Annotated in this window: 53 protein-coding genes; 1 reads left to right on the top strand and 52 read right to left on the bottom strand. The window is 39.7% G+C overall.

Annotated features, from left to right (window positions below):
- Positions 1-263: 263 nt before the first annotated feature.
- The 42 genes from lysS to metG all read right to left on the bottom strand — a co-directional run bounded on the left by lysS (position 264) and on the right by metG (position 43,567).
- Positions 264-1,748, bottom strand: a complete 1,485-nt coding sequence (lysS, locus tag AAHB15_RS26395) for a lysine--tRNA ligase (protein WP_335573467.1) — start codon at positions 1,746-1,748, stop codon at positions 264-266.
- 285 nt (positions 1,749-2,033) lie between these two features.
- The gene (gene dusB / locus AAHB15_RS26390) at positions 2,034-3,035 is read right to left on the bottom strand and encodes a tRNA dihydrouridine synthase DusB (RefSeq protein ID WP_335573468.1); all 1,002 of its coding nucleotides are present in this window, start codon (positions 3,033-3,035) and stop codon (positions 2,034-2,036) included.
- An 18-nt stretch (positions 3,036-3,053) separates the two neighbouring features.
- Entirely contained in the window at positions 3,054-3,260 is a 207-nt protein-coding gene (locus AAHB15_RS26385; protein WP_335573469.1) for a helix-turn-helix domain-containing protein, read from the bottom strand.
- Positions 3,212-3,739 (bottom strand): 2-amino-4-hydroxy-6-hydroxymethyldihydropteridine diphosphokinase, encoded by a 528-nt coding sequence (gene folK, locus AAHB15_RS26380; protein ID WP_335573470.1) that lies wholly within the window; start codon positions 3,737-3,739, stop codon positions 3,212-3,214. Before folK ends, AAHB15_RS26385 begins: the two co-directional genes overlap by 49 nt.
- A gap of 2 nt (positions 3,740-3,741) precedes the next feature.
- A complete protein-coding gene (gene folB, locus AAHB15_RS26375; RefSeq protein WP_144568540.1) occupies positions 3,742-4,101 on the bottom strand; it encodes a dihydroneopterin aldolase in 360 nt (119 codons plus the stop codon).
- Positions 4,094-4,936 (bottom strand): dihydropteroate synthase, encoded by an 843-nt coding sequence (folP, locus tag AAHB15_RS26370; protein WP_144568542.1) that lies wholly within the window; start codon positions 4,934-4,936, stop codon positions 4,094-4,096. Before folP ends, folB begins: the two co-directional genes overlap by 8 nt.
- Positions 4,937-5,029: 93 nt before the next feature.
- Entirely contained in the window at positions 5,030-5,956 is a 927-nt protein-coding gene (cysK, locus tag AAHB15_RS26365) for a cysteine synthase A (protein WP_335573471.1), read from the bottom strand.
- 223 nt (positions 5,957-6,179) lie between these two features.
- Entirely contained in the window at positions 6,180-7,076 is an 897-nt protein-coding gene (locus AAHB15_RS26360) for a peptidyl-prolyl cis-trans isomerase (RefSeq protein WP_335573472.1), read from the bottom strand.
- Between the two features lie 276 nt (positions 7,077-7,352).
- Positions 7,353-8,231 (bottom strand): Hsp33 family molecular chaperone HslO, encoded by an 879-nt coding sequence (hslO, locus tag AAHB15_RS26355; RefSeq protein ID WP_335573473.1) that lies wholly within the window; start codon positions 8,229-8,231, stop codon positions 7,353-7,355.
- 34 nt (positions 8,232-8,265) lie between these two features.
- Positions 8,266-9,033: a type III pantothenate kinase gene (locus AAHB15_RS26350; protein WP_144568550.1), complete on the bottom strand. Its 768-nt coding sequence runs from the start codon at positions 9,031-9,033 to the stop codon at positions 8,266-8,268.
- 107 nt (positions 9,034-9,140) lie between these two features.
- On the bottom strand, positions 9,141-11,099 hold the full coding sequence (ftsH, locus tag AAHB15_RS26345; RefSeq protein WP_335573474.1) for an ATP-dependent zinc metalloprotease FtsH: 1,959 nt from the start codon (positions 11,097-11,099) through the stop codon (positions 9,141-9,143).
- 122 nt (positions 11,100-11,221) lie between these two features.
- Complete coding sequence (gene hpt / locus AAHB15_RS26340; RefSeq protein ID WP_335573475.1) at positions 11,222-11,767, bottom strand: hypoxanthine phosphoribosyltransferase; 546 nt, start codon at positions 11,765-11,767, stop codon at positions 11,222-11,224.
- Between the two features lie 23 nt (positions 11,768-11,790).
- On the bottom strand, positions 11,791-13,176 hold the full coding sequence (tilS, locus tag AAHB15_RS26335) for a tRNA lysidine(34) synthetase TilS (protein WP_335573476.1): 1,386 nt from the start codon (positions 13,174-13,176) through the stop codon (positions 11,791-11,793).
- Positions 13,177-13,485: 309 nt separating this feature from the next.
- Positions 13,486-14,499 carry a protein kinase domain-containing protein gene (locus AAHB15_RS26330; protein WP_342043642.1) on the bottom strand — a complete coding sequence of 338 codons (1,014 nt, stop codon included), beginning with the start codon at positions 14,497-14,499 and terminating at the stop codon, positions 13,486-13,488.
- The gene (locus AAHB15_RS26325; protein WP_335573478.1) at positions 14,468-15,208 is read right to left on the bottom strand and encodes a vWA domain-containing protein; all 741 of its coding nucleotides are present in this window, start codon (positions 15,206-15,208) and stop codon (positions 14,468-14,470) included. Before AAHB15_RS26325 ends, AAHB15_RS26330 begins: the two co-directional genes overlap by 32 nt.
- A gap of 94 nt (positions 15,209-15,302) precedes the next feature.
- Positions 15,303-17,777: a stage II sporulation protein E gene (gene spoIIE / locus AAHB15_RS26320; RefSeq protein WP_144568558.1), complete on the bottom strand. Its 2,475-nt coding sequence runs from the start codon at positions 17,775-17,777 to the stop codon at positions 15,303-15,305.
- Between the two features lie 390 nt (positions 17,778-18,167).
- The gene (locus AAHB15_RS26315; protein ID WP_144568560.1) at positions 18,168-18,599 is read right to left on the bottom strand and encodes a S1 domain-containing RNA-binding protein; all 432 of its coding nucleotides are present in this window, start codon (positions 18,597-18,599) and stop codon (positions 18,168-18,170) included.
- 92 nt (positions 18,600-18,691) lie between these two features.
- Positions 18,692-19,075, bottom strand: coding sequence for an FtsB family cell division protein (locus tag AAHB15_RS26310; RefSeq protein ID WP_098530251.1), 384 nt, complete (start codon positions 19,073-19,075; stop codon positions 18,692-18,694).
- A 15-nt stretch (positions 19,076-19,090) separates the two neighbouring features.
- On the bottom strand, positions 19,091-19,723 hold the full coding sequence (gene yabQ / locus AAHB15_RS26305) for a spore cortex biosynthesis protein YabQ (RefSeq protein WP_335573479.1): 633 nt from the start codon (positions 19,721-19,723) through the stop codon (positions 19,091-19,093).
- A complete protein-coding gene (gene yabP / locus AAHB15_RS26300) occupies positions 19,720-20,022 on the bottom strand; it encodes a sporulation protein YabP (RefSeq protein WP_098530253.1) in 303 nt (100 codons plus the stop codon). Before yabP ends, yabQ begins: the two co-directional genes overlap by 4 nt.
- 79 nt (positions 20,023-20,101) lie before the next feature.
- On the bottom strand, positions 20,102-20,374 hold the full coding sequence (locus AAHB15_RS26295; RefSeq protein WP_144568566.1) for an RNA-binding S4 domain-containing protein: 273 nt from the start codon (positions 20,372-20,374) through the stop codon (positions 20,102-20,104).
- A gap of 18 nt (positions 20,375-20,392) precedes the next feature.
- Positions 20,393-21,862, bottom strand: a complete 1,470-nt coding sequence (gene mazG, locus AAHB15_RS26290) for a nucleoside triphosphate pyrophosphohydrolase (RefSeq protein ID WP_335573480.1) — start codon at positions 21,860-21,862, stop codon at positions 20,393-20,395.
- A 1-nt stretch (position 21,863) separates the two neighbouring features.
- On the bottom strand, positions 21,864-23,489 hold the full coding sequence (locus AAHB15_RS26285; protein ID WP_335573481.1) for a putative polysaccharide biosynthesis protein: 1,626 nt from the start codon (positions 23,487-23,489) through the stop codon (positions 21,864-21,866).
- Positions 23,490-23,791: 302 nt separating this feature from the next.
- Positions 23,792-24,328 carry a stage V sporulation protein T gene (spoVT, locus tag AAHB15_RS26280; RefSeq protein WP_098530257.1) on the bottom strand — a complete coding sequence of 179 codons (537 nt, stop codon included), beginning with the start codon at positions 24,326-24,328 and terminating at the stop codon, positions 23,792-23,794.
- 196 nt (positions 24,329-24,524) lie between these two features.
- Positions 24,525-28,061 (bottom strand): transcription-repair coupling factor, encoded by a 3,537-nt coding sequence (gene mfd, locus AAHB15_RS26275; RefSeq protein ID WP_335573482.1) that lies wholly within the window; start codon positions 28,059-28,061, stop codon positions 24,525-24,527.
- A gap of 194 nt (positions 28,062-28,255) precedes the next feature.
- Positions 28,256-28,486: an anti-sigma-F factor Fin family protein gene (locus AAHB15_RS26270; RefSeq protein ID WP_335573483.1), complete on the bottom strand. Its 231-nt coding sequence runs from the start codon at positions 28,484-28,486 to the stop codon at positions 28,256-28,258.
- A 135-nt stretch (positions 28,487-28,621) separates the two neighbouring features.
- The gene (gene pth / locus AAHB15_RS26265; protein ID WP_098530284.1) at positions 28,622-29,182 is read right to left on the bottom strand and encodes an aminoacyl-tRNA hydrolase; all 561 of its coding nucleotides are present in this window, start codon (positions 29,180-29,182) and stop codon (positions 28,622-28,624) included.
- A 194-nt stretch (positions 29,183-29,376) separates the two neighbouring features.
- On the bottom strand, positions 29,377-30,006 hold the full coding sequence (locus AAHB15_RS26260; protein ID WP_098530260.1) for a 50S ribosomal protein L25/general stress protein Ctc: 630 nt from the start codon (positions 30,004-30,006) through the stop codon (positions 29,377-29,379).
- A 76-nt stretch (positions 30,007-30,082) separates the two neighbouring features.
- Positions 30,083-31,039 (bottom strand): ribose-phosphate diphosphokinase, encoded by a 957-nt coding sequence (locus tag AAHB15_RS26255; RefSeq protein WP_098530261.1) that lies wholly within the window; start codon positions 31,037-31,039, stop codon positions 30,083-30,085.
- Between the two features lie 24 nt (positions 31,040-31,063).
- Positions 31,064-32,437, bottom strand: a complete 1,374-nt coding sequence (gene glmU / locus AAHB15_RS26250; protein WP_342043641.1) for a bifunctional UDP-N-acetylglucosamine diphosphorylase/glucosamine-1-phosphate N-acetyltransferase GlmU — start codon at positions 32,435-32,437, stop codon at positions 31,064-31,066.
- Positions 32,438-32,644: 207 nt separating this feature from the next.
- On the bottom strand, positions 32,645-32,935 hold the full coding sequence (gene spoVG / locus AAHB15_RS26245; protein WP_003347151.1) for a septation regulator SpoVG: 291 nt from the start codon (positions 32,933-32,935) through the stop codon (positions 32,645-32,647).
- A gap of 252 nt (positions 32,936-33,187) precedes the next feature.
- The gene (gene ridA, locus AAHB15_RS26240) at positions 33,188-33,562 is read right to left on the bottom strand and encodes a 2-iminobutanoate/2-iminopropanoate deaminase (protein WP_335573485.1); all 375 of its coding nucleotides are present in this window, start codon (positions 33,560-33,562) and stop codon (positions 33,188-33,190) included.
- Between the two features lies 1 nt (position 33,563).
- Entirely contained in the window at positions 33,564-34,391 is an 828-nt protein-coding gene (gene purR / locus AAHB15_RS26235) for a pur operon repressor (RefSeq protein WP_335573486.1), read from the bottom strand.
- 56 nt (positions 34,392-34,447) lie between these two features.
- A complete protein-coding gene (gene ispE / locus AAHB15_RS26230; protein WP_335573496.1) occupies positions 34,448-35,317 on the bottom strand; it encodes a 4-(cytidine 5'-diphospho)-2-C-methyl-D-erythritol kinase in 870 nt (289 codons plus the stop codon).
- Between the two features lie 235 nt (positions 35,318-35,552).
- On the bottom strand, positions 35,553-35,738 hold the full coding sequence (locus AAHB15_RS26225; protein ID WP_098530266.1) for a small, acid-soluble spore protein, alpha/beta type: 186 nt from the start codon (positions 35,736-35,738) through the stop codon (positions 35,553-35,555).
- 128 nt (positions 35,739-35,866) lie between these two features.
- Entirely contained in the window at positions 35,867-36,130 is a 264-nt protein-coding gene (gene veg, locus AAHB15_RS26220; protein WP_007084178.1) for a biofilm formation stimulator Veg, read from the bottom strand.
- A gap of 245 nt (positions 36,131-36,375) precedes the next feature.
- Positions 36,376-37,260, bottom strand: a complete 885-nt coding sequence (gene yabG, locus AAHB15_RS26215; RefSeq protein ID WP_335573487.1) for a sporulation peptidase YabG — start codon at positions 37,258-37,260, stop codon at positions 36,376-36,378.
- Positions 37,261-37,610: 350 nt separating this feature from the next.
- The gene (gene rsmA, locus AAHB15_RS26210; protein ID WP_098530267.1) at positions 37,611-38,489 is read right to left on the bottom strand and encodes a 16S rRNA (adenine(1518)-N(6)/adenine(1519)-N(6))-dimethyltransferase RsmA; all 879 of its coding nucleotides are present in this window, start codon (positions 38,487-38,489) and stop codon (positions 37,611-37,613) included.
- A complete protein-coding gene (gene rnmV, locus AAHB15_RS26205; protein ID WP_098530268.1) occupies positions 38,482-39,042 on the bottom strand; it encodes a ribonuclease M5 in 561 nt (186 codons plus the stop codon). The genes rsmA and rnmV overlap by 8 nt, the downstream gene beginning before the upstream one ends.
- 208 nt (positions 39,043-39,250) lie before the next feature.
- Entirely contained in the window at positions 39,251-40,432 is a 1,182-nt protein-coding gene (locus AAHB15_RS26200; protein ID WP_342043644.1) for a ubiquitin-like domain-containing protein, read from the bottom strand.
- A 237-nt stretch (positions 40,433-40,669) separates the two neighbouring features.
- Positions 40,670-41,437, bottom strand: coding sequence for a TatD family hydrolase (locus AAHB15_RS26195; RefSeq protein WP_342043640.1), 768 nt, complete (start codon positions 41,435-41,437; stop codon positions 40,670-40,672).
- Between the two features lie 171 nt (positions 41,438-41,608).
- Positions 41,609-43,567, bottom strand: a complete 1,959-nt coding sequence (gene metG / locus AAHB15_RS26190; RefSeq protein WP_342043643.1) for a methionine--tRNA ligase — start codon at positions 43,565-43,567, stop codon at positions 41,609-41,611.
- 472 nt (positions 43,568-44,039) lie between these two features.
- On the opposite strand from metG, the gene AAHB15_RS26185 reads away from it, so the two are divergent.
- A complete protein-coding gene (locus AAHB15_RS26185; protein ID WP_098530272.1) occupies positions 44,040-44,324 on the top strand; it encodes an AbrB/MazE/SpoVT family DNA-binding domain-containing protein in 285 nt (94 codons plus the stop codon).
- Between the two features lie 35 nt (positions 44,325-44,359).
- Here AAHB15_RS26185 and rsmI read toward each other — a convergent pair whose 3' ends face one another.
- The 10 genes from rsmI to AAHB15_RS26135 form a co-directional block, all read right to left on the bottom strand.
- On the bottom strand, positions 44,360-45,241 hold the full coding sequence (rsmI, locus tag AAHB15_RS26180; protein ID WP_335573491.1) for a 16S rRNA (cytidine(1402)-2'-O)-methyltransferase: 882 nt from the start codon (positions 45,239-45,241) through the stop codon (positions 44,360-44,362).
- Positions 45,219-45,503, bottom strand: a complete 285-nt coding sequence (locus AAHB15_RS26175; RefSeq protein WP_144568591.1) for a GIY-YIG nuclease family protein — start codon at positions 45,501-45,503, stop codon at positions 45,219-45,221. The genes rsmI and AAHB15_RS26175 overlap by 23 nt, the downstream gene beginning before the upstream one ends.
- Positions 45,493-46,233: a tRNA1(Val) (adenine(37)-N6)-methyltransferase gene (locus AAHB15_RS26170; RefSeq protein WP_335573492.1), complete on the bottom strand. Its 741-nt coding sequence runs from the start codon at positions 46,231-46,233 to the stop codon at positions 45,493-45,495. Before AAHB15_RS26170 ends, AAHB15_RS26175 begins: the two co-directional genes overlap by 11 nt.
- Positions 46,234-46,478: 245 nt before the next feature.
- Complete coding sequence (yabA, locus tag AAHB15_RS26165) at positions 46,479-46,847, bottom strand: DNA replication initiation control protein YabA (RefSeq protein ID WP_335573493.1); 369 nt, start codon at positions 46,845-46,847, stop codon at positions 46,479-46,481.
- A gap of 12 nt (positions 46,848-46,859) precedes the next feature.
- Positions 46,860-47,687, bottom strand: a complete 828-nt coding sequence (locus AAHB15_RS26160; RefSeq protein ID WP_335573494.1) for a PSP1 domain-containing protein — start codon at positions 47,685-47,687, stop codon at positions 46,860-46,862.
- On the bottom strand, positions 47,680-48,687 hold the full coding sequence (gene holB, locus AAHB15_RS26155; protein WP_335573495.1) for a DNA polymerase III subunit delta': 1,008 nt from the start codon (positions 48,685-48,687) through the stop codon (positions 47,680-47,682). Before holB ends, AAHB15_RS26160 begins: the two co-directional genes overlap by 8 nt.
- A 312-nt stretch (positions 48,688-48,999) precedes the next feature.
- Positions 49,000-49,329, bottom strand: a complete 330-nt coding sequence (locus AAHB15_RS26150; protein ID WP_098530279.1) for a cyclic-di-AMP receptor — start codon at positions 49,327-49,329, stop codon at positions 49,000-49,002.
- Positions 49,330-49,410: 81 nt separating this feature from the next.
- The gene (gene tmk / locus AAHB15_RS26145; protein ID WP_335575834.1) at positions 49,411-50,043 is read right to left on the bottom strand and encodes a dTMP kinase; all 633 of its coding nucleotides are present in this window, start codon (positions 50,041-50,043) and stop codon (positions 49,411-49,413) included.
- A gap of 25 nt (positions 50,044-50,068) precedes the next feature.
- On the bottom strand, positions 50,069-51,511 hold the full coding sequence (locus AAHB15_RS26140; RefSeq protein ID WP_335575833.1) for an aminotransferase class I/II-fold pyridoxal phosphate-dependent enzyme: 1,443 nt from the start codon (positions 51,509-51,511) through the stop codon (positions 50,069-50,071).
- A 95-nt stretch (positions 51,512-51,606) separates the two neighbouring features.
- Entirely contained in the window at positions 51,607-51,834 is a 228-nt protein-coding gene (locus AAHB15_RS26135; RefSeq protein ID WP_098530282.1) for a sigma factor G inhibitor Gin, read from the bottom strand.
- Between the last annotated feature and the right edge of the window lie 199 nt (positions 51,835-52,033).

Here is a 52,033-nt window from a genome sequence, read left to right as displayed (position 1 = left end):
GTTTGTTGACGTTTTTGTTTGTTTAGTTTTCAAAGAGCAATTACTTCGTCGCTCAAAGGCGACTTTATAATCTTATCAAGTCATCAACGTAATGTCAACAACTTTTTCTAATCTTTTTCTTTCGTGTTACTGTCTTGCAGCAACAGATAATAATATACCACCATTAATCATTGTATGCAATACCTTTTTTTAAAGTAAAAATATTCTATCTACTCTGATCTCGCAGGAAAAAAGCGCCAGATTACTCTGACGCTTTTAAACCTTTATTTATGACGCATTAATGGGAATAATAGTACATCCCGGATTGACGGAGAATTAGTTAAAAGCATAACTAAGCGGTCGATACCAATTCCTAATCCACCTGTTGGCGGCATACCATATTCTAATGCTTCGACAAAGTCTTCGTCCATTTGATGGGCTTCATCATTACCTTGTTCACGCTCTTTTAACTGTGCCTCAAAACGCTCTCTTTGATCAATCGGGTCATTAAGTTCAGTAAAGGCATTTGCGTGCTCGCGGGCAACAATAAACAACTCAAAACGATCAGTGAACCGTGGATCCTCTTCATTTTTCTTCGCAAGTGGTGAAATCTCAACAGGATGCCCGTAAATAAAAGTTGGCTGAATTAATTTTTCCTCAACTCGCTGCTCAAAAAACTCATTAACAATATGCCCATAGAGCATGTGTTCGGTTATTTCGATGTTGTGTTCTTTAGCAAGTGCACGAGCTTCTTCAACACTCATCTCTTTCCAGAAATCGACTCCCGTATATTCTTTTATGGCATCAACCATGTGAAGTCTTTTCCATTCAGGTTTAAGATCTACTTCATAGTCACCGTATTGAACAGTGGTGGTCCCTAAAACCTCTTGAGCGATATGTGCAATTAGGTTCTCAGTAAGACTCATAATATCCCGGTAATCTGCATATGCTTCGTAAAGTTCAATCATTGTAAATTCAGGGTTATGACGAGTAGAAACACCCTCATTTCTGAAAACACGTCCAATTTCATATACCTTTTCGAGTCCACCAACAATCAGTCTCTTAAGGTGAAGTTCAATAGCAATCCTCATAAATAACGGCATATCAAGAGCATTGTGATGTGTAATAAATGGTCGTGCGGAAGCACCACCCGCTATCGCATGCATCATCGGTGTTTCAACCTCTAAATAACCATGGTCATCTAGATAACGGCGCATCGATTGGATGATTCGGCTTCTAGTAATAAAAGTTTCCTTACTTTCCTGACTCATGATTAAATCTAAATAACGTTGACGGTAACGCTGCTCTACGTCCTTTAAACCATGAAACTTATCAGGAAGCGGACGAAGTGCCTTCGTAAGGAACACAAAGTTCTCTACTTTTACAGACAATTCACCTACTTTGGTTTTGAAAAGGGTGCCTGTTACCCCAATGATGTCCCCAAGGTCAGCTGAATCAAATACCTTATACGACTCTTCACCAACAGCATCTTGACGCACATAGACTTGAATTTGACCTGTCAAGTCTTGTATATGGGCAAATCCCGCCTTACCTTTACCTCGCTTTGTCATGATCCGTCCGGCAAGTGTAACAGAAACATTTTTAGCCTCAATTTCTTCTTTTTCTAAATCAGTGTATTGTTCAATTAATTCTTTTGTACTGTGAGAACGATCAAAACGCTTGCCAAATGGATCTAATCCATTTTCTCGCATCGTATTCATTTTTTCACGTCTGACCAAAAACTGGTCGTTTAATTCTTCCTGACTCATAATTACTTCAACTCCATAACTTTCTATTTTATGTAAAGCTCAAAGAATACTGGCCAATTAACTTTTCTAGCTTCAGCACTTACCCCTCTGACAATAACGCGACTCTAATTGGTCACTCAGCTGGTCTAAGCCCTTCCACTTTTTTGCATACTATATTATTTTACACAAACATGACAATTCAGACATCAAAAAAGTTCGTAAATGCATAAAAACTGCCAGTAATGCTACTGGCAGCTCTTATCAGTAAACAAAGATATTATAGAAAATAGGGCGATGACTGTCAAATTAACCTACAATTAACTGACTTTTTTCCATTTCTTCTACATCAGCCACTAAACCATTTAATAAGGTAACTAAGTCTTCTCTCGTATTGCATTCGTTAATCGCATTACGCACCCTTGCATTACCGCGGACGCCTTTTAAATACCATGCTGCATGCTTACGCATTTCACGGACAGCAATATACTCATTTTTTAAAGCAATTAATCGATCTAAGTGAAGGATACATACGTCGATTTTTTCTCTCACAGACGGCTCACCTAAGAGTTTACCAGTTTCTAAATACTGAACGGTACGGTAAATCATCCAAGGGTTGCCTAGTGCTGCTCTGCCGATCATTACCCCATCAACACCTGTTTCCTCAAGCATTCTTTTCGCATCTTGAGGTGTTTGCACGTCCCCGTTACCAATGACGGGGATATTAACAGACTGTTTTACTTCACGAATAATATCCCAATTTGCTTTTCCTTCATACATTTGCACACGAGTACGGCCGTGCAGCGCTACAGCCTTTCCGCCTGCTCGTTCAACCATCTGGGCATTTTTCACAGCAAAAATATGGTCATCATCCCAGCCCATTCGCATTTTTACAGTCACAGGCTTCTCTACTGCTTCCACAACAGCCGAAACCATTTCATATATTTTATTAGGGTCTAATAGCCATCTTGCTCCGGCATCACACTTTGTAATCTTCGGAACAGGACAGCCCATATTGATATCAATGATGTCGGCATTTGTGTTTTTATCAACAAACTTAGCCGCTTCTACAAGGATTTCCTTTTCACCGCCAAAAATTTGCAGGCTGAGCGGTTTTTCACGCTCATCAATATAAAGCATATTCATGGTCTTTTCATTTTTAAAAACGATCCCCTTGTCACTGACCATTTCAGCACAAACTAAACCAGCCCCAAATTCTTTAACAGTCAAACGGAACGCTGAATTACATACACCTGCCATTGGCGCTAATACAACAGGATTCTTTATTTCAATATCACCTATTTTTAGCATTCGGTAACCTCCTTTTCTCTATTCTTTTGGTTTTAAGTCGTCTAAACTAATTTTTAAGGAATGAGTAATTTTCTCAAGTAAATCTTCTGCAGGCAGGCGATTTCCTCTTTCAATTTCACCTAAAATAGATACTGATACACCTAGTTCCCTCGAAAAGCCTTCTTGTGTATAACCCTTTAGCTTCCGATAGGCACGAATACGTCTTCCCCATTTTTCCGCTTCCATAATCGGACTCCTTCTTTATCTGGTAGTTCATTCAGCAGTATGTTAAGAGGTTTATCCACCCCAGGTAATCTAAGGTTTTGATCAATTTCTACTAATGGAACTAAAACAAACGCCCGCTCTAACATTCTTGGGTGCGGTACATTAAGTTTCTCTGATTCTATATTTTCTTGGTTAAAGGTTAGAATGTCAAGGTCTAACGTCCTTGGCCCCCACTTTACTTCCCTTTTTCTTCCAAGTTCTAATTCGATTTTTAAACATGTCTCTAATAATTCCATCGCACTTAGATTCGTTTGAACCTTGATTACCATGTTCAAAAATAAATCTTGGTCCTCATATCCAACGGGATCCGTTTCGTACACAGATGATAGATTTACCAATTGGATAGCAGGATAACTCTTTAATCGATTAATAGCATTAACTATATTATCATAACGGTTTCCTATATTTGAGCCAAGGGCAATAAATGCTGTATTTTCCACTTTTATCTTCTCCTCGTAATTTCTACGGCAACAGATTTGTAATGCCCTGGTATTGGAGGATCTGGTTTAATCACCTTAACCGTAACATCTAGTACAAGCGGAAATACTCTTATGACACTTGCGGCAATTTCTTCTGCAACCGCTTCAAGCAGCTTATAGGGTTTCCCCTCAACCACTTCCTTACAAACTTGATACAATTCGCCGTAATTTACGGAGTACTTAAGTTCATCTGATTCCCCAGCCTTTTTTAAATCAATGGATACAGATAAATCCACAATAAATCGCTGGCCTAATCGATTCTCCTCAGGAAACACGCCATGATAACCATAAAACTCCATCATATTTACATATATTTTATCCAATGACAGCATCCTTCCCCATCAATATATCCATCATTCTAGCCATTCTGCTCATTTCTTTTACGTCGTGAACCCGGATCATTTGACAGCCTTTTTGGATGCCGTAACAAATGGTCGCTCCTGTCCCTTCCATTCTTTCACCAACGGGCAGATTTAATGCTTGTCCAATCATTGACTTTCTTGATGTTCCTAAAAGAATAGGATAGCCTAGCATTACAAACTTTTCTAAGTTTTGCATGGTTAGCAAGTTTTCCTGATAATCACGCACAAAACCAATACCAGGATCAAGGATAATATTTTCATCTCTTACCCCGGCCTTTTTTACAATTGCGACACTTTCATAAAGATCGTTTATTACATCTCTCATAAAAGACTCGTAGTTACGGTCATGGCGATTGTGCATAAGGATGATAGGAACATTGTAGTCAGCAGCTACCTGTGCCATCTTTTCGTCAGCTTTAGCTCCCCATATATCGTTAATGATGTGTGCACCCGCCTCTATTGCCTGCTTGGCGACCTCCGCTTTATAGGTATCAATCGATATTGGGATTGGAACCTGTTCCGAAATGGCTTTTATGACTGGGACAACCCGTTCAATTTCTTCCTCATCGGAAATAACAGTATAACCCGGCCTAGTGGATTCACCACCAATATCAATTATATCCGCACCATTTGCCGCCATTTCCCTGGCATGTTTAACCGCGCGTTCGATTTGATTAAATTCCCCTCCATCTGAGAAGGAATCAGGGGTCACATTTAAGATTCCCATTACAATGGTCTTTTTGGAATAATCCAAGGTATATGGCCCACACTTGATTTGTTCTTGAGTTGTTCTCATTCCATATCCCCCCAGCATGTTTTTTCACATTTTATCATATTTTTAACAAAAAAAAGAGGCTTCGGCAAAATCTCGCCAACGCCTCCTATTTTTTTATTCAGCATCATATTGGTAAAGTGGTGTACTTAAATAACGCTCTCCGTTATCAGGAATAATCGCAAGTACTTTTTTACCTTTACCTAGTTCTTTCGCTACCTTTAGGGCTGCAGAAATCGCTGCACCAGAAGAAATACCGCCTAGGATACCTTCTTCTCTAGCAGCACGGCGAGATGCTTCGAATGCTTCTTCAGTACTGATTTGAATAACTTCATCATAGATGTTTGTATTTAAAGTATCTGGTACAAAACCTGCACCAAGTCCTTGAAGTTTGTGCGGTCCAGGGTTTCCGCCTGATAGCACTGGTGAATCTTTTGGTTCAACCGCAATAATTTTGGCTTCTGGAAATTTTTCACGAATGACACTTCCAGCACCTGTAATGGTACCGCCTGTTCCGATTCCGGATACAAAAGCGTCTAGTTGATCCATTTGTTCAACAATTTCTCTACCTGTAGTTCTTCTATGTACTTCAGGATTTGCTTGGTTTTTAAATTGTTGTGGTAAGAAATAACCGTGTTCCTTTACTAGCTCTTCTGCTTTAGCAATTGCACCTTTCATCCCTGCTGGCCCAGGAGTTAAAACAAGCTCTGCACCATAAGCACGAAGAAGGTTTCTTCTTTCTAAGCTCATTGTCTCAGGCATAACGAAGATTGCTTTATAACCTTTTGCTGCAGCAATCATCGCAAGTCCAATACCTGTATTACCACTTGTTGGCTCAATGATTGTATCACCTGGTTTAATTAAACCTTGCTCTTCTGCAGCTTCAATCATCGCAAGACCAATACGGTCCTTAACACTGCTGCCCGGGTTAAAGTACTCAAGCTTTAAATAAACATCTGCACTATTTTCATCTACTAATCTGTTTAATTTAACAATTGGTGTTTGGCCAACTAATTCAGCCACTGAATTTGCAACACGAACCATTAGAGCACCTCTATTCCGAGTATTTTTATTGGGATTATATTATTAAATTTACCAGTTTTTAAGCCAACTTGTCAATTGTTTTGATTGAAAAATTTCAAATAAATTGAAAATATTATTAGTAGATATGTACTAATTGTAAGTCGTTTTTCCTAGACTCTGTAATGCCGCCTTTTTATTATTATTCCTTTATCAAACAAAAAAACACAGAATTTCAACTGTGTCTTTAATTAAGGTCTTTATCCCCATAAAACCAATTGACCTTAGCTTCATCCCAAAGGATAGAGGCTGAGGCTGGCGTTTTCATTTGTTCTAGAGCAATTTGCCGGCGGATTTGGTCTTTAACCTCATTATACGAATAGCTTTTCCCACTGATTTTCCCATCTAATTTTAAAAGAGCGTATCCTTCCTTCACCTTTATGGGCTTGCTGACAGCATTTGTCTTCAATTTTTTAGCAGCCGTGATATATTGTTTAGGAAAACGCTCATCTCCTTCACTAATATATCCGATATCCCCACCTTCATTTGCTGAGAACTCCTCTAGCGACCGTTCCATGGCCATTGCTGAAAAACTAGACCCATGAGCAAGCTCTTTTGCTGCAGTTTCTGCTTCTTTCTTTGTTTTAACGACTATGTGCGATAAGTGATAGGCTGCTGGAACACTGAAAAGATTTTTATTTTTTGTATAATATCTTTTTAATTCACGATTGGAAACAGATACATCCTTTGTTAATATCTCTTCTAAGAGCAAACTGCTGCGGATTTGTTCTTTCCACTTGGTTTCATTTTGATGATTTTTTTGGCTAAAAGTATTATATGTAGTCTGAAGCATTCGATATTCGCGCCCAACATCTTGGTCTGATACCTTAATGTTGTATTTTGCTGCCATTTCCTCGATTACTTTTTGGTCGACCATTTCCTTAAGTACATCTTTTCCATATTTAGCTTCTAACTCATTCAGCCAGGCTTGTCGGGAAATTTCCTTCTTTCCGACGGTTGCTACGGCCTCGTCATTTGCCGCTAAACCATTTACCTCGTTCACCCTTGTCAGGAAAAAGACCACTGTCAGACAGTTTATTAAAACAAGAGCTGCGATGATCATCCAAAGCTGCTTCTTCCCCAAATTTTTCTCCTCCATTTAAAAGCGCAAGCGCCCTGGTCAGCGGCGTATGGCCAGGTGCACTCCAACTTAGATAAAGTCAACACGAAGAGCGTCAGCTTTTTCGTGTTGACTTATCGTAGGGCGGAGTGCGAAGGACACTAGCCGCTAGGGCGCTGGAGCTGGACAATTCTCTAAGATTTTCCTTCTTTCATCCTTCTACCGAAAAGCGCAAGCGCTGTTTAGCGAGTACATTAACCGCTGGTGGCGCTTGCGCTGGACATTATTGTTAACTAAGGACTATTTTGCTTCTTCTCTTAAGGCTTCTAGCTCTTCCTTAGAATATTGATATTTTTCGTTACAGAAGTGACAGTGGGCCTCCGCCTGTCCATCTTCTTCAATCATCGCAGTGATCTCAGCCGTCCCTAAGCCAATAATAGCATTGGCAAAACGCTCTTTGGAGCAATTACATTCAAAACTGACCGGCATTGTTTCTAAAATCTTCACATGCTCTTTTCCGAACAATTCTGCAAGGATTTGCTCTGGAGTAAGTCCTCGCTCAACTAATTTAGAAATTGGTTCAATTGTCTTTAATCGGTCTTCTAATTGAGAAATAAGTGCATCCGGCGTCCCCGGCATTAATTGGAATATAAATCCTCCAGCAGCTAAAATCGAGTCATCTGGGTTTACTAAAACACCAACTCCCACAGAGGAAGGTACCTGTTCTGAGGTCGCAAAGTAATAGGTAAAGTCCTCGCCCAGTTCTCCTGATACAAGCGGTACTTGTCCAGAAAAGAAGTCACGCAATCCGATATCCTTAACAACCGCTAACATACCATCTGTGCCAACCGCACGGCGGACGTCAAGCTTACCGTGTTCATTTGATTCAAAATCAACCTCCGGATTGGTCACATAACCGCGCACCTCACCCTTGGCATTGCTATCGACGACAATCGGACCAAGTGGACCGCCGCCATTAATTTTTACTGTAAGTTTATCCTCACCTTTTAGCATTGCCCCCATCATGGCCGCCGCGGTCATCGTGCGGCCAAGAGCAGCCGATGCCGTGCGCCAAGTTTGATGACGGCGTTGTGCTTCACTGATTGTATCAGTAGTGCGGACTGCATATGCACGTATATTTCCATCATAGGCTAGTGCCTTTACAAGATAATCCTTCAAAAGTATAACTCCCTTCTTGCTGTATAACATTAGGTTATCCCATGTTTCGCTTATAGATAAGTGAAAGACCCTTTAAAGTTAAAAAAGGATCGATTATATCAATAATAGTTGATTCTTGTGAAATTAAGCCTGCAAGTCCTCCTGTTGCTATTACTGTAGGTTTTTTGGGGCTTTGATCCATCATCCTTTTCACAATCCCCTCCACTTGTCCAACATAGCCATAAACAATCCCAGCCTGCATAGCCGAAACGGTATTCTTTCCAATTACCCCTTCTGGTCTAGCAATTTCAATCCTTGGTAATTTTGCTGCTCTAGAATAAAGGGCCTCCGTCGAAATGCCAATTCCAGGTGCAATTGCACCACCCATATATTGACGCTCCTCATTCACATAACAATACGTGGTCGCTGTACCAAAATCCACTATGATAAGCGGGCTTCCATATTCATGAATAGCGGCTACAGCATTCACAATTCGGTCAGCACCGACCTCTCTTGGATTTTCGTATTTAATATTGAGTCCTGTTTTGATACCAGGTCCGACGACAAGAGGCTTTATGTGAAAGTACTTTTGACACATTCTTTCTAAGGCAAGCATGATTGGCGGCACAACGGAAGAAATAATAATGCCATCAATATCAGAAAACTTAAGGCCTGAAAAGTCAAATAAGGCCTTTATATTCATTCCAAATTCATCTTCGGTACGGTTGCGGTTCGTTTCAACACGCCAATGATACTTAAGTTCCTCTCCATCATAAACACCTAAGACAATATTGGTATTTCCCACATCGAATACGAAAATCAATTCTATCACTCGCTTTATTTATATTCTTTTCCTCATACGCAACATCATATCATAAATAGTTTATGCGTGAAAAAAAAGAGCGCTTCAGTGAAGCACTCTTTCCTAAATTATTTATAATCGATTTCGTCAGATGGGGTATCTAAAAAGGATTTTTCCTCTTTTACCGCCTCATCCTTTTTTGTACTGATGGTTACCTTCACATCATCTGTTTTTTTGGGTCCAATCCTCACAGATTCTAAGTGTTCAGATGGATCTGGCATGTGACCATGCTCAACCAAGTATTTGATTTGTTCAGCAACAAGCGTTTCTACTTCAAGAAGGGTGGTAGCAATAAGATTAAGCTTATCACGGTTTTCAGTAAGAATTTTTCTAGCTCTTTCATAACACTCTTTAATTATACTTTGAATTTCAAGATCAATTTCATAGGCAATCGCATCGGAGTAATTTTGTTCATTATGAATGTCACGGCCCAAGAAAACCTGACCACCTGATGCTTGACCGAATTGAAGCGGTCCGAGCTTATCACTCATACCATATTCAGTTACCATCTTACGAGCAATACCAGTAGCACGTTGGAAGTCATTATGTGCACCAGTACTTACTTCACCAAAGACAATTTCTTCCGCAACACGGCCACCTAACAAACCAACAATCTTATCAAGCAATTCTGGCTTTGTCATAAAGTAACGGTCTTCTCTAGGAAGCATGACGGCATATCCACCAGCTTGCCCACGTGGGACGATGGTAACTTTGTGAACCATATCCGCTTCATCGAGTACTAAACCTATCACCGTATGGCCGCCTTCATGGAAAGCAACAATTTTTCGTTCCTTTTCTGATATAACCCTGCTTTTCTTTGCAGGTCCAGCAATAACGCGGTCAGTCGCTTCATCAATATCTTCCATATCAATTTTCTTCTTACTACTGCGAGCTGCAACTAATGCTGCTTCATTCAGTAAATTTTCCAAATCAGCACCAGAAAAACCAGGTGTACGCATTGCTATATTTTTCAAATTAACAGATTCATCTAATGGTTTATTACGAGCGTGTACTTTTAGAACTGCCTCACGTCCCACAACATCTGGACGGTCAACGGTAATCTGACGGTCAAAGCGTCCTGGACGTAATAATGCAGGATCGAGAATATCTGCACGGTTGGTTGCAGCAATAATGATAATGCCTTCATTTGCACCAAATCCATCCATTTCAACCAGCAATTGATTCAAGGTTTGCTCACGCTCATCGTGGCCACCGCCGAGGCCAGCACCACGCTGGCGTCCAACCGCGTCAATTTCATCAATGAAAATAATACAAGGAGCGTTTTTCTTCGCATTTTCAAATAAATCTCGAACACGGGATGCACCAACCCCGACAAACATTTCAACGAAATCAGAACCACTGATGGAGAAGAACGGTACACCAGCTTCACCAGCTGTAGCACGGGCAAGCAACGTTTTACCAGTACCAGGAGGTCCTACAAGTAATACTCCTTTTGGAATACGCGCACCAAGTTCAGCAAATTTTCGTGGGTCCTTTAAAAACTCAACCACTTCGACTAATTCGGCTTTTTCTTCATCTGCACCAGCAACATCTCTAAAACGAACCTTTTTCTTATCATCGTTATAAAGTTTTGCCTTAGATTTACCAAAGTTCATGACACGGCTTCCGCCGCCTTGAGCTTGGTTTAACAAAAAGAAAAATAAAATAAAGATGATCACGAACGGAATAATGGAAGTAAAGAAAGTAACCCAGCCGCTTGTTTCCTTAGCAGGCATAACTTCCACTTTTGAATCAGCCTTATCAATACGGTCGAGAATCTTTTCACTGTTAGGAATATAGGTAATAAACTTCTTATTACCGGATTCTAATACACCCTGAACCTCATAGACACCTCGTTCAGGCTGCATGGAAAATGATTTAACTTTACCATTTTCTAGTTGTGTTACAAATTTATCATATGAGATTTTATCTGTTGGCTCACTGCTTCCATTAAAGAAACTAACTACACCAATAATGACTAAAAATATTAATAAATAAAAGATGGTATTACGGAAAATCCGATTCATCTCTTACCTCCTCCCGCGGATAAAAACTATATTAAATAGTATCATAGAAAATCTTGCTAATTCAAGGAATTACTCTCAGGTGTTAAGACTGTCATAAACCAGTCTAACAAGTTTATTTCTTATTACTTATTGCTATAAACTTCCGGTTTTAAAACACCAATGTAAGGAAGATTTCGGTACTTTTCAATATAATCTAAACCATATCCAACAACAAATTCATCTGGAACAATAAAGCCTGCGTAATCGGCTTGTATGTCACTTTTTCTTCCTGTTGGCTTATCAAGCAAAGTAACAATTTTAATCGATTTCGCTTTACGATAACGGAACAAATCGACTAAGTAGCTAAGTGTTAAACCACTATCAATAATATCTTCTATAATTAATATGTCCCTTCCTTCCACAGAAGTATCTAAATCCTTTAAAATTTTAACCTCTCCGGAAGATACAAGGGCTGTACCATAACTTGAAACATCCATAAAATCCATTTCAAGGTAGCAATCCATGCGCTTTAATAGGTCTGACATAAAAGGCATTGCACCTTTTAAAACACCAATTGCAAGTGGGAAACGATCATAATACTCTTCCGTTAATTGAGCTGCTAATTCCCTAATCTTCTCTTGAATTTCTTCTTCTGAAACTAATACCTTTTCAATATCATCTTTCATCATAAAATGTGCCCCCTAGAAGATCATTACGTATTGTATGTTAGTTTTATATGCTGTTCTGCAGTTGGATCAACACCTTCAAAAGAAGACCTTTTTATATTTGGAAGCCAAATAATTAATCCCTCTCTGTCTGTAATGACTGGCCACAACTCGCGGTCCGGCCGTGGAACTTTTTGATCAATAAAAATATCCTTTAACTTTTTTGACCCCTGTATACCCTTTAATGTCATCCGGTCACCTTTTTTTCTGTTGCGTATAATCAAAGGAAATCGAAGCGAGGCTGCATTAAATATGGCACTATTCCATGACGCATCAGGATTTTCCCCGGTTATATAATCGATAATTATGCTCCCTCCATTAGGAAGCATGATCGTTCCAGGTTCATTGATTTCAAAATAATAGGGTTCAGCCTTTATTTGCCCATATTGGAATGAAAGTTGAAAATAAGAGCGAATAACCTTTAAACCATATGGTAGATCAAGTGTTCCTGAAGGCTCATGATGGTCTATTAAAGAAAATACTTGATCGATATGTATCGCAGAAAGAGATGCAGGTTTTTCCTTGTAAAGATAGTTTAATATTAGTTGAATCCCTCTCCTTTGTAAAGGTAAAGGCATTTCAAGAAAACGATTAATGTCAATAGTCATTTTGTCTTCTTCTCTTTTTGTCAATACTGTATTCAATCGCTCAACTGTTAATTCCTGCAAAAACTCCTCATCACTTTGCAGCTCTTCGCTAAAACGCTGAAAATGTTCATGTACATGGCTGTTTTCTGCTTTAAGAAAAGGAAGAACCTGCTTACGATAACGATTCCTGCTATAAATGCCCTTCTCATTGCTTGGGTCTATCCTTGGAATAAGCTTATGCCTGTCACAATAGTGCTGTAGTTCCTCTTTCGTTAAACATAAGAATGGGCGAAAAATAATCCCTTCATAAAACGGCCGTGAGAATGGAATACCCGCTCTGGCCTTTCCGCTGCTCCCTCTTGTAAACCGCATCAGCATAGTCTCTATTTGGTCATCACCATGGTGTCCTAATGCTAAATACGAGGATTGGTACTGTTTCATTATTGTATGATAAAACTCATATCTTACTTCTCTTCCTGCAATTTGAGAACTCTTTCCTGTCTCTTTCATGATTTTGGATACATTAACTTGAACCATTTCAAAAGGGATGTTGTACTGCTCGCAAAAGTCTTTTACAAACATGGCATCCAGGAAGGATTCTTCTCCACGGAACATATGATCCACGTGAGCGACTACCAAAAACAGATTTCTTTTTTCTCGTTCCTTCAATAAATAGTGAAGAAGTGCTAATGAATCGGGTCCACCCGAAACTCCCACTATAATCCGTTTGTTGTCCAAGGAAAAGGAATGGCGCTGCAAAAAGGACTCAACTTTTGATTCGAACATATAAATTGCACACTTTCTAAGCAAATTTGGAAGTCGCATTTCACGCTTCCGCTTTTCTTTTGTCCAGCTTCAGCGCACAGCAGCTAGTGTATTGACCCTTTCCTCCTTACGATAAGTCAACATCAGATCGCTTCCGCTTTTCTGTTTTCCTTTATCTCAATCGGAGCGGATCCAATCCATACGCCGCTAAACGTGCGCTTGCGCTTTTCTTTTTAGCTTACCACTTTTGATTATGAACTATCAAAAATTAATGTAATGAAAATTAGGTTTTCTATCTATACGGATGAAAGTAAAATTGGTTTCATTTTATTACGGTAAATTATTAAAAGTATACCAAGCATATAAGACACCTAGAACGATTGCGATAAATAAAAATTCCATCAAGCCGCTTTTTTTCTTCTTCCGCCTGTAGCTCTGTCTTGAAAGTGGGACGGATTGAGTATTTTTTACCCCAGCTTGTTTACCCTGGGCAGTTTTTTGTTTATTTACTCGTGGTTTTGAAGGAGCAGCAGAATTATTTTTCTCGACCATTAAATCTAATAAATCTTCCCGCATTTGTTTGGCTTGACTGTATTGTCCTTGGAGTGCCTTTAAAATAACTGGTTCAAATTTTATCAACTCTTGTTTTTGCCGTATGGCATCTTTTAGCTGCGGGAGCCCGCCTGTTGATTTCGTAAATCGATTTGGATAAGCTGTATTAATCATGATCATGGCAACCGCAAATAAATCATAGGATGGCTCAGCCTTTCGGGAACCTAATCCCCAATAGCCGCGGTCATAAAACTCAGTAAACTCTTTAATGGCCCGGCCCTTAATGGTCGTACCGCCCACATCTATACATCTGATTTTCGGAGGCGGGCCCGTCACGATTAAATTTTCGGGTTTCAAATCTCCAAAGACCCAGCCGTTTTGATGAAGCTGTTCTAAATCATTCAGCAGCTGCAAAAATAATACACTTGTCCAAGAGGGCCCTTTCGTTTGTAAAAAGGACAGGAAATCCGGCCCCTGAATATACTCCATCACATAAAAAGAAATCTTGCTGTTATTCCACTGCCAATCATCGACATCAAGCAAACAAGGTCCGAGGGAGTGTCCCTGGACCTTTGCAAAGGATTTTAAAACATTAACCTCTGAGGTGATTGACATACCATTATCACTCATTTTTAAAGCGACCTGAGTGTCTTTATGTTTGGCAAGGTAAACCACCCCATTTGCACCAATTCCTAGTTCCTTTATAATCCTATATTCTCGCGCATGCCACTTTCCTGTAATAATGGTCCCGGGGCTTACCTTACATTGATTCTTCAAAGTATGATTCATCATCGCGAGACAGCAGGCTCCTTAATGATTGTTTTTTTTCTGTAAAAGCAGATAAGGCAGTTCTTAATGCCGGTCCCGTTGGCGTGATGCCACCGGTCGACAGCTGGGAAAACACACTTGTCAAAACTTGTAACTTAGGTGTCCAATCAAGCAATTTTTCGACATCATTCTTTTTCCCGGGAAATACATACACAGAAAACAGATTATCTCCAGTCCTTGCATTCAAGCTTAGAGAAAGGTCAAGGAGTGCCTCTTTTACTGTTGGAAGCTTGTGTTTCATACTTGCGCTTGTATCGACAAGAATCAACACCTCTAATTCGACAGTTTCCCCCAATTCATCGACAACCTCCATAACCTCACCGCGTTTTTCAGGCGGAAGATCCTCCATTGTCTGTGAACCTCCCAATATTTCCTGAAGCTGACGGTTGACTACACCTTGAATGGTTTGATTCATTGCTTTCCGGGTAACCATCTGCACCGTTTGCGAAAGCCTTTCGGCATAAACAATCTGACTGACTCCGCCGCCTGACATGGCAATCCCTTCAATTTCGGCAATTCCCTTTTCATCAATCACATCATGCTCCATGACACCAATGACATTCACAGTAATTCCTTGTTCATTAGCAAGAGCTGACATCGCTATCGGGTCTTCCCCTTGATTTGAGCATCCATCTGTAATCAGTAAAATTTGCCGAATCTTCCCTGTGTACATAACCTTCCCCCTCCATTTTCAGTATTGCTACCATTTTCGACGGGATTAGGTTGATTTATACATATTTAACTGAAGGAGTGGATAAATTAATTGGTTAGGCATGGCGTTTTACTTTATGAAGAGGAATAGACGCCCACTTCGGTGTATTATGTTTAATTTTAGCTACAGTCACAGTCATATCATCATCAATTAAACCGGATCTGGAGCGAATAACCTCTTCCATTATTAGATCTGCAACCTCTTGCGGATCATCGGTCTCTAGTTCTTGTACCTTTCGTTTCATCCATAAATCATAATTTTCTACATGCTTTGGTCCTTCAAATACTCCATCACTCATCATAATAAGCAGATCTCCTGCTTTTAATTGTTCGCTGACAACATCCACCTCAAACTCCTGAAGGATGCCCATTGGTAAATTACTTGCCTGAATTTTAATAACTTTATTTCCTCTTTTTATAAAACTTGGCGTCGAGCCAATTTTAAGAAACTTTGCAGACGCATTTTTCAAATCGATCATTGCTAAATCTAATGTAGAAAAAATTTCATCTGTAGTCCGAAGTGATAGGATGCTGTTAACTGATTTTATCGCGACCTTTTCTTCTATTCCTGATTGTAATATCTTTTGTAAGAGCTGCAATGTTTCTTTACTTTCATAATGAGCCCTTTCTCCATTTCCCATTCCGTCACTAATGGCGATGGCAAATTTACCCAATCCAAGCTCAATCGTTGAATAGCTGTCGCCCGATACTAAGCCGCCGTCTTTCGCTGCATGGGCCACACCTGTATCTACCGTATAAGCCTTCGATGATCGGAAGTTTACATTACATAATTCTTCAGGGATGGTTCCATATTCCTCCTTGTTCACGATAATGGTTTCCCCAAGAATATCTGACAGCATCGGTGCAATTAACTTTTCACACTCTCCGTGACCATTACCAAACGGTACTGTCATCTCAATATCGACATTACCTTGTTCAAGGCTATAAATTTCAACCTGTTCAATCTGAATGCCAAAATCCTGAATTGCCTCCATAATTTGTTCTTCTTGTTTATGATGATTCTCTCTTTCACGCTGAATTTCCTTAGCAAAGTTATCCATAACTTCAGATACACCTAACAATTGTTCTGCCACTAGCTTACGGCTTTCCCGCACCTGCTTCTTTAATTTTAAATTGGCTTGATAGAAGGTTAACTGCTGCCCAATCGTTTCGTATACCTTTTTGGGGCGAGAACAAAGTTTATCCCATTCCCTTGCTATTCTTGGCGACACATTACCGTCATTTTGGTCCATTTCATGAATAATCTCTTCCATCGCCGCATAGGTTGTATTAAAATTCTTTGCCCAGCATTGTTCCTTTTTAAAGCAAGTTTGACAAGTTCGTTCAGTCACATTGCTCATGAAATAATCCATTTCGCGGTCATTTTCCTCTTCTTCCTGCATGACTTCCATTTGAGAGAAGCTTTTGGATAGAGCATGAAAGACACCTGAAAATTGGGACACTCTTTGTGCTGTAACATCGCGCATTTTGCGCATGTATTTTTGCTGCTCTGCCGTGTGTTCCGGTGTTCCCGGTATATATTTTGCCAGCCTTGAAGTAAATACTTGCGGCGTTAAGAGGAACAAGAAAATGGCCGATAAAGTCTCCAATACAGTTTGTAAGATGGAGCCCTCGCCTTCCCCATACATGCCAATCAGCAGGGTAGCAATAAATAAACCGATGGAAACTCCGATTTTTTTCCCTTCCTTTAACAGGCCGCCAAGCACCCCTGAAAATGCTAGTAGACTCATATGATAGAAGCTGGATACACTTGCAAGACTAAAAATCAGCCCGGTCACTACCCCAACCGTGGAACCCACTGTTGCCCCGGCAATGAAGGAAAAGACCAATACCAGATATCTCGACATGATATGTTCTATCGACATATCATAAACCTTCCAGCCAATCGTCCCTGACAAGATAGAGGCAAGCATGATAATTAAACAAACAATCTCTTCCGTTTTTAACAGCTGTCTTCGTTTATTTAAAGTGAGTAATGGAATACTTTGCAGAAAAATAAGTGTTAGGATAAAAGCAAGACTTGACTGAACCCCAGCCATCATTAAATCATAGAGAGTTAGTTGTCTTGATAGAATAAACGACTCTATCAATTTCCCAAGGCCTAGGATAATCGCAACAAAAAATGGCAGGGATCGAACTTCATTCGTCAGCCACTTTTCACTAATTCGATAGATGGTTAAAAATAGAACTGTCACAGCAAAGGTGAAGGCTGCATTCCCTAAAGAAATTGTGGCAGCCCCGACGATCAGCCCGATCAGAGCAAGCGGTGCCCGATCTCTTTTAATTAAATAGACTGATGCGAAAAATGGCAGGCAAAATGGTGTTAACTTCGCCAAAATCAAGGCCCGTCCAAGTAAGAATCCTATTAATACTAATAAATAACCTTTTTTTATAAAAAAGGACTCAAGCATTAATTGGAATTTCCGTATTCCTTTTCCTATATCCCATTTAGATGAATGAAGGTTGACTTCCCCGACTGGTTCTATGAAACTTACGTTAGCCTTTTCCATAAATCACACTCCCTTGTTCTTTCATCGTTGGAAACAATTATAAAATTAATAGATTTAAAAGTTTGTCAAAATAGTGAACAAGATCAAATAATCGTTCGACGGTTTTCACTATAATCATTCAAATAATATATTTATGTCGTTTAAAGTAGAAAAGGTGACAGGCACCATGTGAAGAATTCACATGGTGCCTGTCACCTTTTACAATATACTAAGATTAATAATAGAAAGAACAAAAGCGCTGGAGCTGGACGTTGACAGTCCTTTTATTAGCAGTTATCCATAAGCGAAAATTTTATAATTCCCTTAACGATAAAATAAGACAAGCCGCCGTTGACTTGTCTTTGTATGTTAAAGTGAAACCTGCCCTTATCCCATTAAGTGTGCAGCAAGTTAACCACGTCTAGCTCCTCTTCCTCCACGCTTGGATTCCGTGTTGCGCTTTAAGGAAGTTAAACGATCCTCACTATCTTTTAGGAATTTGGCCATTTTAGACTCAAAGGTTTCCCCTTTATTGCTATTACGATCGTTTGAACGGTTTTGACGAGGGCGTTGCGAATGCGAATATTGCCTTTTTTCCGGCTCTGGTCGATCCTTTGCCTTTTTAATCGACAAACCAATCTTTCCATCTTTCTCAACATTTAGGACTTTTACCTCAACCTGGTCGCCAACCTTTAAATGATCGTTAATATCTTTTACATAATTGTCAGCAACCTCACTGATGTGTACAAGTCCTGTTGATCCACCCGGCAGCTCCACAAACGCTCCGAACTTTGTTATCCCTGTTACCTTTCCTTGTAACTTGCTGCCTACTTCAATTGACATAAAAAGAATGTTCCTCCTTAAAATGTTAAATCAATGTTTCTATATATTATACAGAAACTAAAAAATCAGTGTCAATAACTCGCGCAGCTGGGTCAATTTTCTTTATTGTCTTCAGGAATATTAAAAATTACTTCATTCTTTTCTGAGAAAAAGTACTCTTTCCTCGCTAACTTTCCGATATAATCATCATCATTTAACTTAATAATATCTTCTTTAAGAATGGATTCCTGCTTTTTCATATCTGCAAGCTGGTGATCAAGCTTTTTCTTTTGCGCCAGTTTCGTCTCGAGTTTAGCTGTTTGGGAAATGTGATTTGAAATCATCAAATAGGTTAGCAAGCTAGCAAAAACAAAAAACACCGATAAACGTCTTCGCACTAATTTTCTTTTTCGGCTTGAGGCAATCTCGGCATATTGTTGCTGCTCCACATAGGTTGTCTGAATTCTTGATACATTTCGTTTTGTTTCCGCACCCATTCCCCTAAAACCTCCTTACTCTTTTTTCCTCTTCCATTTATCTCGCCATTTATTAATATAATTCATTATTTCCTTTAAATTTCCTGCCGTTTTATTATATAACTTCTCGACGGTTTTTTTAAGACTTTTCGGCAAAAGTTTCCAAAATAATAATACGGTTTTTTGCAATGGAAACAAGATGACCTTCAGAATAAATAGTAAAACTTTATAAACAAATTTGACAAGGGTTAATAGTCCCCTGCCAAGTGCGAGAATAATCACAATCAATAGTTGTATAAGACCAACGATTGGCTTATAAATCAGGAGTTGAATCATTTTTCTTATAAAATTATAAATGGCGATAACGGACTGAATCCCTATCTCTAAGAGACGAAGGTAAATACCTTTTAACAAGGCTTGGTATGCGGCGAATCCGCAAAGAAGTGCAATAAAGATATAAAACCGCAATTCTCCACTATTTACTATGAATAAGGTGTAAAAAATAATTAAAGCTTGAATAACCCAAAATAAGATATCATTTATGAAGACAATCCAAGCTTTTTGTTTTGGACGATTTAAAAACCGTTGATACGTATCAAACATGGCACCGAACAACGATCCCATGCCAATCATGGAAAGCATGGTAAGAAATTGCGTTGAAAGGGTCATTTGAATAACTTGCTAAAGAACCCTTTAGCTTTCTCCCCATGCTGTTCATCAAGATAAACTAAGTCAAAAATTTTCCCTTTAATGGAGACAATCCCCTTTTCGACATCAAGGTTTTTCATTTGCAGGTTTTGCCCCTTGATGGCTAAAAAGCCCATTACTGTTTCTAATAAAAATTCCTCATTATCAAAGCTTTCTACTTGTTTAACTCCAGTAATATCGAGCAGCTTTCTTCCTCTCATAATCACATCATGATCTGGAACACTGCTCTTTTGTGGATTATTATCATAGTATTGGCTCATCCTTCATCCCTCACAATCATTTGTACAACCCTTTTGTACATTTTTATGTGAGGGAAATCTTAATTAGAACAATCGAACCTTAAAAAGGGTCGGAAGAGCCCAGCTTCTCTTCTTTTAAAATGGTATACATTTCAGCGGCTTCTTCCTTACGTGATGTTTCTTGGATTCGATCGATTCGAGCGGTAATTTTCCGCTGTCCAAGGCGGATCGTTAACTCATCGCCTGCCTTAACCGTGGAACTAGCCTTTGCCTCTTTTCCATTGATTTCAATTCTGCCTTGATCAGAGACTTCCTTTGCCAGCGTCCTTCTTTTAATTATTCTTGAAACCTTTAAAAACTTATCTAAACGCATTTGCACTTCCCCCTTTTCTTATAATCCCTTTTCCTTCGCTTCATCCCAATAAAAATCGAGCTGTTCAAGTGTATGCTCTTCAAATGACCGCCCACTATTCTTTACCTTTTCTTCAACGTACTGAAACCTGCGAATGAACTTTTCATTTGTTTCAAATAAGGCTTCCTCTGGATGGATTTTTAAAAATCTCGCTACATTTACAAAGGCAAACAGCAGGTCGCCAAATTCCTTTTTAGCAAGGATAAGTCCTTCCTCTGTTCCATCAAGCTCATTCACAAATTCATCCAGCTCTTCTTTCACTTTCGCAATCGCCGGGTTAATTTCCTGCCAATCAAAACCAACCTTTGCCGCCTTCTTTTGCAGTTCATAGGCCCGCAGCAGGTTGGGCTGTGCTGTTGAAACACCTTCTAACAAGGAAGCGGGTTGCTGCTCTCCTTTTTCCTTCTGCTTGATTTCCTGCCAGTTCTGAATCACTTGCTCTGCGTTATCAGCCTTCGTATTACCAAATACATGTGGATGCCTGCGAATCATTTTTTCTGAGAGCCCCTCGATAATATCATCGATGGAAAAATACCCATCATCTTCTCCAATTTGAGCATGGAGCATGACCTGTAGCAGTACATCTCCTAGTTCTTCAACCAAATGGTCAATATCATCGCTGTTAATTGCTTCAATTACTTCATATGTTTCTTCAATTAAGTACCTTTTTAACGATTCATGAGTTTGTTCCTTATCCCATGGACATCCATTTGGCCCTCTTAAAATCGCAATAATATCACGAAGTTTCCCAAAATTTTTCAATAGTATTTGTTCGTCCTTAACAGGCGGAACATAAACGGAGGTTAAATTGTTAATCGATACGTTTCGGTCCAGCTCATACAAGGCTACTTTTTCAATCGACTCCTGACTGCTGCCGGCAGCCGTTACAATATATACCTCGTAATCATCAGGCAACTTCTCCATTAGGGTTAGTTTAACTTCCGAAGCAACAAGTTGATCGTATACCTGACTTATAAACATATGCTGTTCCAGCTGAAGCTGGCTGGCAAACAGTGCTGTGCCATCGAGCAGCTGAAACCCTTCAACCGGATCAATTTTTAATGCAGCAAAGATGGCATCCAAAAAGCTTTGTCCTCCTCCAATAGAAATGGTAACCCCTTCCTTTGGTCCATATTCTAAAAGGAGCTGAACAGTCCGCTCCGCCACAAGCGGATGACCTGGAACGGCATAAATGACGGACCCGGTTTGCGACTCCTCTAATAGGGTTCGGGCGATTTCCTCATAGACGTCGTCAAACTGATCATGTTTTTCATAGACATTATCAAACGAAACATAGGTCAATCCCTCTTTTTCTAACTCTGATACAACAGGATGTTCCTTAGTCCGTAAGAAAAGATGGTTTGCCTTCAATAATTTCTTATATACCCCGACTGGCAGCTGTTCTAAGTCACCTGCACCCAGTCCGAGTACCTCAATTTTTTTACCCATGTTAACCCCTATCCTTTCTTCCTAATAAATGAATAAGTTTGCTGCCAAGCGGAAATAATGCCAGTTCTTCCTCGCGAAAAACTCGGCCCCGGATAATAATTGATAAAAACAGGAGGCCTCCACATACTACAGCGCTTATTGCCTGCATAGCTGCCCCTAGCCGCTCCATTCCAAAAGAAGCAAAGAAATATTCTGTTATGTATAAATAGCCCTTTAAAAGCAGCACCATACTCATCGTGGCCGCTAGAACCGTTCTTAAAAATCCATTTAATAATATCGGCCCTCCGGACATTTTTCTAAATCCGGTCATTAAGACTAGTGTAACGATTGCTAGTGAAATAAGCGAGGAAACTGCAGCCCCCATGATTCCTAATAACGGAATAAGAATAATATTTAATAGATATTTCAATGGAAAAACAATCATGACGGCAAAGGCCGGAAACAACACTTTTCCCATTCCCTGCATAATCGCAATAACCGTTGAGATGATCGATGTAAAGAAAATAACAAAACTAAGGATACCCAAGACAGATGAACCTGAGCGATTCTCAAACAGCATAATGTTCGTAGGCTCGATAATGGCCCAGAGGCCTGCAGAGGCGCCAACACCAACTACAACACTAACCTTTAATGCTAATTGGGTATGTTCATACAATTCCACTGGCTTAGATGCTAATCGTGCCCTAGTGATCAATGGCACAAGGGTTAGTGACATGGATGTGGCAGCAACGGTCCCTAATTGGATTAAGGGCTGACCACGGTCAAAAATCCCTTTTATCCCCTTGGCTAGTTCTGCTTCCATTCCATTTGCAACAAGCAGAGAATAAAGATTTAAAGAATCTGCCATTTGGATGAAGATCATCAGCATTCCACTTAAACAAATCATCAATCCTTGGAAAAAGAGCGCCCTCCAAATAGCTCCAACTTCCTTTTTATAGTTTTGAAACATCCCTCTAACAGGCATGATTATTTTCCATTCTTTACGAATCCGCAAGAACATAAACAGAATGATCGCGGATATGATACTTCCGGTGATCGAACCAAACATCGCCCCTCCTCCGACTAAATACAACGAATAACCTTTTGCCATAAAAAGAGAAGACAAAAAGATAATCGTCAACACCCGTATTGTTTGTTCCCCCACTTGTGATAAGGCAGTTGGAACCATATCCCCAATTGCTTGATAATATCCTCTTAATAAAGAGCTAATCGGGAAGGCGAGAAAAACAATCGCAACGACCCTTAATAAAATGGCTAAATGCGAATCATTCATCCAACGGGCAATTCCATCAGCACCTATATAAAGAATCAGAAAACAGATGAATCCAAATACTTGCAAAAAGAGAAACGAGGCAAACAGCAGTAAACGAGAACGTACATCATCTCCTCGTTCCTTCTGCTCTGCATAAAGCTTAGAAATGACAACTGGAAAGCCAGTGGTCGACAAAACCACGGCCATCCCATAAAACGGGTATACTTGTTGATATATGTAAAAGCCGACATCACCGACAATATTTTGAAAAGGAATCCGGTAAAAGGCACTTAAGATTTTGGTTACAATAGCCGCAATGGTTAAAATAAACGCCCCTTTAAAGACGGCTTTTGATTGATGGATGGACTTTTGCATTTCTTCACCTGCTTATAAAATCTCCAAGGTATTATAGCATAAAAGAAAAGCGGAAGCGCTCGTTTAGTGAAGTACACTAGTCGCTGGGCCTGGAGCTGGACATATAAAAAAGACAGCATCTGCTGTCTTTTCGTTATAATTTGATAATTGTCTAGACTACAGCACCCAGCGACTAACGGCCATCCCAATCCTCCCTATGATAAGTCAACATCGAATCGCTTACGCTCTTCGTGTTTCCTTTATCTCAGTCGGACTGGGCCCCTGTCCTGTCGTGCGCTAAACGGGTACTTCCGCTTTTCTTATTATGACTCCATTTGTCGAGCTAGGAACCCAGCAGCTGTTTCTACTGCTTTTTGCTCTACTTCACCAAGGGTTCCTTCTTTTGAAAAGATAATAACGCCACCAATGGGGTCCCCGTTTGCAATAATAGGTCCAATGGTGTACGATGAGACAGTTTCATTATTCCCTTCTATTAACGCCATTTCACCTTGCTGGGTATGTAGAACGGAGTTTCGTTCTTCCATCGTTTTTTCAACTAATTCGCTGATGTTCTTATTTAAATAATCCTTTTTTGAACCGCCAGCGACTGCAATATAGGTATCTCTATCACAAATTAAAACAGGATTACCGAGGCTATCAAATAGGGCTTCTGCATATTCTTTGGCAAAATCGCTTAACTCGCTGATTGGTGAATATTTTTTTAAAATGACTTCTCCGTCTCGATCCACAAAAATCTCTAACGGGTCCCCTTCGCGGATACGCAAGGTTCTGCGTATTTCTTTAGGAATAACAACACGCCCCAAATCATCGATTCGACGAACAATTCCAGTTGCTTTCATCCAATGTTGCCTCACTTTCATCTGATGATTTTACTAACTTGGCAATGATGTTAATCATCACCAGCTTTGAAATTAGTATCTTTCATCTGGAAAGTTCTATTCACAAACATAATATTTTTTCACATTTAAGCGAAATATCACATAAATGGATAATAATAGCTAGATCAAAAGGACAACTGAAATGTCCCTTTGATGACTAGTTTACCGGATTGCCTTGACCCCTTTTAGCCAGTGATACCCCTTTGACCATTTCTCGGACAATATGAAGCCACCCAGCTGTATCGTACTCTTTTGTCTTAATCATGATTTTTAATTTAGAGCCTTCCATACCGGGAATAATGTTTCGGCCAAATTGGTTTCCTATATGGAATATCTTACTTCCATCAATTTCACCGGTAACCTGTTCATTAACTAAAATGGTGACCTCTTGTTTTACTTGTTTAATTTGCTCAACACCGTTTAACAAGGCGTAGACCTTAATTTCAGCAATTTGGAAGAGGTAATCCACTTCCTCCGGATATTCGCCAAACCGGTCGAGCATTTCTGCTTGAAGCTCTTCGATATCCTCAAGACTCTCGGCCCCTCTAAACCGTTTGTACATTTCAATCTTCTGATGTCCATCTTTAATATAGGTATCAGGAATATAGGCATCAATTTCCAAATCAATTTCAACAGACTTTTTCACTTCACCGCCTAGGTCGCCCTTCCGCTCTTCAATGGCTTCCTTCAGCATTTGTGAATAAAGATCAAATCCAACGGAATCAATAAATCCGTGCTGTTGAGCACCTAATAAATTCCCTGCCCCGCGAATCGATAAATCGCGCATGGCAATTTTAAATCCGGACCCTAATTCCGTAAATTCCTTAATCGCTTGAAGGCGCTTTTCTGCAACCTCCGTTAAGACTTTATCTTTTCGGTACGTAAAATAGGCATAAGCAACACGATTGGATCTGCCTACCCGGCCGCGGAGCTGATAAAGCGTGGAAAGGCCCATTCGATCTGCATCGAACACAATTAAGGTATTTACATTCGGGATATCAACACCCGTTTCGATAATCGTTGTGCTCACGAGCACATCAAATTCCCCTGCTAAGAAACCGATCATAACTGATTCCAGTTCATTTTCCGTCATTTGCCCATGTGCAAACGTTACGCGGGCATCCGGAACAAGCATGGAAATTTCTTCAGCCTTACGTTCAATATCTTCGACCCGGTTATATAAAAAGAATACTTGTCCGTCCCTGGCAAGCTCACGTTCAATCGCTTCTCTTACCAATGAACCATTGTACTCCATAACATATGTTTGCACAGGAAAACGATTTTCCGGCGGTGTTTCGATGACCGATAAGTCCCGTACGCCGAGCATTGACATATGAAGTGTCCTTGGAATTGGTGTTGCCGTTAAGGTTAACACGTCGACATTTGTTTTTAACTTCTTAATTTTTTCCTTATGTGTAACACCAAATCTCTGTTCTTCATCGACAATCAATAGTCCTAAATCATGGTAAACAATGTCTTTCGATAGCAGACGATGGGTACCTACAACAATATCAACCGTCCCTGCTTTTAATCCTTTTATTGTCTCAGTCTGCTGTTTTTTTGTTCGGAACCGGCTTAATAAGCCAATATTAATCGGATAATCCTGAAAACGTTCTCTCAAAGTCTCAAAGTGCTGCTGCGCTAAGATTGTTGTTGGAACCAAGAAGGCTACCTGCTTTCCATCAGCAATCGACTTGAATGCAGCACGGATGGCCACTTCTGTTTTACCGTAACCAACGTCACCACATAAAAGGCGGTCCATTGGACGCGATCTTTCCATATCCTTTTTAATTTCATGGATCGAGCGCAGCTGGTCTTCGGTTTCTTGATAAGCAAAAGAAGTTTCAAATTCACGCTGCATATCCCCATCAGGAGAAAAGGCATACCCAACCGCCGCTTCCCGCTCCGCATACAGCTTAATAAGGTCATCCGCAATATCTTGTACAGATGATTCAACTTTCTTCTTGACCTTCTTCCAATCACTGCCGCCGAGCTTATAAACCTTCGGCTCTTTTCCTTCAGATCCAACATACTTTTGAACAAGGTCGATTTGTTCCACTGGAACATACAGTTTATCTGAACCCTGATAGCGAATATGCAAGTAATCTTTATGAATACCATTTATAACTAGCGTTTCAATCCCCAGGTATTTACCGATTCCATGATTAACATGAACAACATAATCACCAATTTTCAACTCGGAGTAACTCTTGATCCGTTCGGCATTCGATAATTTCTGCCGGCTAGCTGATTTTTTGACGCGCTTATTAAATAATTCTTCCTCAGTGATGACAGCAATTTTTTGAATAGAAAGTTCAAATCCTGCATGAAGATTCCCTTGCATAATCTGAACTTTACCTGGTAAGAGCTGTTGATCACCTTTCATGGTGCTTGAATTTATTTCATAATCCTCTAAGACCCGTTCTAATTTCTTTACCCTTTCTTCATCCGGTCCTAAAAATAGAATAGAATAATTTCCTTTTTTCCACCTGTCGATTTCTGCTTTTAATACATGCATCTGACCATGAAAATTTTGCATTTGTTTACAAGTAATATTGATAATATTTTGTGGACTTGTATTGGCAACATGTCGTAAAAATAACGACATATAGAGAAGCGGAAATTCTTTTCTTTGCAGCATTGCCCCAAGGTCATGAGAAATATGCAGGTCATGAATAATCTGCCCCTCTGCTAGTAAACCTGTATACCACTCAGCTTCTTCTTTTACGAGGGAATCATTCATCTCTTGAACTCTGCTAATTTCATCTACAAACACAAGTCCATCGCTTGGCAGATAGTCTAGTAAACTATTAGGCCTGTCGTAGGCTAATGATAAGTATTTATAGACTTGGTCTGGTTTTTGGCCATTTTTCAACTGCTCAAGCTCATAACTGATATTTTGGCTTAACTGCATTTTTGCTTTATCATCTTTTAATTTTCTTAAAGACAGCGCCAATCCTTCTTCAAGCTTGCCGGTCATTCGGCTATAGTCCTCCGCTTTGAGGATGATTTCCGTAGCTGGTCCAATTAAAACTTCTTTCACTTTTTCTTTTGACCGCTGATCGTCAAGGGAGAAATATCGGATCGAATCAATTTCAGTATCAAACAACTCTATCCTTAATGGGTCTGCCTCAGTAAGTGGGTAAATATCAATAATTCCACCCCTTACACTAAATTCCCCAGGAGTCGATACCATCTCAGACCGGACGTAACCCATTTTAACAAAGGTTGTTAACATCTTATCTATATTAATATCTTCCCCTAGTTTTAATGACAGCTGGTATTGTTTCCATAGTGTTTTTGGAGGAACAATCTTTTTTAATCCGGCAATTGGGACAATCAATACCCCTTTACTTTGCCTGCTCCAGTAGTTTAACGCCTCAATTCGCTGGGCTTTTAATTCCGGGCTTGCAATGCTTAGTTCGGCAGCTATTAATTCATTAGCTGGAAAAAGGAAGACTTCCTTTTCACTTAATAGATTGACGAGATCATCATAGAGTTTTTGGGCTTGTAGTAGATTATGGGTGACAAGCATGATCGGCCTTTTCATCTTTTCATAGACAGACGCAGTTAGGACGGTCCGCGATGATCCGGATAGGCCTGCAACTAGTTGTTCTTTTAATCCCTCTTCAACCCCGGCAATGATGGAGTGAACATCTTCTTGCTTTAAAAATAGTGATTTTAAACCATTCAAGGTTTCTCCTCCCTCCCTTAAGAAATAATTATATTAAAACAATATTTATATTAGTAAATTTTTAAACAGAAAAACGCTTTGGAGAGCTTCCAAAGCTGATTAGAATAGCGGAAGCGCCCTTTTTAGCGGCGCACACTAGCCGCTAAAAAGCTAAGCTAGACTATTATCTAAGTAGAGTGTTTTTACCCACTATTTTAATGAATAAGAAAATCATATTGATGGTAATCTGGATTTCGCTCTAATGCTTCCTGACAATCCTCGCAAATGGCTTTGATATGAATGTCACCAGATGGTTCATACGAGACCATTTCCTGTCTTTCCAGATCCGTTAATTTATGAAGGCCTAGAGTTTCTGCATGTATCGATGTTTGTTCAATAGAGCCAAGTTTTGTACCACAATGACGGCAATAATACTTGATGGGCATGCCTGTCCCTCCCTAATCTAGGATTCCATTACTAGTATTAACCTGATAAATGGAAGTTATTCAACTAGATTACTTTGTGGAGGATTAACATTGTTTTTCTTCAATGTATGAATGAAAGACTTGTATCATGAACAATTATTGATTATATTCATTCATGACCTGTAGAAATGGCTTCTTTAGCCAAGCAGCACAAGCATCTGCGCTTCTTTTTACCGCTTCCTCAGTAAAAGGTCTTTCCTCCTGACGAAAACGTCCTAGGACATAATCAGGTACGCTCATTCCTGGGGTTGGCCGGTTAATTCCTATCCGAATTCGGTTAAACTCCTGCGTCCCCAGATGGGCAACAGTAGACTTAATTCCGTTATGCCCCCCTGGACTCCCTTTTTGGCGAAGTCTTATTTTGCCAACAGGCAGATCCAGGTCATCATAAATGACTAATAAATCCTCTAACTCTATTTGATAATAATCCATTACCGCCCGGATTGATTCCCCTGATAAGTTCATATAGGTTAATGGTTTTAAAAGTAATACCTTTTCCCCGTTATGTAGGCCAATCCCATATACGCCCTTAAATTTTGATTGATTTAACGGAATAGAGAATTGATCCGAGAGTGTATCGATTACCTCAAAGCCAATATTATGTCTTGTTTGATCGTATTGTTTTCCAGGGTTTCCTAAACCTACGATTAATTTCATCTGTGTTCCCACCTCTTCCGGTTTAGTCATCCTTTTAAAAAATTTTCGGAACATCGCCATTCTCCCATAATAACATGATTTCCTTAATTATGCGTTAAAAGACGTAACCTTAAATTGGTTACGTCTCGAACTCTTAAACTTTGATTACTGCCTAGCAGCTAGTGTCCTTCGCTGAACAGCCGCTTTTAGCTTTTCTATTCTGGAGTAGTTTCTCTGCCTTCTTCGTGGTCAGGATGACCTTCCTGCTGCTGTTCACCCGAGTTAATTTCTTCTTCCTGTCTTGGAGGTAAGATGGAAGCAACCACTTCCTCATCCTCATGATTAATAGTAAAGCCGCCACCGGTAGGGATATTTCCTACTAGTACAGTTTCACCAACTTGAAGGTTGGTGATATCCACTTCAATTTGCTGCGGGATATTATCCGGAGTGGATGTGATCGATAATTGGTGGATAGACTGCTGCAAGACACCACCATCTTTCACGCCAATCGCTTCGCCAACAAGTGCAAGCCTGACTTCCACATTAATTTTGGAGGATTTGTCTACTGCTAAGAAATCAACATGAAGAATTTCCTTTTTAAATGAATCCTCTTGATAATCCGATAAAACGACATCGTACTTATTGCCATCTACATCAAGAGAAATGACACCGTTTCTGCCGACCGTACGGATGGTTTTGGTTAAATCTGCAGAACTCACAAATACCGGTTTACTTTCAACCTTTGCTCCATAAACCACTGCGGGGATATTTCCATTATTACGGAGTTGTTTCAATGCTGAATGACGGAGTTCCGTCCGTTCCTTTGCTTGTAAAACAGTACTCATATGTTTAGATACCCTCCTTTTTTAACACTTACTATATAAAAATGCCCTAAAATAGGAGGGTCTAAACATTTATTTATTAATCAAATAAGGTAGATACTGACTGTTCTTCGTGAACACGGATAATCGCTTCACCAAGTAATGGTGCAACAGAGAGATGAATAATTTTATCCATATTTTTCTCTTCAGGAAGCTCAATCGAGTTGGTAATCACTAATTCTTTTATTTTTGAATTTTGAATTCTTTCAATTGCTGGACCACTCAACACAGGGTGTGTACAGCAGGCGTATACTTCTTGTGCTCCATTTTCCACTAAGGCATTAGCTGCAAGGGTAATCGTACCTGCTGTATCAATAATATCATCGATTAAGATCGCGATCTTACCTTCAATGTTACCAACTATATTCATAACTTCCGCAACATTTGGTCTTGGACGGCGTTTATCGATGATAGCAATTGGAGCCTTTAAACGCTCAGCCAATTTACGTGCTCTTGTTACACCGCCATGGTCTGGGGAAACAATGACCACGTCACCATTGAATTGACGGCTTTTAAAATACTCTGCTAAAATCGGCACACCCATTAGATGGTCAGTTGGGATTTCAAAGAAGCCTTGAATTTGCGGTGCATGAAGATCCAGACAGATTACTCTGGTTGCTCCAGCAGTTTCAAGCAGGTTCGCCACTAATTTAGCTGTAATTGGCTCACGAGCACGTGCTTTACGATCTTGACGTGCATAGCCATAATAAGGCATAACAATGTTGATGGTTTTTGCAGAAGCTCTCTTTAAGGCATCAATCATGATGAGTAATTCCATGATATGCTCATTAACAGGCTGGCTCGTTGATTGAATAACATAGACATCACAACCGCGGATACTTTCTTCAATATTGATTTGAATCTCACCGTCACTAAATCTGGTTACAGAGCATTTTCCAAGCTCAACGCCAATGAATTTTGCGATTTCTCTTGCCAAAGGCATATTTGAGTTTAAACTAAATACTTTTAAATTCGGATCTAAATACTGATTAGACATGATTGCCCTCCAATTGTAATAGCTTTATTTCTTAAGATTAAGTTTCTGAACGTAATCCTCTTTATTAACTTGTTTTGCACGAGCAATCGCTAAAGCCTCTTCAGGCACATTCTTTGTGATCGTCGAACCCGCAGCAACATAAGAGCCTTTTTTAATGGTGACTGGGGCAACTAAATTAGAATTACAGCCAATAAAGACACCATCTTCAATTTTTGTTAAGTATTTATTTTTCCCATCGTAATTAACTGTTATAGAGCCGCAGCCAATGTTTACATCACTGCCCACCTCGGCATCCCCAATATAGCTAAGATGTGAGGCCTTACTTCCTTTTCCAAAAACCGCCTTTTTAATTTCGACAAAGTTGCCGATTTTGACATCATCTAAGATGGTCGAATCAGGACGAATGTGTGCAAATGGCCCAATGTTAACATGAGAACCAATGGAGCTGTTAAAAGCGGCTGATTGACGAATAACCGTTTCATTCCCGATTTCACATGTATCAATTTCAGAGTTTGGCCCTATTATACATTCTGTACCTATTTTTGAATGACCTTTAATCATGGTTCCTGGATAGATAACTGTATCTTGCCCAATTTCGACATCTGCTTCTATGTAGGTATTTGCAGGGTCAATAATCGTTACCCCATTACGCATATGGGATTCATTAATTCGTGAACGCATAGTCTTTTCCGCTTCTGCTAAGGCAACTCGGTCATTTACACCTAAGGTTTCTTCAAATTCGTCAGTTTGGTAGGCAGTAACCACTTCACCTTGTTTCTTCATAATTTCAATCACATCTGGTAAGTAATATTCCCCTTGTACATTATCGTTTGAAACATTTTTTAAAGCCTCAAACAATGCCCGGTTGTCAAAACAATAGGTACCTGTGTTAATTTCATTAATTTCCCGCTCTTCTTCTGTAGCATCTTTATGCTCGACAATCTTTTCGACTAGCCCCTCTTGATTGCGAATTATTCGTCCGTATCCTGTTGGGTTATCAATTTTAGCAGTGAGGATGGTTGCTTTTGCCGATAATTGTTCATGGTGTTTAAATAGAGACTCCATTGTTTCGGCTTTAATTAACGGGGTATCACCACAAACAACGATCGTTATACCTTCTTTTCCCTCTAAGCTTTCTTGAGCTTGCATAACCGCATGGGCAGTGCCCAGCTGTTCTTTTTGCAATGCATAAAAACTTCTATCACCTAATTGTGCTTGAACCATTTCAGCTCCGTGACCAATTATCGTGACCATTTCTTTAATATTAAGCTTTGTTATTTGATCAACTACATGTTGTACCATAGGTTTACCGCACACTGGGTGTAAAACTTTATAAAGCTTAGATTTCATCCGCGTTCCTTGCCCTGCAGCCAAAATCACAGCATAACGATTAGGCATGTTCAATCCTCCAATTTACCTTTTTATCCATTAAAAATATTAACGTAAATGAGCTCGCTTTTCAAGGAATGATGGGAAAGTGTCTAATTTTGTCATATTATGTAGAATGAAAGTTAGAATAGAAAATGAATTGAGGGGTTTGTTTTTGGGGAAAAAAAAACAATAAAAAGAGCCTTCATAGAAGAAAGGCCCTAGTTGTTAAAATCCTTAGGAAGCTCCGGCTTCTTCAAATTCTACTTCCAATTCACCTAATCGGTGATACTCTGCCAAGACAGCCTCTTGGATTTTACCACGTGTTCCTGAATTGATTGGATGCGCAATGTCACGAAATTCTCCATCTGGAGTACGTTTACTTGGCATAGCTACAAATAAACCGTTGTTTCCGTCAATAACACGGATGTCATGAACAACAAACTCATTATCCAATGTGATTGATGCAATCGCTCTCATTCTTCCATCCGTATTAACCCGGCGTAATCTTACGTCAGTTACTTCCATGTGCTCACACCCTTTTTGGTTATATAAAATGCTAGTTAAATAAATTCAACAATTAATTCTATTATCCTTCTTTAATTTTTATTTTTTTTTGAAAATTTACGGCAAAATCGTGAACATTTGTAAGAATAAACGTTTTCAACACGTGAATCGTAGAAAATAGTCGGTAAAATAAGCCTTCCGCATTATTAGAATGGCGCAAGCGCCTTAATCGGGCCCTGGCACTGGACGATTTCATAAAAAAAAGCACTCGGATTACTTCACGAGCGCTACAACTTCGATTTCAACTAATGCATCTTTTGGTAAACGAGCCACCTCTACACAAGAACGGGCTGGTTTATGTGTGGAGAAATACTCACCATAAACTTCATTAACAGCAACAAATTCATCCATGTTTTTAATAAAAACAGTTGCCTTCACTACTGTTTCAAGCGATGCTCCTGCTTCAGCTAAAACCGCCTGTAAGTTCTTAAATACTTGATGGGTCTGTTCCTTCACATCACCTGTTACCATATCCCCTTCAGCCGTTAATGGGATTTGCCCAGAGCTGTAGAATAAATTATTGACGACAATCCCTTGGGAATACGGCCCAATTGCTGCCGGTGCTTGATTGGTTTGAACTACTTTCATGTTAACCCCTCCATATATTAAAATAATTCCCCGCTTGTACACTAATCCTTTTTTCTTTTACATCCACATCTGCTAGTTGTACCAGCGATAAATATTCATCCACTAACCGTTCCTGTATTTTCTCATCTTCGACTAATACAGCAATTCCAGCAAGCTGGGAATTGAATTCCTCAAGCATACTGATCATTCCCATTACCGTTCCGCCTGCTTTCATAAAATCATCCACAATGAGGACACGGGAATCCTGTCTCATGCTTTTTTTAGAAAGTACCATTGTTTGAATCCTTTTAGCAGAACCTGAAACATAATTAATACTAACCGTTGGTCCTTCTGTCACTTTACTGTCTCTGCGAACAATCACAACCGGAACATTTAATTGGCTTGCAACTGCATATGCCAGAGGAATCCCCTTGGTTGCTACTGTCATGACCACATCAATTTTAGTGTCAGCATAGGCAGAAGCGATAATTCGTCCGGCCTTCTGAACTATTTGCGGGTCCCCCAAAATATCAGTTAAATACAAATAACCGCCCGGTAACAGCCGTTCGGGATTGGCAATTAACTGACAAAGTTCATTTACAAAAGGTTCCGCTTTTTCCCGGCTTACTTTTACAAAAAATTTCACACCACCGGCGGCTCCCGGTACTGTTTGCAAAGTTCCAATTCCTCGTTGCTCAAAGGTCTCCTTCACAATTGCTAAATCTTCACTAATCGAAGACTTTGCTGAATCATATCGATCCGCAAAAAAAGTGAGCGGAACAAGCTGGCGAGGATGATCCAGTAAATAATTTGTCATATCTATCAAACGTTCACTGCGACGAAATTTCATATCTACCCTCCCAGAATCCGAATATTCTAATTAAAGGATACCATTATTGTACGCCTTTAATCAAGCGAATGTCGTTCTCCCAGCATTCGAACTGCAAAAACTTGGTCGCAAAAACCTCTTAATCCATTATAGATTCGATGCATTCTCGAATCATGCTGAACAATTCCAAATACGGTCGGGCCGCTTCCGCTCATTAACACGGCATCCGCACCAAAGCGCTTCATTTGCTCTTTAATTTGGGCAACTTCCGGATGTAGATTTAAAGTCACACCTTCAAGCACGTTACCGACGTTATCGCAGACGCGTTGGTAGTTATGTTCTTTAATGGCCTGGATCATTCCATAGATATCCGGGTGTTTTGTTCCATTCAGATCAAGCCTGCGATAAACCTCAGCGGTCGAGACCCCAATAAAGGGTTTGGCCAAAATAACCCAGCATGTTGGCGGCGGTGGAAGTTCTTTAATGATTTCGCCTCGGCCTTTTGCCAGGGCTGTTCCTCCGTAGACACAAAAGGAAACATCTGAGCCGATTTCGCTGCCAAGCTTGGCTAGTTCATCCAAACTTAAGCCAAGACCCCACAGCTTATTCAAACCCCTTAAGGTTGCTGCAGCATCACTGCTGCCCCCTGCTAATCCGGCTGCTACCGGAATCGTTTTCTCGATTGAAATCAATACACCCTTCTTTACATCAAAACGATCCTTTAACAGCTGTGCCGCCTGATAAGCTAAATTACGCTGATCATCCGGCACATAGCGATTATGAGAAAGAATATGTATTTTATCTTGTTCTAGTAAGGATAGTTCTACCCGATCGGCTAAATCAATCGTCGTCATGATCATTTCAACCTCATGATAGCCATCTGGGCGTTTATGTAAAACATCTAATGCTAAATTTATTTTAGCCGGTGCTTTGACTAAAAGCTTCACTACGTCACCTACTTTTGTTTTGTCCAATAAGCACCCATTGGGCGCCTCTGCATACGATTCCAAAAATCCACATTTTGTCCTATTTTACCACAAAAAGATAAATGTAAGACGTCCGATATGAGATATCTATCCAATTTTATTATTATATCAGTCGTTTTACGTCGAAAAAAGCCACTTTTTGGACAAAAAAAGGCCAGTGCAAAAATTCCTTGCACTGACCAAGCTGTGGTGTTAGTTAAGATTGGCGATTTTGATTGACTAGCTGCTGCTGCGCGAGTTCGATGGCACGCTTCACCATATTTCCTGCATCCTTTGCTCGAATGCCGCCCCAGCCTTCTTTCTGAACGACATCATAAAAACCAAGTTCCTTTGCTAGCTCCTCTTTAAAGCGATGAGACATAATCCCTCTTCTTCTGCCCATCTAAACAACCCCTTTCATACCACAGCATTCTTAGTATGTAAAAGATTATTCATTTTCATGAAGGTTTTTGAATTTATATACAGCAAAAAGCAGTAAACCTTAGTTTACTGCCACCCATTGCTTATATACTAGCTTAAAGCTACATGTCCTGCTGCATCATCATAGAAAGTAATTTGAACTGTTTCCGTTAAAACATCCGCATAGCTGTATGAAACACGCTCGAACGAATTTTCATCTTGATCTAACTCAATAACAAAAACAGATGGGTAAGTTTCTGCTAGAACTCCAGAACGTTCAATTGTTTTCCTGCGTCCACCATTGGCTTTCAGCAATAATCTTTTTCCCAAATTCGTGTCAAGAGCCTTTTTAATATCGGCTAAGGTTTTTGGCATTCGGTCCACCTCACTGTGTAAAGTATAACACACTGACATAGGTTCTGTCAAACAAAAATATAAATTATATCAGTCCAACAAAATGATTGTCAATATTTTTTGTTCTACTTTTTCTTCTAATTTTCAACAATGTTATCGTTGCCTTAATAGTTGTTTAATATGTATTCATTTTTAAAAATGAAGCACTATTAGAATAAAGGGGAGCCAATTTATAAATATTCTTCAGCTCCACTTTACTAATAGGCTTATGCATCCTCTTCGGTGATGGGTCGATAAGGCATTCCTGTCCGTAATACTCCCCTTGTTTCAATCCCTCCGAGTCCTTTATCACCTGTTAGGGTATTTCTTAATACATCCCATACATTGATTCGTTCCATAAACGGGGTAAAACTAATTTTTGCCACAATATAGACGGGGTCGAGTGCGTGAATATTAATTCTTGCTGGGGAACTAGCATAGTTTGCTCCTGCGTGGATAAGTGATTCAAAATGAGATTGGCAGGCACCAGCAAAGATAACAAGTTGATCTAAATGTGGAACCTTTCTTCGGGCCTCTCTGACTGCCTGGACGAAATGCCTTGAATGGCGATAAGCATTAATATCGGACATCTTCCCCTTAGCTTTGGAATAGGCATCGTGGCCTGTAATAACCAAAATATCAGGACGATATTGGTCCATTAAGCCGCCAATTCGTTCCGGCATTTCTTTTTCATTGCAGTGTATCCCTAACACGGGGATACCGATTTTTTCGTATACGGCCATGCATTTTTTTAAATATGTGGGATCACCGTCCAAGTGAAGAACCTTTCCAGGAATTTGAAAATAATTGCTCGGTTTCGCATAACCGCCAGTCGCTTCATATTCCCGACGATGTTTAATCAAATCAACATCCTGTCTAAATAATTTAAGTGACTGTTCTTCAAGTGTTCTGTATTCTTGCTGCAGCTTTACCCGTTCATCTTGATTAGGGATGACCAAATCAGTGTATGGTGCATCTGCTACTAGGCGGAAATCCTCCCCATAGAGGATGGCTACCTTCTCGTTGTTTATATTTTGAATATCGATAACGCGGAACAAGAGATCACAGTTATACGATTTTCTTCCGACAATATCCATTACCTTTATATCCACTGCCGTCACTCCAATAAGACCCTCTTAGGACTTTTAATTATGGGTTCTCTCATAGGCTATGCAGGGAATGTTGTCCTTGTTAAAAATTCAAGAAAAATGATACATAAGGAGGAGGTATTCGTTGGGAGAACAAAAGCGCAAGCGCCTTGAACAGCCCCGACAAGCATAAGACGCTCAGGGAAAGAAGGCGTTCTTTGCCTTCATTCCCTGAGTGGCAGTAGACCATCGAGGGGCTAGGCGCTGGAGCTGGACGTTGACAGTCCTTTTATTAGCAGTTATCCACAAGCGAAAAATTTATAATTTCCTAAACGCTAAAAATATCCTCATGAATCCATCATGAGGATAAAATGTTAATGAAAGTATGAATAAAGTTCATCAGCTAACCGGCCAAATTCTTCTAAGGAAAGTGTTTCTCCTCGGCGAACAGGATCGATTCCGCTTGCACTTAAAGCTGCAAGAATCTCTTCCTTCTTCTGTTTCCCATCAGGCAGCTGACTAGTTAAATTATTTAATAATGTTTTTCTTCGCTGAGCAAAGCTCGCCTTTGTCACCTGGAAAAAGAAGGCCTCATCCTTTACCACAACTGCAGGCTTCTCACGTTTAATTAATCTAATCACAGCAGAGTCCACATTAGGCTGCGGGACAAAAACCGTTTTTGGCACAATCATGACGGTCTCTGCTTCGGTGTAATATTGAACGGCAATTGAGAGCGAACCATATTCCTTTGTGCCAGGCTTGGCAGAAATTCGGTCTGCTACCTCTTTTTGCAGCATACAAACAATCCCGCGGATCGGCAGGCGGTCCTCAAGGAGCTTCATAATGATCGGAGTCGTAACATAATAAGGCAGATTGGCGACTACCATAATATCATGAATCCCTTGAAACTCCTCTTCCATCACAATTCGAACATCTGCCTCCAATACATCCTTATGTATAACCCTGACATTTTCATAGGGTGATAATGTATCCTGCAAAATAGGCAGCAATCTTTGATCAATTTCAAATGCAATCACTTTTTTACTTGAACGTGCCAGCTGTTCCGTGAGGGCACCAATCCCAGGGCCAATTTCAATTGCACCTGAGTTCTCCGTTAAATCAGCAAAGCTGACTATCTTTTTTAATATATTTGTATCAATTAGGAAGTTCTGCCCAAGGCTTTTCTTAAAAGAAAAACCGTATTTTTCAAGTATTGCTCTCGTTCTGACTGGTGTAGCAATATCCTTATTCATTCTGTTCCTCCTGACGTATAACGCTTAATGCTTCTGCAAATTCTTGTTTGCTAATGCGGAACATCATCAATCGCTTATGCAGTTGTTTTCCGTTTGTATAACCAATTTTCAACAGCTTGCCTAACGAAGTTCTTCGCTCCTTCGAGCCCTCACCGCCGATTAGGCCGGCCATAATTAAATCCTCCTGGGTAATTTCCTCCGATATCACCTCGTGCATGATTTGTGCATCCTTTAACGCTTCTCTTATATCCTCCAGGCTGGCATGTTCTACCCCAAGACCCTTGCCGCCTTTGGCAATCGCCTTTTCTTTTGGCAAAAAAGCATGTTTACAACCAGGAACAGCCGCTGCGATCGTTTTTCTGATTTTTTCACCAGGAAAATCTGGATCGGTAAAAATAATCACCCCTCGTGTAGCCTGGGCACGGTTGATTTTTTCAATAGTAGTTTGGTTGACAGCCGAACCGTTGGTTTCGATCGTATCGGCATCGACAGCCCGTCTTATTGTTGTCGTATCGTCTTTTCCCTCAACGACGATGATTTCTTTGATTTTCATGTTAAGAATAAAAGCCTCCGTAATAATAAAATTAATAATGAAAAAATTGAAACATTTTTGTAATGTCCCTCGTCTATATTATTGAATGATTTCATACAATAAAGTATCCGCCCTGATAGAAAATAAAAGCTAGTATTCGTTGTTAGTATAAAGAATTTTAGGAAAAAAGCAAAATGCAGAGGAATGAAATCCTCTGCACCCGTGAAAATTAGTTTAAGACTGTAATCTTTACTTTCTTACGCCCCCAGCGGTATGCATCCGCATGTGATGGCATTAATAAATCAATAATATACCCTTTAATGGCTCCGCCTGTATCAGCGGCCACAGCGTATCCGTAGCCTTCCACATACACTTTCGAACCAAGCGGAATAATTCTTGGATCAACTGCGATTACTTTCATATTTGGATTAGCACGAAGATTAAGGCCAGTAGCAGTACGTCCAGAGCAGCCATTACAATAAGCCGTATACGCTGTTGCCGTCACATAAAACTCCTGTCCTTGCGGAGTCTCACCGCGGGAAACTTGTAACGCCAAATCCTTCGTACCGACAGCCACAATTTTATCCTGTTTTTGTAAGATATTCTGCTCGTTAATCAATTTTCTAGACACTTCTTTGCCATTTTCAAGCATGACTTCGTACTGCCTTGAAACACGCCCGTGCTTTCCAGGAGCAATGACCTTTTCTTGCCCTTTTTGCAAATTACCATCCTTTTTCGTTACCACGGCAAATTGAACGGGTTCTTCCACTACATCGGTGACTTTTTCTACTCGAATAACGTTTACAACACCATTCTCTCGTATATTTGCAGTTAATGGTGGTTCAACTCTGTCTAATTCTTTTAGTTTGGTGCCCTGTTGTTTTAAAAAGTCAGCGACCGTAGTCGAAGTGGTCCAAACCTTTTGCGTCTTTCCGCCGTCCACGTATGTAAGATGAAACGCAATATTAATCTTCAAATTCATCTTATTTTTAATTGCTGCTTGTGGATTTGCCGAAATTTGATCATGTTCCTTTAATAAAATCTTCTGCTCTTTTAGGAGCTCAGCCACAGTATCGGCCGTAGTCCAGATCGTTTTCTTCTCGCTGTCTTTGACAATGTGAACCATGTTCGCCTGCTTCCATACAACCTTCAGGTCATCCTTAACCTTTGCAGTTGCTTTTGGATACAGGTAGTCTTTTGACGAGAGGGATACATCCAGTTCATCTAATAATTCCTTGATGGTATCTGCATGTGTGTTCACAACCATCTGCTTGCCATTGAGTGTCATTGCTACAGTATTCTTTGAGCCTTCAAAAAAGAAAATCCCCAGAGTTGTAAGCAAAACTACAAAACTAGCAAATATGATGGTCCATGACCTCCCGCTCAAAGACTCTGGAAACAGGTTTTTCATGTTTTGGAATACGATGAAAAACGCCTCCTTTTCTTTGGAGAGATTATAGAGAACCATACGCCGGCTGTCAATCCTTGCTAATCCTGTTAAGGTAGTTCTAATTATGCACAACCTTTAAAGCTTTGCAAAGAAAAACTTATCGACACGGTAATCCTATGTTGAAAAGGAGACATGTAGAACTTTTTGTTATCATAAAAATTTAGGACAAGCTTCTAGCGTCTTCGACAAATTTCCTTATCATTTTATGCCGAATAATTTCTTAGCATTTTGTGTCGTAGCCTTGGCCACTTCTTCAAATGTCAAGCCCTTAATTTCGGCAATTTGTTCAGCAACTAGCTTCACATAACCTGGTTCATTCCGTTTTCCCCGATAAGGATGAGGAGCCAAATAAGGGCAATCTGTTTCAATTAACAGCTTCTCAAGAGGAATTTCCGCGGCCACTTCTTTTGGCTTCTTCGCATTTTTAAAGGTAACGGGGCCGCCCAAAGAAATATAAAAATTCATCTTTACACATTCCTTTGCAACCTCAGGGCTGCCGCTAAAACAATGCATAATTCCTCCTACTTCTTCCGCTTCCTCTTCTTTTAATATTTCCACGATATCAGCTGTGGCTTCACGGTTATGGATAACAATTGGCAATTTCACTTTTTTTGCTAAGCGGATTTGCTTACGAAACACTTCTTTCTGGATATCCTTTGGTGATTTGTCCCAATGATAATCCAAGCCCATTTCACCTATAGCAACCACTTTAGGATGGGAAGTCAATTCCTCGATCCATGCTAAGTCCTCATCCGTCATGTCGATTGCGTCTACTGGGTGCCAGCCAACGCAGGCAAACATAAAGTCATAGCGTTCGACTAATTCCATTGCCCTTTGAATTGTCGGGCGATCAAAACCTACGATGACCATATTGGAAACTCCCTCCGTTTGGGCCCGTTCAATAACCTCTTCTAGGTCTTCATTATATTGCGTGTCATTTAAATGTGCATGTGTGTCGAATAACATACGAATCAATACTCCTCTTTTCTTGTTATTTCTCGTTATTTTGTATTTCTAGTATTCCATTGTCTAAAGACAACTAATTAACAGGATAAATGTTCCACGTGAAACATTTTAAAGCAAATCCTGACATTTTTCTAAGTAAAAAGCGCCCGATTTGGGCGCTTTTGTCTATAATTATTTTACCTTCGAACCATTTGGCAAGGTTTGATCGACAGTAGCGATTGAAAGCTGACCATCTTGTGATCCTGCTAAAATCATTCCTTGTGATAATTCACCGCGAAGTTTAACAGGCTTTAAGTTGGTAATACAAATCACTTTCCGGCCAACAAGCTCTTCAGGCTTATAGTATTGAGCAATACCTGAGACAACTTGGCGCTTTTCATAACCTAAATCTAACTGAAGCTTTAGCAATTTATCTGCCTTTTTTACCGGCTCTGCTTGAATAACCTCCGCAACACGTAAATCCACCTTCATGAAATCTTCAATGGAAATTTCCGCAAGCTCCTCTGGTTTCTCTTCTTCTTTCTTTTCTTCGATAACCGGTGTGCTTCCTTGCATTTTTGTTTTGATGAATTCTACTTCCTCAGCAATATCCAATCTTGGGAATAACGGAGCATCCTTTTGTACCTTAACACCACTTGGAATCTTGCCAAAGCCTTCAAGACTCTCCCATGTTTTCAAACCCTCATCTTGAATACCTAATTGTGTAAAAATCCCATTAGGCGTACGAGTTAAAAATGGCTTTAATAGGATCGCAGTACGGCGTAAAGATTCTGCCAAGTGAACCATTACACTAGCAAGTTCTCCTTTTTGCTCTTCATTTTTAGCCAATGTCCATGGTTGTGTTTCATCAATGTACTTATTTGTCCGACTGACTAATTGCCAGATGGAAGTTAATGCCACGGAGAATTCCATTTTTTCCATTGCCTCTTCGTATTTTGCAACTGTTTCACGGTTTACCTGGAGCAGCGATTCATCAAATTCACCAACAGAACCAGCATAATCAGGAATCACACCGGCAAAATACTTTTCAATCATCGCCACTGTCCTGTTTAGTAAATTGCCTAGATCATTAGCCAAATCAAAATTAATTCTTTCAACAAATCCCTCTGGTGTAAACACACCATCTGCCCCAAAAGGTACTTCCCGTAGTAAATAATAGCGAAGGGCATCAAGGCCATAGCGGTCAATTAAGGTAACTGGATCGACTACATTGCCTTTTGATTTCGACATTTTTCCGTCTTTCATCAACAACCAGCCATGCGCAAATACCTTCTTTGGCAGTGGTAAATCCAAGGCCATTAACATGATTGGCCAATAGATTGTGTGAAAACGGACAATTTCCTTACCAACTAGATGAACATCCGCCGGCCAATAATTTTTATATTTGGCATCATCCTCTGTACCATACCCAAGCGCGGTAATATAATTGGAAAGCGCGTCAATCCATACATAGATGACATGTTTAGGATTTCCGGGGACTTTAATTCCCCAATCAAAAGTTGTTCTTGATACTGCTAAATCCTCAAGGCCAGGCTTTATGAAGTTATTAATCATTTCATTTTTACGGGATTCTGGCTGAATAAACTCTGGATTTTCCTCGTAATATTGCAAAAGCCTGTCAACATACTTACTCATTCTAAAAAAGTATGATTCTTCTTTAACCTTTTCAACAGATCGGCCGCAATCAGGACAGTTACCATCTACCAGCTGGCGGTCCGTGTAAAAAGATTCACAAGGAGTACAATACCAGCCCTCATATTGATCAAGATAGATATCTCCTTGCTCTAAGAGTTTAGCAAAGATTTTTTCAACCACCTGCTTATGTCTATCTTCAGTGGTCCGTATAAAATCATCGTAAGATATATCAAGCTTGTTCCAAAGATCTTTAATACCTGAGACAATCTCATCAACATATTGTTGTGGTGTTACACCCTTCTCCTCGGCTTTACGCTGAATTTTTTGTCCGTGTTCATCCGTACCTGTTAGATACATTACATCAAAGCCGCGCATCCGCTTATAACGAGCCATCGCATCACCCGCAACTGTGGTATACGCATGTCCAATATGTAAATTCCCACTTGGATAATAAATCGGTGTGGTTAAGTAAAAAGTCTTTGATTTTTCCTCCATCATATTCCCTCCTAAACAATGCAACTCCCATTAAACCATTATTGCCTCTTTTTAACGCTTCTATCATCAAAATATACCGAAAAATAAACTTTTGTGCAAGAAAGCGTATTGCTAGACTTCCAGATTTTTAAAATTATTTCCTATTACACCCACAAAGGCTGCTAAATAAGCGTAATATATGAGAGAATAGGAATATGTAGAAGTTTGTCGAATTGAATCATACTTCTACGACAAATGGATTTTTCAACACAATAGTATTATTAACTTACCTAATTGTTTAAATTTATTTACAAACCTTGTTATTACAACGTCTCGTTACTGGAAAAAATTGCATCCTTGCTTTTTAAAATAAAATAATTGACGGATATGGGAAGTACTGGTATTATGAAAATATAAGAAATTTGTCGAATTGTGGCGAATTAATAGAGAAGATAGATAAATAATTTAAGTGTTTATGAGAGGAGATAATTAAATGAAATCTACAGGTATTGTTCGTAAAGTTGATGAGTTAGGCCGCGTAGTTATTCCGATTGAATTAAGACGTACACTTGGTATCGCAGAAAAGGATGCTCTTGAAATCTATGTTGACGATGAGCGCATTATCTTAAAAAAATACAAACCAAATATGACTTGCCAAGTAACTGGTGAAGTTTCTGATGATAACATGGCTCTTGCCGGCGGAAAATTAATTCTTAGCCGTGAAGGTGCAGAACAATTAATAGAAGAAATTCAAAAGAATTTTGAACTTGTAAAATAAAAAAAATGCTCCAGCACGAAATCGTGCTGGAGTTTTTAATTTTGTTCAATATGATAGGCCTGATAAACCTCACGTTTGTTTAAACTTCGGTCTTTAGCTGTTTGCTTAATTGCTTCCTTTGAGGAGATATTTTTTTCCGTTATGTAGTAATTGACATGCTCCTCCACTGATAAATCTTGCCACCAGTTTATTTCTTCTTCCTCTTCTTGGATTTCGGTACCTTCTACAATCAAACAAAATTCTCCGCGGATTTCATTAGATTGTGCCCAACTGTTGATTTCTTCAAGGGTTCCCCGAATAAACTCTTCATATTTCTTTGTTAATTCCCGGCAAATCACGACTTCTCGGTTACCAAGAACCTCGATCATAATGGCTAAGGTTTCTTTTAAACGATGCGGTGATTCATAAAAGATCAAGGTAGCCTTTTGTTTTCTCAAAACCTCTAATTCAGCCCGCTTCTCTTTCTTGTTCCGGTGTAAAAACCCATAAAAATAAAAAGGCTGACAAGTTAGTCCTGAGGCAATTAATGAAGTGAGTGCAGCATTTGCCCCGGGTAACGGAACCACCGCTACCTGTTCACTTATCGCAGCCTGAACAAGCTCATATCCAGGGTCAGAAATCGCGGGCATGCCCGCATCGCTGACTAGGGCAACCTTCAAGCCTTGCTTGACCTTTTCAATCAACTTTTCCCCGCTAGTTTCTTTATTATGTTCATGATAGCTGACTATCTGGGTATCAATTTCAAAGTAATTACACAATTTTTTTGTATTTCTGGTATCCTCAGCAGCAATCAAATCTGCTTCTTTCATGATTCTAATAGCCCGAAAGGTCATATCCTCTAGGTTTCCTATTGGAGTAGGAACAAGATAAAGGATTCCCTTATCCGCTTCGTTTTCAAAGCTTTTCTGCTGCCACATCCGATTCACCTTCTTTCATTAAATACTCCAGCTTTTTCTTTCTTGTTAACTGCTTAAACTGATATTCGGCCCTTAAGGCCTCCCCTTTGCTTGCAAAGACTTGATAATAGGTCAATTTGACCGGTCCTCTTCCCCGTGTATATTTTGCTCCCTTGCCCTCGTTATGCTGCTCGATTCGACGGTCAAGATCATTTGTATAACCGCCATAAAGACTTCCATCGCTGCACGTTAGGACATAAAAATAATGGCCGTTACTCTCCATATAAAATCCCTCTGATTTCAGGAGTGTATTCATCATCTTCATTATAAACAATTAGCGGCGGCAGTATTTTCAAATCCGGGCTGCCGTCTTTTATCGCTTCTACTAGAAGAATATTAGCTTCCTTGCCCTGCTTTGGATAGACAAACTGAATCCGCTTTGGTTCAAGCCTGTACTGACGCATTAACGTAATAATATCAATGAGACGACCAGGACGATGGACAAAGGCAACCTTACCGCCTTGTCGGACTAAATGACTTGACGCTTTTATGGCATCTTCAAGCGTACAAAGAATTTCATGACGGGCAATGGCTAAATGCTCATTAGGATTTATTTCTTCTTTTGAAGGAGTTATAAAGTACGGAGGATTACAGGTAACCACATCAAATTTTCCATACCCTAACTGCTGAGGCATTTCTTTAATATCACCATGGATCATTTTTAAACGGCCTTCTAGTTTATTGTACTCAATACTTCGAACAGCCATATCATATAATCGATCTTGTATTTCCACACCCGTAATATTCCCTTTTGTCCGTGCACTTAAAAATAAAGGAATCACCCCGTTGCCGCTGCAGAGATCAATTAAATTCCCCTTTTGAATCGGAACATAAACAAATCGGGCAAGCAAAACGGCATCAAGAGAAAAAGCAAATACAGTTGGGCTTTGAATAATTCGAAGCTTCTCAGCCAGTAAATAATCAAGCCGTTCATCTTCTTTTAAAATCACCACTAACGATCCATCCTAACTAATAATGATATAAGAAAAGCGCAAGCATCCGTTTAGCGGCGTATGGCCTGGAGTGCATCGACTGAGATAAAGGAAACACGAAGAGCGATAGCTTTTTCGTGTTGACTTATCATAGGGAGATGCGCGAAGGACACTAGCCGCTGGATGCTGGAGCTGGACAATGTTCAAAGTCGATTTTTAACCTTTTTTCTATGAAAATAGAGGCTGCATCAATCAGCCTCTTAAGGTTATTTCTTATTAAGAAAAGAAAGACAAAATAAACAATCGCCTTCTTTACGCAAGCTGCCGAAGTGAAGATTACATATATGAAACCCCTCTTGATAAAGCCTTGCGAGATTATCATAACCTTCACCAACATCAAAATGCTTCCCACTTGGGGTTTCCGCAGCTGCTGCAGCCCTTGTTTCTGTTTCTTTCTTTCCTTCTTCAGTGGTTACATCTAAACGGCGCCTTAAATGCTCGTTTTCGAGCTTTAAATAATGATTTTCTTCTAGTATCTCGGCTAAATGCTGCTTTAATTCCCCTAATTGCTGGTAAAGATGGCCAATTTGTGTTTCCATATTACTTACTGATTCAAAAATTTCCTTTTTATCCACGGCTTCCACCTCTTAATCTGTGGATTGTATAGAAAAGGCACCTTCTTTAATGATTTCATCCAAAGTATACTCCAGAACCCGTTCTTGTTCCTTTAGTTCCACCTGAAGTACCCGCTCTAATATATTTAATCCAACCACTTTTCCCTTACCTTGTGGCGTTTCAATAATTTCCCCTAAATCAGGTAAAGCTTCTTTAGCGGACTCATATTCATCATTTTCATATTTCAAGCAACACATTAGTCTTCCGCACAACCCGGAAATCTTGGTTGGATTCAATGAAAGATTTTGATCCTTTGCCATTTTAATGGAGACAGGATCAAAGTCACCTAAAAAAGTAGAACAGCATAGCATTCTCCCGCAAGGTCCAATACCGCCAAGCATTTTTGCCTCATCGCGGACACCTATTTGTCGCAGTTCAATACGTGTCCTAAAAATGGCTGCTAAATCTTTAACAAGCTCCCGGAAATCAACTCTTCCATCTGCTGTAAAGTAGAAGATTACTTTGTTTCGATCAAATGTATATTCAACATCCACTAGTTTCATATCCAGCTGATGTTCATTCACTTTATCATTACAAACCTCATAAGCTTCTTGGGCTGCCTGCTTATTTTCTTCAACAATCATTCGATCCTTTTGGTCGGCAATTCTGACCACCTTTTTTAACGGAAGGACAACATCATGTTCCTCAACCTGTTTGCGGGCAATCACAGCCCTTCCATATTCTACACCGCGGACAGTTTCGACAATGACAAAGTCATCCTTTTCAATTAAGAGGTCTCCCGGATCAAAATAATAGATTTTCCCCGCTTTTTTAAAGCGTACTCCTACAACATCATACAAATGAAGATCCCTCCTGCAATTTTAACACAAGCTGTTCCATCATCAGCTGAGGATTCATATTTGCCTGCAGCTTCCTTTTTGCATCAAGAATAGCTGACATTTGATCCGATAAGCGCCGTCCAGATGTTTGCAGGGCATACTGTCTTAACCGCTCATTCTCCTCTATAAAAACAAGCTGCTCCTGCCTATCCAATTGTATATATAGTAAATCTTTAAAGATTAGAAGTAAAAGATCTAAACCACGTTGAATCTGTTCTTTTTCTTTAAAGTGTAAAAACCAATCTCCCTGAAGTGTAACCATCGCCTCCAGTGAATTCTTTTTTAACACCTCATATAATTTTACCACTATTTTTTGGGCTTGTGCAAACCATTCATCAACATTTAATTTGAGAGCTTCTTCCAAATTATTGGTTAACTGTGCTAGTAATGGAGCCTTAGCTGGGTGAACTCCATTTTCTATTAATTGTTTGATCATCATCTGTGGTGCTAACGGTTGAAATACCAATACCTGGCATCTAGATAAAATCGTCGGAAGCAGCTGTTGGACTTGCTCAGTTAAAAGAAAAGCTACCGTGCCCGGATTAGGTTCCTCGAGAAATTTTAGTAAGCTGTTAGAAGCACTCACGCTCATTTTATCAGCATGAGAAATTACGTATACTTTATGTTGAGATTCTACACCTTTTTTTGAAAATTCCGCCTGCAGATTTCGTATCTGCTCTACTTTAATCGATAATCCGTCCGGCTCGACTATATGAACATCAGGATGGTTTCCGTTATTGATTCGAAGGCAGTTATTACATGACTCACAAGGTTTATATTCTTCTACTAACTGTTCACAAAATAAAGATTTTGTAAATAATAGGGATATTTCCTTTTTCCCCGTCCCTCTCATGCCTTCAAAAAGGTACGCATGGGCCACTCGATTTTTTAACAAGCTGTTTTTTAACATTTTCAACACATTCGGCTGCAGCTCTAGTAGTTGATCCCATGTTTTAACCAAATTAATCACTCGCTATCTATAAACACTATTTAGAAAAGCGCAAGCGCCTTGGTCAGCCCCGACAAGCATAAGACGAGCCGGCCGAAAGGTTGCTTTTAACCTTTTGGACGGATTGTCCTAAATGTGGAGGCGACTGTCCTGGGACTCTAGGCTAAGACGTACCCTGCAAGAAGGCGCCTTTTGCCTTCTTCAGGGGGTGGCTTATGACTCGAGTCCCAAGGAGCCGCAACTGGATAAGCTGTAGACCATCGAGGGGCTAGGCGCTGGAGCTAGACAATTCTCAAATTCGAAAGTTATACCACTTTATCTTTTTTAAAAATGCATATATTGTTCAATTGGTAACACAAATACGGTTGCTCCGCCAACCTCTACCTCTACCGGATAAGGGACGTATGAGTCAGCGTTTCCTCCCATTGGTGAAACAGGGGCAACCAGCTGATCCCTGGATTTGCAGTTATCCTTAATAATTTGAAGAGCCCGATCTACCCGGATATCTTCGGTACCTATCATAAAGGTTGTGTTCCCCGACTTCAAAAAACCACCTGTACTAGCTAGTTTGGTTGCTCTAAAATTATTATCTACTAATGCTTTAGATAAACGATTGCTATCTTGATCTTGAACGACGGCTATGATCATTTTCATATGGAACACCCTCTCCTCTTTTTTCCTTTATTTTATTATAACAGGTTATCTGCCGGTATACCTAAATAAAAAAGCCTTATACTAAAGGCTTTTCTCTTCTAATCTTGCTTTGATTATATTTAGCGTTTTTTGATAGACCTCATCAATGGTACCTGACGCATCAATCCGGACCATTCTAGCTGGGAAACGCTTCAATAGTAGAAGATATCCTTCTCTGACTTTATGATGGAAATCGAGATTTTCTAAGTCGAGACGGTTTACTTCTCTTCCTTTATTTCTATTAATTCGTTTCATTCCTAATTCAGGTTCAATATCAAAATATATAGTCAGCTCTGGGCTCAAGTCCTCGATGGCAAATTGATTAATCGCATAAACCTCATCCATTCCTAATCCACGGGCATATCCCTGATACGCTAATGAACTATCAACAAATCTGTCACATAGAACTACTTTTCCATCTTGTAATGCCGGCTTTACTTTTTCAATTAAATGCTGCCTTCTTGCTGCCGCATATAACAGTGCTTCTGTTCGAGGGTCCATAGCGGTATTTTCTTTATCTAAAATAACTTTTCTAATTTGCTCAGCTATTTCAATACCTCCTGGCTCCCTGGTCAACAAAGCGTGCTCCAACTCTTTGGCTATTAGATTTATAATAGTTGTCTTTCCAGCCCCATCCGGACCTTCAAATGTAATAAAAGTTCCGTTTTCCTTCAAAATAAAACCTCCAGTATGTATATTCCTACGTTATAGAAAATGTCTTTAGATAACCTGCTTTTAATAGAGAGGCATCCCCTTGAAATCTTGCACCTGTTTGTAATAAACGATTAAGCTGTCCAATCTTTCCACTTGTTATTCTTTCTCCCTTCATTAACAAAGGAATCCCAGGTGGATAGGGTATGATCGTATCTGCACAAACCAATCCTGACGCCCTCTCTATCTTGACTTCCATTACATTTAGTTTTTCCATTTCACTATAACTGATGGCTAACTCCGAAATCCTTTCATCGCCTGTCGGTATTTCTTCTATTATGTCGTTAAACGGCAAACCGTAAAGCGCACTTTTAATTTCCGCCGCAGTCTCGGATAATGGATAGACTTGTCCTTTTTTTAAAAGAGGTAAAATAAATAGGACATTATACGGATCAGCTAATTCCGTATATATTCCATTCGCTTCGAATCTTTTTTGTAATTGAAATCCTGTTAAATCAGATTTAGATTGTATGGTGATCTTAAGAGGATCACCAATGTTTTTTGGATATGTTAACACTTTTATGCTCTCAATCTTAGCTAAAGCTTCTTTAAAGGATTGGATTTCAGATAGAAGAAAGTGTACATCCTCTTGCTCATACGCAGCTAGGTAATGTCTGGAAATATCCAGTGATGCCATAATTGGATAGGACGGGCTGCTTGATTGAAATATCCCTAGATATTCTTCTACCCTTTTAAAGTCTACCAGGTTACTATTTACATGCAAAAAAGAACCCATTGTCAGCGCTGGAAGGGTCTTATGTGCAGAGTGAACTACCAAATCCGCACCTAATTGTAGTGCCGATGCCGGAAAAGGGTCACCAATGATAAGATGAGGCCCATGTGCTTCATCTACTAATACCGGAATATGATGTTGATGAGCCAAATCGATGATTCCCTTTAAGTCATAGACCATCCCATAATAATTCGGGTAAGTTAAGATGATGGCTTTAGCATCAGGATACTGGTTAATGGCCTTTTGGACGGTTTGGGTGCTGATGCCTGCAGCTACCTTCCATTCCTGATTTACCTCTGGCTCAAGAAATACAGGCCTTGCTTTTGCTAATTTTAGTGCATTTAACACCGATTTATGGCAGTTTCTTTGTACGAGCACTATTGAACCCTCAGCACAAGCTGCCATGATCATAGCCAGATTCCCTACAGTAGAACCATTCACAAGTAAGTAGCTTTTTTTTGTTTTGTAAAGCTCAGATAAAAGCTCTTCCGCTTCTCTGATCGCACCTTCTGGTGAATGCAGGTCATCTAAGCCGGTTAATTCTGTTACATCTATTTTTAGTATTCCTTTAAAAAAATCATCTTGTTTATATGCAGCTATTTCACCGTATTTATGGCCGGGAACATGAAAGGATACAGGATTATTACTTAAATGTCCCTTTAAGGCATTATACAAAGGTGTTTCCAATTGATTTTTCATCTTATATCTTCCTTGCCTATTAAAACACATTTTTTAAGATCACTTTATTTAGTTTCCTATTTTTCAACAAAAAAATAAAGCCCTTTAAGGACTTATTATGAAAATATTTCAGGTGTGGTAATCTTTTTTAGCTGTTTAAGGAAATATTTATATCTTGGATCATTTGTATCTGTATGAATTAAATCATTTTCGCAGTCTGTACAAATAAAAGAAGTGTATAGATGTATGCCTTTTGGTTTTAGACTTTCACAAATAACGCACGTTTCCTCAAAGTGATTATGTGCTAATAATGAACTCAATCCCCTCCACCTCCATACATCCATTCTGTCCGATACGCCAGATTTGTATACAATTTTTTGAATAATCTTTTCAGCCGGCTCCTGTATTATCTTATGTTAATTCCTCTAAATGGGTGTATGTCTACATGTGTTTTCTTTGAAAACACTTCGTACTTTTTGCTTTTTACTCATCTTTTTCGCCATAAACGCAAAAAAGACAATCCTTCTGGATTGTCCCTAGTGC

The sequence above is a fragment of the Bacillus sp. OTU2372 genome (assembly GCF_038440275.1).
Taxonomy (GTDB): Bacteria; Bacillota; Bacilli; order Bacillales; family Cytobacillaceae; genus Neobacillus; species Neobacillus bataviensis_B.
The sequence above is the reverse complement of the archived record's forward strand: the minus strand, read 5'-3'. Positions and strand labels throughout refer to the sequence as shown.

Coding starts and splice junctions, on each gene's coding strand:
- lysS (WP_335573467.1), bottom strand. CDS start 1,748: ATGAGTCAGGAAGAATTAAACGACCAGTTTTTGGTCAGACGTGAAAAA.
- dusB (WP_335573468.1), bottom strand. CDS start 3,035: ATGCTAAAAATAGGTGATATTGAAATAAAGAATCCTGTTGTATTAGCG.
- AAHB15_RS26385 (WP_335573469.1), bottom strand. CDS start 3,260: ATGGAAGCGGAAAAATGGGGAAGACGTATTCGTGCCTATCGGAAGCTA.
- folP (WP_144568542.1), bottom strand. CDS start 4,936: ATGAGAACAACTCAAGAACAAATCAAGTGTGGGCCATATACCTTGGAT.
- cysK (WP_335573471.1), bottom strand. CDS start 5,956: ATGGTTCGTGTTGCAAATTCAGTGGCTGAATTAGTTGGCCAAACACCA.
- ftsH (WP_335573474.1), bottom strand. CDS start 11,099: ATGAATCGGATTTTCCGTAATACCATCTTTTATTTATTAATATTTTTA.
- hpt (WP_335573475.1), bottom strand. CDS start 11,767: ATGATGAAAGATGATATTGAAAAGGTATTAGTTTCAGAAGAAGAAATT.
- tilS (WP_335573476.1), bottom strand. CDS start 13,176: ATGTTCGAATCAAAAGTTGAGTCCTTTTTGCAGCGCCATTCCTTTTCC.
- AAHB15_RS26330 (WP_342043642.1), bottom strand. CDS start 14,499: ATGATGAATCATACTTTGAAGAATCAATGTAAGGTAAGCCCCGGGACC.
- AAHB15_RS26325 (WP_335573478.1), bottom strand. CDS start 15,208: ATGTACACAGGGAAGATTCGGCAAATTTTACTGATTACAGATGGATGC.
- spoIIE (WP_144568558.1), bottom strand. CDS start 17,777: ATGGAAAAGGCTAACGTAAGTTTCATAGAACCAGTCGGGGAAGTCAAC.
- AAHB15_RS26315 (WP_144568560.1), bottom strand. CDS start 18,599: ATGTCAATTGAAGTAGGCAGCAAGTTACAAGGAAAGGTAACAGGGATA.
- AAHB15_RS26310 (WP_098530251.1), bottom strand. CDS start 19,075: ATGGGTGCGGAAACAAAACGAAATGTATCAAGAATTCAGACAACCTAT.
- yabQ (WP_335573479.1), bottom strand. CDS start 19,723: ATGACCCTTTCAACGCAATTTCTTACCATGCTTTCCATGATTGGCATG.
- yabP (WP_098530253.1), bottom strand. CDS start 20,022: ATGAGCCAATACTATGATAATAATCCACAAAAGAGCAGTGTTCCAGAT.
- AAHB15_RS26295 (WP_144568566.1), bottom strand. CDS start 20,374: ATGCGTTTAGATAAGTTTTTAAAGGTTTCAAGAATAATTAAAAGAAGG.
- mazG (WP_335573480.1), bottom strand. CDS start 21,862: ATGGGTAAAAAAATTGAGGTACTCGGACTGGGTGCAGGTGACTTAGAA.
- AAHB15_RS26285 (WP_335573481.1), bottom strand. CDS start 23,489: ATGCAAAAGTCCATCCATCAATCAAAAGCCGTCTTTAAAGGGGCGTTT.
- spoVT (WP_098530257.1), bottom strand. CDS start 24,328: ATGAAAGCAACTGGAATTGTTCGTCGAATCGATGATTTGGGGCGTGTT.
- AAHB15_RS26270 (WP_335573483.1), bottom strand. CDS start 28,486: ATGCCCATCAAGTATTATTGCCGTCATTGTGGTACAAAACTTGGCTCT.
- pth (WP_098530284.1), bottom strand. CDS start 29,182: ATGAAATTAATCGTAGGTTTAGGAAACCCTGGAAAACAATACGATCAA.
- AAHB15_RS26260 (WP_098530260.1), bottom strand. CDS start 30,006: ATGAGTACTGTTTTACAAGCAAAGGAACGGACGGAACTCCGTCATTCA.
- AAHB15_RS26255 (WP_098530261.1), bottom strand. CDS start 31,039: ATGTCTAATCAGTATTTAGATCCGAATTTAAAAGTATTTAGTTTAAAC.
- glmU (WP_342043641.1), bottom strand. CDS start 32,437: ATGCCTAATCGTTATGCTGTGATTTTGGCTGCAGGGCAAGGAACGCGG.
- spoVG (WP_003347151.1), bottom strand. CDS start 32,935: ATGGAAGTAACTGACGTAAGATTACGCCGGGTTAATACGGATGGAAGA.
- ridA (WP_335573485.1), bottom strand. CDS start 33,562: ATGAAAGTAGTTCAAACCAATCAAGCACCGGCAGCAATTGGGCCGTAT.
- purR (WP_335573486.1), bottom strand. CDS start 34,391: ATGAAATTTCGTCGCAGTGAACGTTTGATAGATATGACAAATTATTTA.
- AAHB15_RS26225 (WP_098530266.1), bottom strand. CDS start 35,738: ATGGGCAGAAGAAGAGGGATTATGTCTCATCGCTTTAAAGAGGAGCTA.
- veg (WP_007084178.1), bottom strand. CDS start 36,130: ATGCCAAAAACCTTAGCCGATATTAAAAAGGCTCTTGACACGAATTTG.
- rsmA (WP_098530267.1), bottom strand. CDS start 38,489: ATGAATAAGGATATTGCTACACCAGTCAGAACGAGAGCAATACTTGAA.
- rnmV (WP_098530268.1), bottom strand. CDS start 39,042: ATGAAAATCAAAGAAATCATCGTCGTTGAGGGAAAAGACGATACGACA.
- AAHB15_RS26200 (WP_342043644.1), bottom strand. CDS start 40,432: ATGAAAAACCTGTTTCCAGAGTCTTTGAGCGGGAGGTCATGGACCATC.
- AAHB15_RS26195 (WP_342043640.1), bottom strand. CDS start 41,437: ATGTTATTCGACACACATGCACATTTAAATGACACGCAATATAATGAA.
- metG (WP_342043643.1), bottom strand. CDS start 43,567: ATGGAGGAAAAATCAAAGACTTTTTACTTAACCACACCGATTTATTAT.
- AAHB15_RS26185 (WP_098530272.1), top strand. CDS start 44,040: ATGAAATCTACAGGTATTGTTCGTAAAGTTGATGAGTTAGGCCGCGTA.
- rsmI (WP_335573491.1), bottom strand. CDS start 45,241: ATGTGGCAGCAGAAAAGCTTTGAAAACGAAGCGGATAAGGGAATCCTT.
- AAHB15_RS26175 (WP_144568591.1), bottom strand. CDS start 45,503: ATGGAGAGTAACGGCCATTATTTTTATGTCCTAACGTGCAGCGATGGA.
- AAHB15_RS26150 (WP_098530279.1), bottom strand. CDS start 49,329: ATGAAAATGATCATAGCCGTCGTTCAAGATCAAGATAGCAATCGTTTA.
- AAHB15_RS26140 (WP_335575833.1), bottom strand. CDS start 51,511: ATGAAAAATCAATTGGAAACACCTTTGTATAATGCCTTAAAGGGACAT.
- AAHB15_RS26135 (WP_098530282.1), bottom strand. CDS start 51,834: ATGGATGTATGGAGGTGGAGGGGATTGAGTTCATTATTAGCACATAAT.